The organism is Nocardia sp. No.11 (assembly GCF_038752175.1).
Taxonomy (GTDB): Bacteria; Actinomycetota; Actinomycetes; order Mycobacteriales; family Mycobacteriaceae; genus Nocardia; species Nocardia canadensis.
The window spans coordinates 1-43,893 of record NZ_JBCGFB010000046.1 but is presented as its reverse complement, the minus strand read 5'-3'; the positions used below and the strand labels follow the sequence as shown (position 1 = coordinate 43,893).

38 protein-coding genes and 1 pseudogene are annotated in these 43,893 nt (G+C 69.7%); 16 read left to right on the top strand and 23 right to left on the bottom strand.

Features of this window, described 5'->3' with window-relative positions; genetic code table 11:
* The 3 genes and pseudogenes from V8688_RS16460 to V8688_RS16450 form a co-directional block, all read left to right on the top strand.
* Window positions 1-206 (top strand): annotated as a pseudogene (locus V8688_RS16460) (hypothetical protein); the annotation flags it as partial.
* Window positions 193-948, top strand: a complete 756-nt coding sequence (locus V8688_RS16455; protein ID WP_342801163.1) for an ESX secretion-associated protein EspG — start codon at window positions 193-195, stop codon at window positions 946-948. The pseudogene V8688_RS16460 and the gene V8688_RS16455, both read left to right, overlap by 14 nt.
* Before the next feature lie 203 nt (window positions 949-1,151).
* A complete protein-coding gene (locus tag V8688_RS16450; RefSeq protein ID WP_218717989.1) occupies window positions 1,152-1,310 on the top strand; it encodes a hypothetical protein in 159 nt (52 codons plus the stop codon).
* A 50-nt stretch (window positions 1,311-1,360) separates the two neighbouring features.
* On the opposite strand, the gene V8688_RS16445 is transcribed toward V8688_RS16450, so the two are convergent.
* Genes V8688_RS16445 through V8688_RS16430 form a run of 4 tightly spaced genes read right to left on the bottom strand, consistent with a single transcriptional unit; the run spans window position 1,361 to window position 6,754 of the window.
* Entirely contained in the window at window positions 1,361-3,361 is a 2,001-nt protein-coding gene (locus tag V8688_RS16445) for an ABC transporter ATP-binding protein (RefSeq protein WP_342801162.1), read from the bottom strand.
* Window positions 3,358-4,224 carry an ABC transporter permease gene (locus V8688_RS16440; RefSeq protein ID WP_342801161.1) on the bottom strand — a complete coding sequence of 289 codons (867 nt, stop codon included), beginning with the start codon at window positions 4,222-4,224 and terminating at the stop codon, window positions 3,358-3,360. The genes V8688_RS16445 and V8688_RS16440 overlap by 4 nt, the downstream gene beginning before the upstream one ends.
* Complete coding sequence (locus V8688_RS16435) at window positions 4,221-5,180, bottom strand: ABC transporter permease (RefSeq protein WP_218717991.1); 960 nt, start codon at window positions 5,178-5,180, stop codon at window positions 4,221-4,223. The genes V8688_RS16440 and V8688_RS16435 overlap by 4 nt, the downstream gene beginning before the upstream one ends.
* The gene (locus V8688_RS16430; protein WP_342801160.1) at window positions 5,177-6,754 is read right to left on the bottom strand and encodes an ABC transporter substrate-binding protein; all 1,578 of its coding nucleotides are present in this window, start codon (window positions 6,752-6,754) and stop codon (window positions 5,177-5,179) included. The genes V8688_RS16435 and V8688_RS16430 overlap by 4 nt, the downstream gene beginning before the upstream one ends.
* A 272-nt stretch (window positions 6,755-7,026) precedes the next feature.
* Between V8688_RS16430 and V8688_RS16425 the strand changes: the two genes are divergently transcribed.
* The 4 genes from V8688_RS16425 (at window position 7,027) to mtnC (ending at window position 12,380) form a co-directional block, all read left to right on the top strand.
* Window positions 7,027-9,387 carry an arylsulfatase gene (locus V8688_RS16425; protein ID WP_342801159.1) on the top strand — a complete coding sequence of 787 codons (2,361 nt, stop codon included), beginning with the start codon at window positions 7,027-7,029 and terminating at the stop codon, window positions 9,385-9,387.
* An 87-nt stretch (window positions 9,388-9,474) separates the two neighbouring features.
* On the top strand, window positions 9,475-11,112 hold the full coding sequence (mtnA, locus tag V8688_RS16420) for an S-methyl-5-thioribose-1-phosphate isomerase (RefSeq protein WP_342801158.1): 1,638 nt from the start codon (window positions 9,475-9,477) through the stop codon (window positions 11,110-11,112).
* 3 nt (window positions 11,113-11,115) lie between these two features.
* Window positions 11,116-11,691 (top strand): cupin, encoded by a 576-nt coding sequence (locus V8688_RS16415; RefSeq protein WP_218717995.1) that lies wholly within the window; start codon window positions 11,116-11,118, stop codon window positions 11,689-11,691.
* Window positions 11,688-12,380 (top strand): acireductone synthase, encoded by a 693-nt coding sequence (gene mtnC / locus V8688_RS16410; protein WP_342801157.1) that lies wholly within the window; start codon window positions 11,688-11,690, stop codon window positions 12,378-12,380. Before V8688_RS16415 ends, mtnC begins: the two co-directional genes overlap by 4 nt.
* Before the next feature lie 19 nt (window positions 12,381-12,399).
* Here mtnC and V8688_RS16405 read toward each other — a convergent pair whose 3' ends face one another.
* Complete coding sequence (locus tag V8688_RS16405; protein ID WP_218717997.1) at window positions 12,400-13,299, bottom strand: hypothetical protein; 900 nt, start codon at window positions 13,297-13,299, stop codon at window positions 12,400-12,402.
* A gap of 204 nt (window positions 13,300-13,503) precedes the next feature.
* Here V8688_RS16405 and V8688_RS16400 point away from each other — a divergent pair, with 204 nt between their 5' ends.
* The gene (locus V8688_RS16400; RefSeq protein ID WP_218717998.1) at window positions 13,504-14,337 is read left to right on the top strand and encodes an alpha/beta hydrolase; all 834 of its coding nucleotides are present in this window, start codon (window positions 13,504-13,506) and stop codon (window positions 14,335-14,337) included.
* Here the strand turns inward: V8688_RS16400 and V8688_RS16395 are convergent.
* Entirely contained in the window at window positions 14,334-15,065 is a 732-nt protein-coding gene (locus tag V8688_RS16395; RefSeq protein WP_218717999.1) for a helix-turn-helix transcriptional regulator, read from the bottom strand. The two genes, V8688_RS16400 and V8688_RS16395, sit on opposite strands and share 4 nt — an antisense overlap.
* A gap of 689 nt (window positions 15,066-15,754) precedes the next feature.
* On the opposite strand from V8688_RS16395, the gene V8688_RS16390 reads away from it, so the two are divergent.
* From V8688_RS16390 to narI, 4 genes are read left to right on the top strand one after another with little or no spacing between them, the layout of a single operon-like run.
* Window positions 15,755-19,465, top strand: coding sequence for a nitrate reductase subunit alpha (locus tag V8688_RS16390; RefSeq protein ID WP_342801156.1), 3,711 nt, complete (start codon window positions 15,755-15,757; stop codon window positions 19,463-19,465).
* Window positions 19,466-19,476: 11 nt separating this feature from the next.
* Window positions 19,477-21,171: a nitrate reductase subunit beta gene (gene narH / locus V8688_RS16385; protein WP_342801155.1), complete on the top strand. Its 1,695-nt coding sequence runs from the start codon at window positions 19,477-19,479 to the stop codon at window positions 21,169-21,171.
* Window positions 21,168-21,848 carry a nitrate reductase molybdenum cofactor assembly chaperone gene (gene narJ, locus V8688_RS16380; RefSeq protein WP_218718002.1) on the top strand — a complete coding sequence of 227 codons (681 nt, stop codon included), beginning with the start codon at window positions 21,168-21,170 and terminating at the stop codon, window positions 21,846-21,848. The genes narH and narJ overlap by 4 nt, the downstream gene beginning before the upstream one ends.
* Entirely contained in the window at window positions 21,845-22,600 is a 756-nt protein-coding gene (gene narI, locus V8688_RS16375; RefSeq protein ID WP_218718003.1) for a respiratory nitrate reductase subunit gamma, read from the top strand. The genes narJ and narI overlap by 4 nt, the downstream gene beginning before the upstream one ends.
* A 200-nt stretch (window positions 22,601-22,800) precedes the next feature.
* On the opposite strand, the gene V8688_RS16370 is transcribed toward narI, so the two are convergent.
* The 6 genes from V8688_RS16370 to V8688_RS16345 all read right to left on the bottom strand — a co-directional run bounded on the left by V8688_RS16370 (window position 22,801) and on the right by V8688_RS16345 (window position 30,251).
* Window positions 22,801-23,148: a hypothetical protein gene (locus V8688_RS16370; RefSeq protein ID WP_218718004.1), complete on the bottom strand. Its 348-nt coding sequence runs from the start codon at window positions 23,146-23,148 to the stop codon at window positions 22,801-22,803.
* A gap of 125 nt (window positions 23,149-23,273) precedes the next feature.
* Window positions 23,274-25,013: an amidohydrolase family protein gene (locus tag V8688_RS16365; RefSeq protein ID WP_342801154.1), complete on the bottom strand. Its 1,740-nt coding sequence runs from the start codon at window positions 25,011-25,013 to the stop codon at window positions 23,274-23,276.
* A 12-nt stretch (window positions 25,014-25,025) separates the two neighbouring features.
* The gene (locus V8688_RS16360; protein WP_218718006.1) at window positions 25,026-26,678 is read right to left on the bottom strand and encodes a class I adenylate-forming enzyme family protein; all 1,653 of its coding nucleotides are present in this window, start codon (window positions 26,676-26,678) and stop codon (window positions 25,026-25,028) included.
* Window positions 26,679-26,692: 14 nt separating this feature from the next.
* The gene (locus V8688_RS16355; RefSeq protein ID WP_218718043.1) at window positions 26,693-27,733 is read right to left on the bottom strand and encodes an NAD(P)-dependent alcohol dehydrogenase; all 1,041 of its coding nucleotides are present in this window, start codon (window positions 27,731-27,733) and stop codon (window positions 26,693-26,695) included.
* 2 nt (window positions 27,734-27,735) lie between these two features.
* Entirely contained in the window at window positions 27,736-28,881 is a 1,146-nt protein-coding gene (locus V8688_RS16350; RefSeq protein WP_218718007.1) for a serine hydrolase domain-containing protein, read from the bottom strand.
* Window positions 28,878-30,251, bottom strand: a complete 1,374-nt coding sequence (locus tag V8688_RS16345) for an NAD(P)-binding domain-containing protein (RefSeq protein WP_218718008.1) — start codon at window positions 30,249-30,251, stop codon at window positions 28,878-28,880. The genes V8688_RS16350 and V8688_RS16345 overlap by 4 nt, the downstream gene beginning before the upstream one ends.
* Before the next feature lie 116 nt (window positions 30,252-30,367).
* On the opposite strand from V8688_RS16345, the gene V8688_RS16340 reads away from it, so the two are divergent.
* On the top strand, window positions 30,368-30,991 hold the full coding sequence (locus V8688_RS16340; RefSeq protein WP_218718009.1) for a TetR/AcrR family transcriptional regulator: 624 nt from the start codon (window positions 30,368-30,370) through the stop codon (window positions 30,989-30,991).
* 3 nt (window positions 30,992-30,994) lie between these two features.
* On the opposite strand, the gene V8688_RS16335 is transcribed toward V8688_RS16340, so the two are convergent.
* Window positions 30,995-31,618 (bottom strand): TMEM198/TM7SF3 family protein, encoded by a 624-nt coding sequence (locus V8688_RS16335; protein ID WP_218718010.1) that lies wholly within the window; start codon window positions 31,616-31,618, stop codon window positions 30,995-30,997.
* A gap of 86 nt (window positions 31,619-31,704) precedes the next feature.
* Between V8688_RS16335 and V8688_RS16330 the strand changes: the two genes are divergently transcribed.
* Both V8688_RS16330 and V8688_RS16325 read left to right on the top strand, forming a co-directional pair.
* Window positions 31,705-32,136, top strand: coding sequence for a DUF6325 family protein (locus V8688_RS16330; protein ID WP_218718011.1), 432 nt, complete (start codon window positions 31,705-31,707; stop codon window positions 32,134-32,136).
* Between the two features lie 12 nt (window positions 32,137-32,148).
* Window positions 32,149-32,487 (top strand): SHOCT domain-containing protein, encoded by a 339-nt coding sequence (locus V8688_RS16325; protein ID WP_316575858.1) that lies wholly within the window; start codon window positions 32,149-32,151, stop codon window positions 32,485-32,487.
* A gap of 67 nt (window positions 32,488-32,554) precedes the next feature.
* Here V8688_RS16325 and V8688_RS16320 read toward each other — a convergent pair whose 3' ends face one another.
* The 8 genes from V8688_RS16320 to V8688_RS16285 form a co-directional block, all read right to left on the bottom strand.
* Window positions 32,555-34,378, bottom strand: coding sequence for an alkyl sulfatase dimerization domain-containing protein (locus tag V8688_RS16320; RefSeq protein WP_316575859.1), 1,824 nt, complete (start codon window positions 34,376-34,378; stop codon window positions 32,555-32,557).
* Window positions 34,379-34,474: 96 nt separating this feature from the next.
* The gene (locus tag V8688_RS16315; RefSeq protein ID WP_218718014.1) at window positions 34,475-37,075 is read right to left on the bottom strand and encodes a LuxR C-terminal-related transcriptional regulator; all 2,601 of its coding nucleotides are present in this window, start codon (window positions 37,073-37,075) and stop codon (window positions 34,475-34,477) included.
* 173 nt (window positions 37,076-37,248) lie between these two features.
* Window positions 37,249-37,470, bottom strand: coding sequence for a hypothetical protein (locus tag V8688_RS16310; RefSeq protein WP_218718015.1), 222 nt, complete (start codon window positions 37,468-37,470; stop codon window positions 37,249-37,251).
* A 333-nt stretch (window positions 37,471-37,803) separates the two neighbouring features.
* A complete protein-coding gene (locus V8688_RS16305) occupies window positions 37,804-38,040 on the bottom strand; it encodes a hypothetical protein (RefSeq protein ID WP_342801153.1) in 237 nt (78 codons plus the stop codon).
* 205 nt (window positions 38,041-38,245) lie between these two features.
* Complete coding sequence (locus V8688_RS16300; protein WP_316575861.1) at window positions 38,246-38,695, bottom strand: VOC family protein; 450 nt, start codon at window positions 38,693-38,695, stop codon at window positions 38,246-38,248.
* 93 nt (window positions 38,696-38,788) lie between these two features.
* Window positions 38,789-39,124, bottom strand: coding sequence for a TfoX/Sxy family protein (locus V8688_RS16295; protein ID WP_218718018.1), 336 nt, complete (start codon window positions 39,122-39,124; stop codon window positions 38,789-38,791).
* Between the two features lie 32 nt (window positions 39,125-39,156).
* Window positions 39,157-40,122, bottom strand: coding sequence for an alpha/beta hydrolase family protein (locus V8688_RS16290; RefSeq protein WP_218718019.1), 966 nt, complete (start codon window positions 40,120-40,122; stop codon window positions 39,157-39,159).
* 80 nt (window positions 40,123-40,202) lie between these two features.
* Window positions 40,203-41,132: an NAD-dependent epimerase/dehydratase family protein gene (locus V8688_RS16285; RefSeq protein ID WP_342801152.1), complete on the bottom strand. Its 930-nt coding sequence runs from the start codon at window positions 41,130-41,132 to the stop codon at window positions 40,203-40,205.
* Window positions 41,133-41,260: 128 nt separating this feature from the next.
* Between V8688_RS16285 and V8688_RS16280 the strand changes: the two genes are divergently transcribed.
* On the top strand, window positions 41,261-42,208 hold the full coding sequence (locus tag V8688_RS16280; protein ID WP_342801151.1) for a helix-turn-helix domain-containing protein: 948 nt from the start codon (window positions 41,261-41,263) through the stop codon (window positions 42,206-42,208).
* Here V8688_RS16280 and V8688_RS16275 read toward each other — a convergent pair.
* On the bottom strand, window positions 42,192-42,686 hold the full coding sequence (locus V8688_RS16275; protein ID WP_218718022.1) for a hypothetical protein: 495 nt from the start codon (window positions 42,684-42,686) through the stop codon (window positions 42,192-42,194). The two genes, V8688_RS16280 and V8688_RS16275, sit on opposite strands and share 17 nt — an antisense overlap.
* Window positions 42,687-43,238: 552 nt before the next feature.
* A partial coding sequence (locus V8688_RS16270) for a CbiX/SirB N-terminal domain-containing protein (protein ID WP_342801150.1) occupies window positions 43,239-43,893 on the bottom strand: 655 nt, incomplete at its 5' end.

The following is a 43,893-nucleotide window of genomic DNA, read 5'->3' as shown; positions in this document are numbered from 1 at the left end:
CGGCGGGCGCCGCGGGCCGCGCGGGTATGCCGGGGATGGGCGGCATGGGCGCGGGCGCGGGACGTGGTGGGCAGAACGACGACGAAACCCACACCTTCCCCGACTATCTCGTCAATCAGGAGAACGGGGAGATCCTCACCGGGCTCGGCGACATCAGGACGGTGCCGCCGGTGATCGGAGCGGACAACGACAGTGCCCAGCAGTAGGTTCACCGGGCAGGAGTTCGAGATCCTGTGGGCCGCCTACGGCCGGGACCGACTGCCGTATCCGCTGCGATTCCGTACGCGCATCAGCGATTTCGACGAGTTGAAACGCGACCGGGAGCTGGCCGTGCGCTCGCTGCTCGACAAGTACGACCCGATGGTCGAGCGCGCCATCGATACCCTGCTGCATCCCGATGCCCGGCTGGAGTCGAAAGGATATGCGGGGCAGGATAGTCCGCAGATCATTCGATTCCACGGCGCCATCCGGGGTGCGTCGGGCGCCACGCTGACCCAGGAGCCGAACGGCGGCGACGACACCGGCGGCGAGGTGGTCCTCACCTGGTGCGGTATCGACGAGGTCGCCGAGACCGCGGTGGCGGCGCTGCCGGAGCGCGGGCCGGGCAGGCTCGCGCCGATCGAGATCCCGCGCGCGCGGATCGCCGACGAGGACGAGCATTTCGAGTACCGCAGGGGCGCGGTCAGCGCGGCGGATCAGATCTCCCGGGTGTTCCGGCGGCCACGTTCGGGACACGGCGAGATCGCCGCCTACGCCGGGGGCGCGGTGGACGCTCGCCCGTCGACACCGGAGCGCACGTTCTGGTGGATGGACTTCCCGGACGGGCGCTACTACGCCAGGACGGGCGATCCGATCATCGCCGAGCCGTTGGACCGCACCCGGATGATCGCGGGAATTCGCCAGATGCTGCTGCGCGCGCAACGTCGTTACCGTGCCGAAGAAAATTGACCGGAAAACCGCCGTCCAGGCGGCGAATTGCCACGATTAATGCGTCGGCAAATAATGTTCGAGAATTCTCCCGAACAATCGACACGCCGGGAATTCCCCTGGTCGGACCATCATTTTGCGCACACCTCTACCGAAGTGCATTTGCGCTGGCTATCGTTGGCGCGTTAGGCGAAACACTATCCCTCGGAAAGGACCGTGTGGAGATGGCTGACAAGTCCAAGAAAACGCCTAAGAAAATGCCCAAGCAGATGCCGCGGCAGCAGCAGCAACAGCGGCAGGAGCAGATGGGCGAGAACTCGCAAGGTATGACGCGAGCAGGTCAGGACGATCGGCGTGAACCGCGCCGCCCCGACCATCGCTGATCCACGTGTGTCGACGAGCCGCCGGTTCCCCTTCCGGCGGCTCGTCCACGTCAGGCCCCGATGCGCTGGAGCGCGCTCGCCGCGGATCCGTCCCGGCCACGGCGAGCCGTCGACGGGTCGGGAGCCGGCACCGCGTCGAGCAGGCGGCGGGTGTACTCCTGGGCCGGTGCGGCGAAGACGGCACCGACCTCGCCGGTTTCGACGATCCGGCCCTGCCGCAACACCACCACCCGGTCGGCGACCTGGTGCACTACCGCCAGATCGTGGCTGATGAACAGGCTGGCGAAGCCGTATTCGGCGCGCAGGTCGGCGAAGAGGTCGAGCACCTGGGCCTGCACCGAGACATCGAGCGCGCTGGTCGGTTCGTCGGCCACCAGTAGCCGTGGCGCCAGCGCCAGCGCACGGGCCAGTGCCACCCGCTGACGCTGACCGCCCGAGAGCTCGCCCGGCCGCCGCTGCGCGTAATCCCGTGGTAGCCGCACCGATTCGAGCAGGTCCCCGACCTTGGCCCGCAGCAGCGCGCCCGAGGCGGCGCGATGCACCTGCAGCGGTTCCGCGATCGCGTCGGCGACGCTGCGCCGCGGGTCGAGCGAGGCGCTCACGTCCTGATGCACCAGCGCGACGTTCTTGCGCAGGCCCCGTAGTTCGCGTCGTGACAGCCCGGCCAGGGAGACACCCTGCAGTTCCACGGTGCCCGATGTCGCGGGCACCAGTCCGAGCGCGGTGCGGCCCAGTGTGCTCTTGCCCGAGCCGGATTCGCCGACCAAGCCCAGCACTTCGCGCGGGCCCAGCGCCAGCGCGATGTCGCGCAGCGCGGGGAAAGGTGCCGCGCCGTGGCGTCCCGGGTAGGTCACCGACAGGTCGTCGATGCGCAACACGTCGCGATAGTCGGGTTCGTCGGTACCGCCGCCCTTCTCGGCGACAACAGCCGGACCGCGCACGACGACGCGCCGCAGGATCCGGCGGGCAGCCGGTTCCGGCTCCTCGGCATCACCGGCCGTCGCTCCCTCGGACGAACCATCATCCGCGGAGTTCACGCCCTCACCCGCAGCCGATCCCACGACATCGCCACCCGCAGCACCGACGCCATCGCCCGCACTACGCTCGCCACCGTCGCCCGCAGCACGCTCGTCGCCGTCGATCTCGGCGCGCTCGGCGTCGCCGTCACTCGCGGTACCGCTCACTCCGGCGGGATCGGGCTGCGCCGCGTCGATTTCACTCGCGGCGCCGACGATCTCACCCGTACGGGCCCCGGCCCCACGCTCGGACACCGCGGGCAGCCGCGGCACCGACGCCAGCAGGGTCCGCGTGTACTCCGCCTCCGGTGCGCCGAACAGCCCGAACACCGTCTGTTCTTCGACGACCTGCCCGGCCCGCATCACCACCACCCGGTCGGCGATCTCGGCGACCACGCCGAGGTTGTGGGTGATGAACAGGATCGCCGTGCCCCGCTCGCGCCGCAGGGTCCGCAGCAGGTCGAGGATCTCCGCCTGGACGGTGACGTCGAGCGCGGTGGTGGGCTCGTCGGCGATGAGCAGGTCCGGGTCGCCGGATAGGGCCAGCGCGATCACCACGCGTTGCTTCTGCCCGCCGGAGAGCTGGTGGGGATACCAGTCCAGCCGCTTCGCCGGCTCCGGGATGTCTACGGCGGCAAGCAGTTCGATCGCGCGGGCCTTGGCGGCGGCCTTGTCGGTGACGCCGTGGGCTCGCAGCGCCTGCCGGATCTGGGTACCGATCTTCTGCACCGGGTTGAGCGCGGTCTGCGGCTCCTGGAACACCATGGCGGCCTTGGTGCCGCGCAGTTCTCGCAGGGCCGTCTCGGACGCGTCGATGACCTCGGTGCCCGCCAGCCGGAGGGAACCCGTGGCGTGCGCGGTGCCGGGCAGCAGGCCGAGCACCGACCGCGCGGTGAGCGACTTCCCGGAGCCGGATTCGCCGACGAGGGCGACGACCTCGCCGCGGCGGACCCGCAGGCTCACCCGGTCGACCACGGTTCGATCGCCGAAACCGACGGTCAAGCCGTCGATATCGAGCACCAGCTCGTCGGTCATGCCAGTCTCCTTGCCCGGCCCAGTGCCTGGGCGATCAACAGGAAGCCGAGCGTCAGCCCGGCCACGACGGTCAGCGGGCCGATCGCCATCCACGGGTTGGCGTCGAGGTTGGCGATGGACTCGCCGATCAGCGAGCCGAGCGAGGGTTCCGGCGGACGCACCCCGATGCCGATGAAGCTCATCGCGCCCTCGATGAACACCGCCAGCGACAGCGACAGCGCCAGCTGCACGCCGAGCGGTTCGATCACGTTGGGCAGCACATGCTTACGCAGCGTCCACCAGGTGTCGGCGCCGATCACCTCGGACGCCTCGACGAACGGCTGCTCGCGCACCGCCAGGACGGCGGTGCGGATCTGGCGACCGAAGATCGGGATCTCGGTGGCGATGATGACGATGACGACCGCGTGCCAGCCGGGTCCGGTGACGGCGGCGAGCGCGATCGCGAAGATCAGCGCCGGGAACGCCAGGATCAGGTCGAACACCCGCTGCACGGTGACATCGGCCCAGGGATTCACGGTGGCGGCGAGCCCGGCCAGCGACCCGATCAGCGCGCCGATCGGCACCGCGAGCAGCACGATCAGCAGATCGACGCGGATGCCGGCGAGCACCCGCGCCGCGACATCCCGATTCAGGTGATCGGTGCCGAGCCAGTGCTCCCAGCTCGGGCCGAGCAGATTGGCGCCGGGGATCTGGGCGAGCGGGTCGTAGGAACTGAGCACACCGGCGAACACACCCGCCAGCGCGATCACCGCGATCAGCGCGACACCGGCGAGCCCCTGCCCCGTGCCCAGCGCCGCGAGCGCACCGGCGCGACGAGGCGACTCCTCCTGGGCGGCAGCCGGTTTCTCGATGGTCGCGGTCATGACCGTCCTCCGATCCGGATGCGGGGATCCAGCCAGGCGTGCGCGATATCGGTCACCAGCTGGATCACCACGAACACCGCCACCGACAGCAGCAACAGCACCTGCACCAGCGGGTAGTCGCGACGACTGATGCCCTGTTCGATGAGCTGGCCGATGCCCGGCCAGACGAAGGCCGCCTCCACCAGCACGGCACCGCCGAGCAACTGCCCGGTCTGCAGGCCGAGCACGGTGAGCAGGGTCGGCAGCGCGTTGCGCAGCGCGCCTCGGGTGACGATCTCGCGGTGCGGGACGCCGAGTGAACGCGCGGTCAGCACATACGGTTTCGTGAGTTCGGTGCGCAGCGACTCGGTGAGGAACCGGGTCAGTGCCGCCGCCACCGGCAGCGCGAGGCAGATCGCGGGCAGCAGCAGATACTGCACGGCGATGTCGGGCCGGGCGATGAAGCCGTCCGGCGGCACACCACCGGCGGGCAGCACCGGGACCGCGACCGCGAAGACCAGCACCAGCAGCGGCCCGACGACGAAGGTCGGCAGGGCCACCGCGACCGTATTGGCCGCGGCGACAACGGCGCTCAGCCACCGGCTCGGCCACAGCACCGACGCCAGCGAGACCGCCAGACTCGCCACGACGGCCAGGATCAGCGCGGTCACCGTCAGGACCAGGGTGTTGGTGAGACCGCGGCCGACCAGATCGGTGATCTGCCCGCCGATGATGTAGGAACGCCCGAGATCGAGGGTGAACAGGTCAGCGAGCCAGTTCAGGTACTGCACCGGGATGGACCGGTCCAGGCCCAGCTGATGGCGGATCGCCGCGATCGATTGCGGCGTCGCGTCGTTGCCCGCCAGGATCGTGGCCGGATCACCGGGCACCAGGCGCAGCAGCAGGAAGATCAGCACCGAGGCGCCGAACAGCACGAGCAGTGCCGACGGCAGCCGGTGCAGCAGATAGCGGGTCATGACAGGAAGGTGTCGGTGAGCACGGGCTCACGGCGCTTGGTCCAGGCGAGCTCGTGCACCTTGTTCGCCGTGGCGTACTGCTGGAAACGCACGCCGATCTCGATCAGGAACAGTCCTTCCAGCAGTTGGTCGCTGACGGTGTGGAAGGCGCGCACCGCGTCCGGGCCGGTGCCCTGGGGCAGCTGCCAGGCCGCGTCGGCCGCCGCGGTGTAGGCGGGCGATTCGTAGCGGGAGGCGTTGCGGCGGGCGTTGAACGGGTAGGCGCTCACGGTCAGCGTCGACGGCACGAACTGCGCCCACGAGTGATCGGTCACCCACAGGCCACGGAACTGCTGACCGGTGAGCTGCTTGACGAAGGTGGCGGCGTCGACCGGGTCCAGGGTCACCTCGATACCGACCTCGGCGAGGTTGGCCTGCACGATCTGGGCCGTCTCCTCGTAGCCGGGCGCGAAGGTGAGCGGCAGCTTCGGCGGCTTGCCCGCCTGGGTGAGCAGATCCTTGGCCTTGGCGACATCGCGGCTGTACTTGGTGTTGCGCGACTCGTCGAAGGCGGGCGAGGTCTTGGGCCACGGCACGTTCAGCGGATAGCCCGCGCCGCGGAAGACCTCGGCGATGATCCGCTCACGGTCCAGGGCGTAGGCGATGGCTTGGCGCACCCGCACATCGGCCAGCGCCGGTTCGGTGACGTTGACGCCGACGTAGGCCTGCAGTTCCGCGCCCTCGAGGTCGAGCACCCGGTAGCCGCCCGCCTCGGCGAGGTTCTCGGCGTCGCGGTAGCCGAGTTCCCTGGCCACCGCGATCTGCCCGGACTTGAGCGCGTTCAGCAGCGCCTGCGGGTCCTGGATGATCGAGACCTCGACGCGGTGGAGGTAGGGGCGCTCGGGGACCCAGTAGTTCGGGTTCTTCTCGAAGACGATCTGCGAATTCGGTACGCGCTGGACGTATTTGAACGGCCCGGTGCCGATATAGGTGTCGCCGGTGCCCAGCTTGTCGATGGTCTCGCTGTCCAGGATGGGCACGGTGTCGAGCAGGTCGTAGATGTTGCTCAGCGGATGGGCCAGCTGCAACACGATGCGGGTGGGCGAGACGATGTCGAAGCCAGTGACCGCGCTGGCGGTGCTACGCAGCTGGGCCGACCACTTGGCGTCGGCGTAGGTGCGGATGGAGAACTCCACGTCCTCGGCGGTGAACGGCCTGCCGGAGTGGAACTTCACGTCGTCGCGCAGGTCGAGCGCGATCGAGCGGCCGTCGGCGGCGAGCTGCCACGACTTCGCCAGCAGCGGCTGCGGTTCCAGCGTGTCGTTCGGGTAGCGGATCAGCGATTCGTAGACCAGGCCGATGACGACCGGCGTCGCGGCGGTGTTGGTCAGCAGGTTGGCGGGCACCAGGTCCTCGCGGATACCCACCTTCAGGGTGCCGCCGCGCACCGGAGTCGCGTTGTCACCGCCGGCCTTCTGCTCCGAGACGGCCGAGGTGCAGGCCGCCAGCGCCGCGCCACCGAAGATGGCCGCCGCGGCGATGCCGCCGACGCGCAGGAAGTTGCGGCGATCGAGGCCGCCGGGGGTAAAGCTCATCGTGGGATTCCTCGAAGACACGTCGACCCGCGGTGCGGGCCGAACGGCGCGCAGCACAGGAGCGCACCGGGGAAAGGGGACACATCGGCTCGTTCGGCCGCGTACGTCAGCAGACGTACGTCAGCCACGCAGGACGCGACACGAACAGCAGCGAGAGGGCTGATTCGTGGGCACGGCAGTGACGCTAACAAGTTGCGCCGCAGGGGTCACCGATTCCGCGCAAGATGCATATAACCCTGGTGACCAGGGAATATGTCACCTTTACTGCCAGAATGCCTGTTCCACCCCACGCTCGCGGTTACGAATCCTTCGGTGGTTCGGCCGGTCGCACCTCGGCCGATTCCACCCCGGAATGGACCTCTCCCCCGACCGCGCCCGCCGGCGCGCCCAATATCGTCGTCGTGCTCGTCGACGATATGGGCTACAGCGATATCGGCCCGTTCGGCTCCGAGATCGAGACGCCGACGCTGGACCGGCTGGCTGCCCAGGGCGTGCGCCTGTCGAATTACCACACCACGCCGCTGTGCTCACCCTCGCGCGCGGCCTTGCTGACCGGAATCAATTCCCACCGCGCGGGTTTCGGCTTCGTCGCCAATGCCGATCCCGGCTATCCCGGACTGCGCCTGGAACTGGCCGACGACGTGCTCACGCTGCCGGAGATCCTGCGCGGTAACGGATACGCGACCTACGCCGTGGGGAAATGGCATCTCGTACGGGACGCCACGATGAATCCGTCGGCGCATCGCGATTCCTGGCCGACGCAACGGGGTTTCGACCGCTACTACGGATCGCTGGAGGGGCTGAATTCGTTCTACTACCCGAATCAGCTGGTCTCCGACAGTTCGGTGGTCGATATCGAGGAGTACCCGCAGGGCTACTACCTCACCGACGATCTCACCGACAAGGCGCTGGCCTACCTCAAGGACCTGCGCGCCCACGATGCCACCAAGCCGTTCTTCCTGTACTTCGCGCACGTGGCGATGCACGGACCACTGCAGGCCAAGGCCGAGGATCAGGCGAAGTATCGCGGCCGCTACGCCGAGGGCTGGGACGAACTGCGCCGCCAGCGTTTCGCCGAACAGCTGGCCCAGGGCCTGTTCCCGCCCGGCACGCAGCAGAAGCCGCGCAATACCGAGCCCGGTTACGAAGCCGCGGAATGGGATTCGCTCTCCGACGACGAGCGCAGGCGCTACGCCAAGTACATGGAGGTGTACGCGGGCATGGTCGACAGCATCGACCAGAGCCTGGGCCGCATCGTCGATCTGCTCGAGGACCTGGGCGAACTCGACAACACCATCATCGTGTTCACCTCCGACAACGGCGGCACCGCCGAGGGCGGCCCCGAGGGCACCCGCTCGTACTTCGCCGAGTTCGCCCATATCGACGATCCGGACTGGGTCGGCGACGTCCCGCACGACGAGGACCTGATCGGCACCGCCGAGCTGGGTGTGCACTACCCGCGCGGCTGGGGTCAGGCGTCCAACACGCCGTTCCGCTTCTACAAGGGCCAGACCTTCGCCGGTGGCGTGCGGGTGCCGCTGGTGGTGTCGTGGCCGAAGGGCCTGCCGCGCACCGGCGCCGACACCGGCATCCGGCACGAGTACGCCTATGTCACCGATCTGGCCCCGACCCTGCTCGAGCTGGCCGGACTGGAGCGGCCGTCGGTGCGTAACGGGCTGCCCGCCAAAGAGTTCGACGGTGTCTCGGCAGCCGAGCTGCTGCGCGATCCGGCCGCGCCGACCCGCCACACCGAGCAGTACTCGGAGATGACCGGGCATCGCGGATTCTATCGCGATGGGTGGAAGCTGCTGTCGCTGTACGAGACCGGGGCCGATCTGGACGCGCCGCACTGGCAGCTGTTCGATGTGCGCGCCGATCCGACCGAGCTGCACGATCTCTCGGCGCAATACCCGGACAAGGCCGCCGAGCTGGCCGCGGCCTGGGACGAATCGGCCTGGGCGAATACCGTATTCCCGCTGCTCACCCGCGCCGACCTGTTCCGGCGCCGTCCCGAGGAAGCCCGGTTCGCCGCACCGGTGCGGCTGCTGCCCGGCACGCCGACCCTGGAGCGCTACCGCTCGCAGCGCCTGATCGCCTACCGCGATTTCACCATCACCGCCGAGCTCACCGGTCGCCGGGCGGAGTCGCCGACGCCCGCCGGGGACAGTCCCACGGTCACCGGCTTCCGGCCGGGCGACGAAGGCGTACTCGTCGCGCACGGCGACCCGCTGGGCGGCTACCTGCTCTATGTCGAGAACGACGAGGTGGTGTTCGGCGTCAACAGCTACGGCCGCTACGCGTCGGTGGCGGCCGCGCTACCGGGCGGGGCCGGGGAGATCACCGTGCGCGCGGCGATCCGGCCGCACCTGCGCTGGGACTTCGTGGTCGAGGTCGACGGGGTGGTGGTCGCCGAGCTCACCGATCAGGTGCAGCTGGTCGGGATGGCGCCGTGGACCGGCATCTCGGTCGGCGTCGACGCGCGTGGTCCGGTCGACAGGGAGCTGCGCGAGCGCCGTGGGCCGTTCCGGTACACGGGGTCGCTGCGGGCGATCACCTACACCCCCGGTCCGATCCAGGTACCGCAGGCCACGATCGACGCCGTGGAGCGCGAGGCGGAATACGTCGCCGAGTGACCGGGGCGACCGGGCCCGGGCTTCGTGCCCGGACCAGGTCGGATACCGTTTATCAGGCACGATGACCGACCCGAAGTAAGGACACCGATGGACGACAGCTCGCTCACCTGGGACGACGGAGCGCTGCTCACCATCGACCAGCGCGGGCTGCCGCACGAGGCGCGGCAGCTGCGCCTGGGTACCGTCGACGAGATCATCGACGCGATCACCACGCTGGCCATTCGCGGCGCCCCGGCGATCGGGATCGCGGGGGCGTTCGGCGTGGTCATCGCGACCAGGGCGCACACCGTGGGCGGGGTGGTGGACGAGGCCGCCGTGCAGGCCGAGGCCGATCGGATCGCGGCGGCCAGGCCGACCGCGGTCAACCTGGCCTGGGCGGTCGAGCGGGTGCGCGGGCGGATCGCCGACGGCGCCGACGCGGTGCTGGCCGAGACCCTCGACCTGCTCGCCGAGGACGGCCGGGTGAACCTGGCCGCCGCCACCCACGCCGCCGACCTGGTGCAGCGCCTGTGTGGCGACGGGCCGCTGCGGCTGCTCACACACTGCAACACCGGCCGCCTGGCCACCAGTGCCGTCGGCACCGCGATCGGCGCGCTGCGGGTGCTGCACGAGCGCGACGCGGTCGCGGACGTGATCGTCGACGAGACCCGGCCGCTGCTGCAGGGCGCCCGGCTCACCGCGTGGGAGCTGGCCGAGGCGGGCATCCCGCACCGGCTGACCATCGATTCCGCCGCCGCCTGGGCGATGGCCACCGGGCAGGTCGACGCCGTGCTCGTCGGGGCCGACCGGATCACGGCCAACGGCGACGTCGCCAACAAGATCGGCACCTTCACCCTGGCTTTGGCCGCCCGCCACCACGGCATCCCGTTCATCGTGGTCGCGCCGGAGTCCACCCGTGACACCGCGATGGCGACCGGCGCGCAGATCGTGGTCGAGCAGCGGGCCGCCGCCGAGGTCACCGGGTTCGGCGGGGTGGCGACAGCGCCCGCAGGCACCGCGGTGTTCAACCCCGCCTTCGACGTGACCCCCGCCGATCTGGTGACCGCCGTCGTCACCGAAAACGGTGTGGTCTACGGGATTTCGCAGCCGTTTGCCGCCCAGGGCGCGGCGATCGCGGCCATCGCGCGCCAGCTCTACGAGCGCGGCTGGATGCCCGGCACCGCGGGCAATATCTCGGTGCGGGTCGACGAGGACGCGCTGATCACCGCGAGCGGGCTGTCCAAAGGCGAACTGACCGAACGGGACACGGTGCTGGTGGCCGTGGCCGATACGACGCCACGCCCGGGACAGAGCCGGAAGCCGTCCGCGGAGACGAGCATTCACACCGCCGTCTACCGCACCCGCGCGGCCGGGGCCGTCGTGCACGTGCACTCGCCGTTCGCGACCGCGCTGGCGACCACCGCCGCGCGGCCCGGTGACGCGGTGAGCACGCTGTCGATCACCGGATACGAACTGCTCAAGGGCTTCGGCCTGGCCGACCCGGCCGCGGTGGCGGTCCCGGTGTTCCCGAACTGGCCCGAGGTCGCGCGCATCGGCGCCGACATCGAGACCTATCTGCGCGATAACCCCGGCGCCCCACCGATTCTGTTCATCACCGGGCACGGGATCACCACCTGGGGTGACACTCTTGCCCAGGCGCGCGATCGCGCCGAATGCCTGGAAGCCCTGTGCGAGTTGATCACCCGCACGGGGCGCACCGACGCCACGCCACTCGAGATCGGATAGACAATGACCCTGCTGCAAGTGATGGCCGCCGACAACGCCGCCGACGTGCGCGTACGCACCACCGATACCGCCGAGATCGCCGCCGAGCTGGACAAGCACGGCATCGCCTTCTCACGCTGGGACGTGCTGGCCGACGCCGCGAACACCGACTCCGACACCCTGCTCGCCCACTACGCTCCGCAGATCGGCGAACTCAACGCGGCGGGCCGCTACGAGCACATCGACGTCGCCCGGATCCACCCCGACGACGACAACCCGGAATGGCCCGCCACGGCGGCGGGCGCGCGCGCGAAGTTCCTCGACGAGCACCGTCACGCCGAGGACGAGGTGCGCTTCTTCGCCGCCGGTCGCGGCTGCTTCTACCTGCACCTCGGCGACGCCGTGCTGGCGACGGTCTGCGAGGCCGGCGATCTGCTCTCGGTCCCCGCGGGCACCCTGCACTGGTTCGACATGGGTACCCGGCCCGATTTCATCGCCATCCGCTTCTTCGAGGAGGCCGACGGCTGGATCGGCGACTTCACCGGCGACAAGATCAGCGCGGGCTTCCCGACGCTGGACGAACTGCTCGCCGCGTCGTGACCCGCGCCGTCGTCCTCGACATCGAGGGCACCACCAGCCCCACCGACTCGGTGCGCACCGACCTCTACGGCTACACCGAGCAGCGCCTGCCCGCCTGGCTGGCCGGGAACGCTGCCGGCGCCGCCGAATCCGTGCTCGCCCAGACCAGGGAGCTGGCCGGTGAACCCGACGCCGACACCGATCGGGTCGCCGAGATCCTCATCGGCTGGTTGCGTTCCGATGTCAAGGCCGAGCCGCTCAAGGCCGCGCAGGGCGCGATCTGCGCCCAGGGGTTCCGGGCGGGCGCGCTGCACGGGCGGTTCTTCGCCGATGTGGTGCCCGCGCTGTCGGCCTGGCACGCGGCCGGGCTCGACCTGTACGTGTACTCGTCGGGTTCCGAACGCAACCAACGGGATTGGTTCGCCTTCGCCGAGTCCGGCGACCTGTCCGGCTTGATCACCGATCACTTCGATCTGGTCAGCGCCGGCCCCAAGCGCGAGGCCGCGTCCTACGACGTCATCGCCGAGCGCATCGGCGTCCCGGCCGCGCAGATCCTGTTCCTGTCCGACCACCCGGACGAACTCGATGCCGCCGTGGCCGCCGGATGGCGGGCCGTCGGCGTGCACCGCGCGGGCGAACCCAACCCGCCGCGCCCGCCGCATCGCTGGGTCGGGTCGTTCGCCGAGGTCGAGGTCGGCGCGGCGGTCTGACCGATCGGCCCGGGCGCGGTCAGCTGACGTGCGCCCGGACCGCACCCAGCTTTCCGCGCTGCACCGTGGTGAATACCCGGCGGGCGTGCACGGCGACGGGGCTGGTCGACCACGGGGCCAGGGTGGTGGTGAACATCAGTTCGCACCAGGACAGGGCCGGGATCTCGCCCGCGGCGAGGGTGGCGATCAGGGAGAGCTCGGTGTCGTGGCCGAGCCAGGACGCCACCAGCCAGGAGGCGTCGAAGCGGCCGAGGAACTCCTCGGCGTCCTCGGGTGGGCCGTGCGGGGTGTCGACGGTGAGGTGGACGACGGCGGAGACGGCGTGGCGCATCTTGGCGTCCATGCCGATCGCGTCGTGCAGCAGCAGCCCCTCCAACGCCGAGCGCAGTTCCGACCAGTGATCCGTGGCGTTTTCGTGCATGACAGGCCCTTCCTGTGGTTCGGACTGCTGTTCGAGGCCGCCGGTGATCGAGCGGAGCACCGGCGCGCTCGGCGGCTCGGCGGGATCGACCAGGCTGGTCAGCGGGCCCGAGTTCCAGTCGAGCCTGCCGAAGGCATGGCACCAGTCCTGGGCTGGATTGTCCTCGGTGACAAGGAGATCGAGGGCCAGACCGGCCATCGATGCGGTGCAGGCCAGCGTGACGGCGTCGAGCTCGTCGTCGCTGACCGACAGGTGCAGGGTCGCCTTGTCGACGCCCGTATCGTCGCGGGCCCGGCCGGCCAGCCAGATCGCGCGGCCCGCGGCACCCATGGCCGCGGCGTGGCGGTCACCGCGTGGATGGTCGACATCGGCGTCGAGATAGGGGCCGTACCAGATGGCCCTGCCTTCCGCACCGCACACCGCGAAGGTGTCCGAGAGCCCGTCGCCCGCGGCGGCAAGCCATATATGTGCGTGATTTCCGTACTCCGTCACCCTCATCAGTTCACTCCCCGAAATTCTCTGATCGAGCCGTACGTCGTTGTCCTTCGATCCAATCGGCCGTGAACACATGTGTCCATAGCAGGCGGTAAATCGGCACACCCCCTCGAGGTACATACACTCGCCAGTGAATTCACAGAACCGGCGGTGACCACATTTCTGACGGCGGGGCGAAATGGTCGTCAGCACTTGTATGTTTCGAACATGCCTTATGTGCACTCCGACTCGGTGAACATCCATTTCCGTACCGGCGCGGTTCGCGGGCCCACCCTGCTGCTCGCCCACGGATTCCTGATGGACGAATCCATGTTCGATCCGATTCGAACCATATTGGCGCACAACGGCATCAACGTCATCGCCTGGGACGCCCGCGGTCACGGCCGGACCGGCTACGGCGCCGACCCGCGCTTCGACTACTGGGACCTGGCCGAGGACGGTCTGCGCGTGCTCGACGCGGTCGGCGTCGAAACCGCGGTGGTCGGCGGAATGAGCCAGGGCGGATACGCCGCCTTACGGATGGCGCTGCTCGCGCCGGGACGGGTCAGCGGACTCGCCCTGCTCGACACCGAGGCGGGCGCGTGCACCCGGGCCGACGAAACCTACTACGAAGAATTCTTCGACGAATGGTGCGGCACCGCGGAATTGGTGCCACTGGCCGAAGAATTGGCGCCCCAATTGATCGGGGGCGATCGCCCGGATATCTGGCGCTGGTGGATCACCCGCTGGCTGACCCACGATCGCACGGCCCTGCATCCGGCGGCCCGGTGCCTGATCGATCGGGATTCCGTGCTGGAGCGGCTCGGCGAGATCACCGTGCCCGCGCTCGTCCTGCGCGGCGAATACGACCACAGCAGCACCGCCGAGAAATGCGCGCGGCTGGCGGCGGGACTCCCCGGGGCACGCGGCGTGCAGACGGTGCCCGGCGCGGGTCACGGAGCCCCCGTGACCCACCCCGACGACGTCGCCGCCGCACTGATCGAGCTGGTCACCACCTGCACACCACACACCGCGGCACCGGTCGCCGTCGCCGGCATCTAGGCGCCGTCGGGTTCCCGCACTGCCAGGTAGTACTGGATGCGGCCGGGGTAGGCCACCGAGTCGAGGCGGAAGAGCTGGACGTCGACGGTGTAGTACTCGCCGGTGTTCAGATCACACAGCCGCATGGCGGTGTGCTCGCGGCCGTAGACGGTGTCGCCGTCGTCCCAGATCCGCCGGAAGTCCGGATACTGGGCGAGCTCGTCGAGCAGCTCCGCCGCCCACTCACCGCCGCCCTGCTGACCGATCAGACCGCGCAGCCAGTGCACGGTCAGGGTCGACTCCTTCTCCCATTCCACCATCACCTTGCGCGAGAGCGGGTTGCCGAAGAACCAGCGCAGGATGTTCACGTCCTCGACCAAGCCGGGGAACGCGCGATGATAGGAGTCGTTGCCCGCCAGCACATTCCAGCGCGTGTCGACATAGGCCGCCAGGTTCGGCTCCTGGAGGGCCAGCGTCCGGCGCATCTCGGCGTTGATCTCGGCGCGCAGGTCGTCGACCGACGGATTGTCCACGGGAGCGAGCCCGGCCAGATCGAACAGATGCCTGCGCTCGATGTCGGTCACCGGGGTGATCCGGTCGAGGTAGCGCACCAACGCCTCGACGACGGCCTGCGTCGGCCGGTCCCGGTCCCCGCTCTCCAGATGCGTGATGTAGCTCGAGCTGACACCGGCCGCGAAAGCCAGTTTTTCCCGGGAAATCCGCCGATCGTCGCGCAGTCGCCGCAGCAACCCGCCGAGTGTCGGCGGCTTCGGCGGACCAGCCGGCCCGTCGGACGATGACTTCGGTAGCACCCCAACCCTCCCTGTCTGCACCGCCCCATCCTGGATGACGTTTCAACCTCGAACCAATCGCCGAACGGAAAAGTTGCCGTTTCTTTATATTGACGCGTTGTCTATTGGGTAGTTACCGACCGGCAACTGTGGGCGCGATCACGAAACACCAAGGGCCGAGGCGAAATAAAAGGATTCGAATTCTTTCCGTACAGCAGTGCTATAGACTTCGCCGCCGCACGCCAGTCGACGCGCGAGCGACCTCGATCCACCCCGCCCGCACGGGCGCCGACCCTGCCGCGACAACCCCCGCGCAGTGTGCGGGCCGTCACATCTTCCCTGTTCAGCGAGCCCGCCGGATGTGTAAACAAATGTAAACCGCCCGAGAACCAGCGGTTTCCGAAGCATCACCGCGGGCCCGGGAACAGGCTCCGCGCGACTCCCGTTCAGCCAGGTCGCCGCCCGTTGACCCAGGTCGGCCCCGAATCGCGCGCCGCCGCCCGAGCCGCGTCCGTGACCACGAGATTTCGCCGACCTCACAGCTCACCGAGGGGTCACCGAGGATGTGAAAAGTTCGTTTTGCCGGAGCACCCGGTCTCTTTACAGTTGCCCCTATCAGCCCGAAAGCACAGCTCGAAGGGGGCGTCGTGGTTAATTCGCGCACTCATGGTCCGTCGCCCACCGATATCGGCGACACGTTGCTGAACCTCGGTAAATACTTTCAGCGCGGTGAGGTCTCGCCGGACAACCGGTCGGTGTACAAGGTCGGCGGTCGCGACGCCGACGCGTTCTACCGCGACCGCTGGTCGCACGACAAGGTGGTGCGCTCCACCCACGGCGTGAACTGCACCGGTTCGTGCTCCTGGAAGATCTACGTCAAGGACGGCGTGATCACCTGGGAGTCGCAGCAGACCGACTACCCCTCGGTGGGCTCGGACAAGCCGGAATACGAACCGCGCGGCTGTCCGCGTGGCGCGTCGTTCTCCTGGTACACCTACTCCCCCGCCCGGGTGCGCTACCCGTATGTGCGCGGCACGCTGCTCGACCTGTACCGCAATGCCAAGGCCGAGCTCAAGGACCCGGTGCTGGCGTGGGAGTCGATCGTCGAGGACCCGGCCAAGGCCAAGGCCTACAAGACCGCGCGCGGTAAGGGCGGTTTCGTCCGGGCCGAGTGGTGGGAGGCCGCCGAGATCGCCGCGGCCGCGCACGTCTACACGATCAAGCAGTACGGACCCGACCGCGTGGCCGGCTTCTCGCCGATTCCCGCGATGTCGATGGTCAGCCACGCCACCGGCGCCCGGTTCGTATCGCTCATCGGCGGCTACATGCTCTCGTTCTACGACTGGTACGCCGACCTGCCGGTGGCCTCGCCGCAGGTCTTCGGCGATCAGACCGACGTGCCGGAGTCGGCCGATTGGTTCGACGCGGGCTACCTGATCATGTGGGGCTCCAACGTCCCGGTGACCCGCACGCCCGACGCGCACTACATGACCGAGGCGCGTTACCGCGGCCAGAAGGTCGTGGTGGTCTCCCCCGACTACGCCGACAACACCAAGTTCGCCGACGAGTGGGTCGCGGCGCGACCGGGCACCGACGCGGCGCTGGCGATGGCCATGGGCCACGTGGTGCTCAAGGAGTTCTTCCTCGAGAAGCAGACGCCGAGCTTTCTGAACTACATCAAGTCCTACACCGACCTGCCCTTCCTGATCTGCCTCGACGAGGCGGACGGCCAGGGCGGCGCGCTGCCCGGCAAGTTCCTCACCGCCGCCGACCTGGGCCAGACCGGCGAGGGCGTCGAGCACAAGCCGGTGCTGCTGGACCAGGCCGGGAACCCGGTCGTGCCCAACGGTTCGCTCGGCCATCGCTTCGGCGAGGGCGACGCGGGCAAGTGGAACCTCGATCTCGAGGGTGTCGACCCGCTGCTCACCCTGCTCGGCCACTCGGCCGACGCGCCCGCCGAGATCGCGCTGCCGCGCTTCGACACCGACTCCGCCGAGTCGATCATCCGCGGCGTGCCGACCAAGATCGTCGCGGGCAAGCGGGTCACGACGGTGTTCGACCTGCTGCTGGCCCAGTACGGCCTCGGCCGCGAGGGTCTGCCCGGCCAGTGGGCCAAGGGCTACGACGACGCCGAGTCGCCGTACACCCCGGCCTGGCAGGAGACCATCACCGGTGTGCCCGCCGTGCAGGCCGCGCGCATCGGTCGCGAGTTCGCCGACAACGCCGAGCGTTCCGGTGGCCGCTCGATGATCCTGATGGGCGCGGGTACCAACCACTGGTTCCACTCCGATCAGATCTACCGCGCGTTCTTCACCCTGACGCTGCTCACCGGCTGCCAGGGCAAGAACGGCGGCGGCTGGGCCCACTATGTCGGTCAGGAGAAGTGCCGTCCCGTCACCGGCTGGGCCACGCTGGCGTCGGCCTCGGACTGGCAGCGGCCGCCGCGCCAGATGCAGGGCACCGTGTTCTGGTACCTGACCAACGACCAATGGCGCTACGACCCGTTCACCTCCGACGCCTTCGCCTCGCCGCTGGGCAAGGACAAGTTCGCGGGCCGCACCGCCGCCGACAACATCGCGCTGGCCAGCAGGCTCGGCTGGATGCCGAGCTACCCGACCTTCAACCGCAACCCGCTCGACCTCAGCGACGAGGCCGCCGCCGCGGGCACCACCGCCGCCGACCACGTCGTCTCCCAGCTCAAGTCCGGTGACCTGCGGTTCGCCTGTGAAGACCCCGACGCTCCCGAGAACTTCCCGCGCGTGCTCACCGTGTGGCGGGCCAACCTGCTCGGCTCCTCGGGCAAGGGCAACGAGTACTTCCAGAAGCACCTGCTCGGCTGCGGCTCCAACCTGCAGACCACCGACGCCACCGGCGTGCGGCCACAGGAACTGGAATGGCGGGAGGAGGGCGCGGAGGGCAAGCTGGATCTGCTGCTGGCGCTGGACTTCCGCATGACCAGCACCACGCTGTTCGCCGATATCGTGCTGCCTGCCGCCACCTGGTACGAGAAGCACGACCTGTCCTCCACCGACATGCACCCGTTCGTGCACGCGTTCTCCCCCGCCATCTCCCCGCCGTGGGAGGCCAAGACCGACTTCGAGGCGTTCCACCGGATCGCGCGCGGTTTCTCCTGGCTGGCCGAGAAGCACCTGGGCACCCGCAAGGACATCGTCGCGGTGCCGTTGCAGCACGATTCCCCCGACGCGCTCGCCCAGGCCGGCGGCAAGGTGCTGGACTGGAAAGCCGGTGAGTGCGAGCCGATTCCGGGCAAGACCATGCCCAAGATCGTCGAGATCGAACGCGACTACACCAAGATCGCGGAGAAGCTCGCGGCACTGGGCCCGCTGGTCGACACCCTGGGTGTGACCACCAAGGGCATCACCACCTACCCGGACAAAGAGGTGGCGTACCTCGCGGGCAAGAACGGCACCGTCGTCTCCGGCATCGCGGCCGGGCGGCCGTCGCTGGCCAAGGACACCTTCGCCGCCGAGACCATCCTGGCGCTGTCGGGCACCACCAACGGCCGCCTCGCGGTCGAGGGCTTCCACCAGCTCGAGCGCCGCACCGGCACCAAGCTGGCCGATCTCGCGGCCGAGGCCGAGGGCAAGCAGATCACCTTCGCCGACACCCAGGCCAGGCCGGTCCCGGTGATCACCTCGCCGGAGTGGTCGGGCAGTGAGAGCGGTGGCCGCCGGTATTCGCCGTTCACCATCAACGTCGAGCGGCTCAAGCCGTGGCACACCCTCACCGGGCGCCAGCACTTCTACCTCGATCACGACTGGATGATCGAACTCGGCGAGCAGCTGCCGATCTTCCGGCCGCCGCTGGACATGACCGCGCTGTTCGCCGAACCGTCGATCGGCAATGTCGCCGGTGGCGGGGTGACCGTGCGGTACCTGACGCCGCACTCCAAGTGGTCCATCCACTCGGCCTACCAGGACAACCTGCACATGCTGACGCTCTCGCGCGGCGGTCAGACGATCTGGATGTCGGACCGCGACGCCGCCAAGATCGGTGTCGCCGACAACGATTGGATCGAGGCGATCAACCGCAACGGCATCGTCGTCGCCCGCGCCATCGTCTCGCACCGCATGCCCGAGGGCACGGTCTTCATGTACCACGCGCAGGACCGCGCGGTGGACGTGCCGCGCATCGAGGGCACCGAGACCACGACCAAGGAAGCCAAGGGCAAGCGCGGCGGTATCCACAACGCGCTGACCCGGGTGCTGATCAAGCCGTCGCACCTGATCGGCGGCTACGCCCAGCAGTCCTTCGCGCTGAACTACCACGGCCCCACCGGAAACCAGCGTGACGAGGTCACGACAATTCGCCGACGCAACCAGAACGTGGAGTACTAATCATGCGCGTAATGGCTCAGCTCGCCATGGTCATGAACCTGGACAAGTGCATCGGCTGCCACACCTGCAGCGTCACCTGTAAGCAGGCGTGGACCAACCGCGGCGGCACCGAGTACGTCTGGTTCAACAATGTGGAAACCCGTCCGGGACAGGGTTATCCGCGTCAGTACCAGGATCAGGAGAAGTGGAAGGGCGGCTGGACGCTGAACAAGCGTGGCAAGCTGTCGCTGAAGTCGGGCTCGCGGTTCAAGCGCCTGATGAACATCTTCGCCAACCCGGACCTGCCCACGGTCGAGGACTACTACGAGCCGTGGAGCTACGACTACGACAACCTGCTGGCCTCCCCGCCCACCGACACCACTCCGGTCGCGCGGCCGAAGTCGCTGATCACCGGCGAGGACACCAAGGTCACCTGGGGCGCCAACTGGGACGACGACCTCGGTTCCGGTCCCGAAGCGGTCGGCAAGGACCCCTTGCTCGGCAAGCTCGAGGACAAGGTGAAACTGGAGTTCGAAGAGACCTTCATGTTCTACCTGCCGCGCATCTGCGAGCACTGCCTGAACCCGTCGTGCGCCGCGTCGTGCCCGTCGGGAGCGATCTACAAGCGCGAGGAGGACGGCATCGTCCTGGTCGACCAGGACAAGTGCCGCGGCTGGCGCCAGTGCATCACCGGCTGCCCGTACAAGAAGATCTACTTCAACCACAAGACGGGCAAGGCGGAGAAGTGCACCTTCTGCTACCCGCGCGTGGAGGTCGGCATCCCGACCGTGTGCTCGGAGACCTGCGTCGGGCGGCTGCGCTACATCGGCGTGATGCTCTACGACGCCGACGCGGTGCTCGAGGCGGCGTCGGTGACCGACGACAAGGACCTCTACCCGTCCCAGCTCGGGGTGTTCCTCAACCCGCACGACCCGCGCGTGATCGCCGAGGCCGAGAAGGCCGGCATCTCGCCGGAATGGATTCAGGCGGCACAGGATTCGCCGGTCTACAAGCTGATCGTGGACTACCAGCTGGCGCTGCCACTGCATCCGGAATACCGCACCATGCCGATGGTCTGGTACGTGCCGCCGCTGTCGCCCGTGGTCGACGTGCTCAGCGAGACCGGGCACGACGGTGAGGACGCGGGCAACCTGTTCGGCGCCATCGACGCGCTGCGCATCCCGATCGAATACCTGGCCGAGCTGTTCACCGCCGGGGAGATCGGGCCGGTGCGCGCCTCGCTGCAACGGCTGGCCGGCATGCGCGCGTTCATGCGCTCGGTCAACCTCGGCGAGGAGCCCGAGCCCGGTATCGCGCCGTCGATCGGGCTCGAGCCCGAGGAGATCGAGGCCATGTACCGGCTGCTCGCGATCGCCAAGTACGAGCACCGCTACGTGATCCCCTCCGGGGCGACCTCCCGTGCGCACGAACTGGATTCGCTGGCCACCGGATGCAGCCTCGACACCGACGGCGGACCCGGCATGACCGCGTTCGACCAGGTGGTGGAGAAGTTCTCGCTGGCCGACACCAATCAGGCCGCGCCCGAGGAGAAGTCGGGCCGGATCAACCTGCTCAACTGGGACGGCCGCAGCACCAGCGGGCTCGTGCCGAGCGGCGACAAGCTTGCGCCCACCGCGGACGGCAACGGCGCCGACGCAGGGAGCAACGGCAACGGCAGCAACGGCGCTGCCGTGGCCGACTCCACGGTCAGCGGTGCGGCGCAATGAGTCTGCTCTCGATCCGCAAGCGACCCCAGCCGGTCACCGCCATGCCCGAGCACGATCGGCGGGTCGTGTGGCGGCTGGCCGCGCTGCTGCTGGACTACCCCGGTGAGTCGACGCTGGCGCTGCTGGACCAGATGTCCACGGCCGCGGCCGAATTGCCCGCCGAGGTGCGGGCGCACTTCGACGCGGTGCTGACCTACCTGCGGGAGACGCCCTCGATCGAGGTGGCGCAGAGCTATGTCGAGACCTTCGACATGCGCCGCCGGGCCAGCCTGCATCTGACCTTCTACGCCTACGGCGACACCCGCAAGCGCGGCATGGCGCTGCTGCGGTTCAAGCATGCCTACCGGCAGGCGGGGGTGGAACTCGGTGACGAGGAACTGCCCGACCACCTGCCGGTACTGCTGGAGTTCGCCGCCACCGTCGACCCGATCGGCGGTGAGCGCCTGCTCGGCGAGCACGTTCCGGTCATGGAGCTGCTGCGACTGTCCCTGGGCGACAACGACTCGCCCTACAGCGGCGTGCTGGCCGCGGTGCTGACGACGCTGCCGCCGGTGACCACCGCCGACCGGCGCCGCATCGCCGAGCTCGCCGCGCAGGGGCCGCCCGAAGAGGAAGTCGGGCTGGAACCCTTCGCCATGGACCCCTCGTTGTTCGACGCCACGGAAGGCCGCCGATGAACGCCACCATCCCGCTCCCCGAAGGCCTGTGGCTGATCCTGCCCTATATCGCCGCCACGTCCTTCGTGCTCGGCCACATCTGGCGCTACCGGTTCGACCAGTTCGGCTGGACCACCCGGTCCTCGCAGATCTACGAGTCCAAGCTGCTGCAACTGGGCAGCCCGCTGTTCCACTTCGGCATGCTCGGGGTGTTCGGCGGGCACGTGATGGGTCTGCTGATCCCCGAGTCGTGGACCAGCGCGCTCGGCATCTCCGAACACGCCTACCACCTCGTCGCGGTGGGCGCGGGTTCGGTCGCCGGGCTGATGGTGGTGGCCGGTGTCGCCATCCTCTGCTACCGCCGCATCGTCGTTCCCGCCGTGCGCAAGGCGACCAGCCGCAACGACATCATGATGTACACCCTGCTGACGCTGGCCCTGGTCACCGGTCTGCTCAACACCTGGGGTTCCAACCTGCTCTGGGGCACCTACAACTACCGCGAGACCGTCTCCCCCTGGTTCCGCAGCCTGTTCACCATCAACCCGGAACCGGGGCTGATGGTCGGTGTCCCGTGGACCTTCCAGCTGCACGGCCTGGTCGTGCTGGCCCTGGTCGCGGCCTGGCCGTACACCCGCCTGGTGCACATGTTCAGCGCCCCCATCGGCTACCTCACCCGGCCCTACATCGTCTACCGCCGCAAGGAAGTCGACACCAAGGACAAGACCCGCTTCGCCAAGGCCTGGGACGCCCCGGTCACCCCCGACCGCTGGTAGGGCCCGGATTCGCTCGCTCGTACCCCCTGACCCGGGCCAGCGCCATACGGCGTACAGCGCGCATCCGTGTCCTCACGGCCGACGCCGGCGAACGGACCATCGGGGTTGGCGGCCGTCGCGGCGAGATGGTCGATGCCCAGCACTGCGGCACCGGTCACGGAGCGCGCGCTGTGGACGCGCGGCGTGGGCTTGTTCTCAGCTCAGGACGAAGTGGGGCCCAGAGTTGCGCGGACGGCGTCGAACCAGGCCTGGGTGTCGACGAGGCCCTTCTCGTTGTCCTTGCGGCCGCCGGTGAAGCCGAAGAGGTCGGCGGCGAAGCGGCTCAGGACGGTCTTGTCGGTCTCGTCGAGTCCGGTGAGGACCTCGGTGTCGCCGAGCAGGTAGGCGACGACGGCTACCTGGCCCGCGGGCCAGGTCTCGCGGTGGGCCGACCAGCCGTCGGAGCGTACGGCGCGGGCCTTGCTCAGCAGGTCCTCGCGCAGGGCGTCGCGATCTGCGTCGCTGGGCCGACGTGGCTTGCCCCAGGTGATCCGTTTCGCGTTCGACATGGCGATCCTCTCGCTGGAGCGTCCCGGGGTCGACAACCCCGGACTTGCCTCGACTGTCCCAGATCGAGGAACGCGGACAGCCCACCGGCCCGCCCCACGGGCGATTCGGTGGGCGGTCGCGCCGGCTACCCGGCGCGCAGGAACCGGCCGACGCGCTCGGTGCCGAGCACGGGATCCTTGCTACCCGCGCCGAACACGTACAGCCCGCCGACGAACACCGCGGTCACGGTCTCGTCGTTGCGGTTGACCATGCGCGGCAGGTTGTCGAATTCCGGGATCGGATTCTCCGCGTAGGCGTCGAGGCTGTCGTCGAGGTGGGCCGGGTCGATAACGACAGCGTCGGCGCGGTCGCCGACCCGCAGATGACCCGCGTCGAGCCCGTACCAGTCGGCCAGCTCGCCGGTGATCCGGTGCACCGCGTGCTCGATCGTCATGAACGGGGCGCCCGCGCGCTCCGCGTCGGCGACCCGCCGCAGCAGGCGCAGGCCGAAGTTGTAGAAGGCCATGTTGCGCAGGTGCGCGCCCGCGTCGGAGAAGCCGAGCTGGATTCCGGGATCGGCGGCGAGGACATCGAGCACCGCGGGCCGGTGGTTGGAGATGGTGGTTCGCCAGCGCAGCTTCGATCCGTGCTCGACGACCAGGTCGAGGAAGGCGTCGACCGGGTGCACGCCGCCGCGATCGAGGCCGACCTGGCCGAAGGTCTTGCCGACGACGGTGGGGTCGGGGCACTCGACGATGTCGGCGTCGAAGAAATCGCGGTGCCAGACCCGGGGACCGTACTTCTGGTCGTAGTCCTTGCGGAACCGGCGCCGGTACTGCTCGTCCTGCATGAGGTGGCGCTGCTCGTCGATGTGGTTCGACAGGTGTAGTGCCGCCGCGCCGGAACCGAATTCCTCGAAGATCGGCAGGTCGATGCCGTCGGAGTAGACCTCGAACGGCACCGGCAGGTGCTGCCACCGGAAGTCGCCCTTCAGCGCGTTGATCGCGCGGGCCAGCAGCGGAAACACCTTGGCCACACCGGGAATCGCCTTGATGTCGGCGGCGGAGAGCAGGCTCACCTTCAGCGGCTTGCGCCACAGGCCGATGCTGCTCGCCGCCATCGCGATCATCGTGTCGGCCCGGTTGACGTCGGGCCCGCCCTGGAGTGCGCGACCGCGAGTCCGCAGGATGGTGTTGAGTGTCTTGCGTTCGGCCCGGGTCGAATACGTGGAGGGCAGCGTGCGTGAGCGGCACATTTCGCCGTCGAGTTTGTCGAACAGCAGCCGCTGCGAGGACATCCCGACGAAGCCGGCGTCGAGCGCCTCGGTCAGCTTGGTGGCCATCGCGGCGAGTTCGATGTCACTGGGCTCGACGTCCTTGCGGGTCGCCCGGTCCAAGCCCATCACCGCGGACCTGATGTCGGAGTGCCCGATGAAGCTCGCCACGTTGGGTCCCAGTGGCAAGGTGTCGAGGGCGGCGGCGTATTCGGCCGCGCTGTGCCAGGACTTGGTCTCCTCCACCGCGCGCACCACGTGGGGGCGCGGAATCGCCTCGACCCGGCCGAACAGGTCACCGGCGATCTCGCCGTCGACGTGCACCGTCGACAGCGAGCACGAACCGAGCAGCACGGTGGTCACCCCGTGGCGCACCGATTCCGACAGCGACGGATCGAGCAGTACCTCGACGTCGTAGTGGGTGTGGATGTCGATCATGCCGGGCACGACCCACTTGCCGGTGGCGTCGACGACCCGGGCGCAGCCGGTCTCGTCGAGTGGCGTCGCCGAGATCTCGGCGACCTTGCCGTCCTTGATGCCGAGGTGGCGGATGGCGGACGCGGCCCCGGTGCCGTCGAACCAGCGGCCGCCCTTGATGATGCTGTCGAACATAACCGTTCCCTCTTACAGCGCGAGATCGCGTCGGGTGACTTTGCCTGTCGCGTTGCGCGGCAGGGCTTCGGTGGTGAACCGCCATCGGGCGGGCACCTTGAAGTAGGCGAGCCGCGCGGCGACGAAGTCGCGCAGTTCGTCCGGCTCGACCGCGCCGGGCTCGGCGACCACCACGGCCGCCACCTCCTGGCCGAGATCGGGATGGGCGACGCCGAAGACCGCGCACTCGGCGACGGCGGGATGCTCGGACAGCACGTTCTCGATCTCGGTGGGGTAGACGTTCTCGCCGCCGCGCAGGATCAGGTCGGTGCGCCGGCCGGACACGGTGAGCCTGCCGTCGGTGACAGTGCCGAAATCGCCCGAGCGCAGCCAGCGTGCACTGTCGATGGCCTTGGCGGTCGCGGCCTCGTCGTTCCAGTAGCCGAGCATCACGTACGGGCTGCGGATGCAGATCTCGCCCTCCTCGCCGTCGGGCACGACCGCGCCCTCGGCGTCGCGGATCTCCACCGCCACCCCGAAGATCGGCCTGCCGACCGAGGCGTCGTCGGCGACCAGATCCAGCGGCGTGGCCACCGTCGCGGCGGTGCCGCTCTCGGTGAGCCCGTAGCTGGTGGTCAGCGCGAACTGCAGGGACGGGATCTTCTCGCGCAGGCTGGCCAGCAGCGCGGGCGAGGACGGCGCCGAATTGAGCGACAGCGCGCCCAGCGAGGACAGATCGTGCTGGGAGACATCGTGATCCAGCAGCCGCGAGGCCATGGTCGGCACGGCGGCCCAGTTGGTGACCCGCTCGCGCTCGACCAGGTTCAGCACCCGGCCGACCTCGAACGCGCCGTGCGGGAACACCGCGGCCGCGCCGGTCACCAGCCGGGGAATGACCAGGTTGTGCAGGCTGGCGATGTGGAACAGCGGCGCGGTGACCAGGTAGCGGCGATCGCTCGGCGCGTCGCTGGGCGGCTGACCGGCGAACGCGGCGAGCATCGCGTCGGTGAAGCGGTGATAGTCGCTGATCGCCACCATGTTCCGCTGCGAGTGCACCACGCCCTTGGGCCTGCCGCTGGTGCCGCTGGTGTAGAGGATCACGGCCGGATCGTCTTCGCCCACCGGCGTATTCGGGATCTCGCCGCCGCCGAACTCGGTGATCAGGGCGGGCAGGTCGTCGTCCATGGTGAGGACCGGGATGTCGGTGCCGGTCTCGGCCAGCAGCGCGGCCCGCTTCGCGTCGGCGATCACCACGGTGGGCGCGGTGTGCTCGAGCCCGTAGGCGATCTCCGGCGGCGCCCACCAGGCGTTGTAGCCGACCGGGATGGCGCCCAGGCACTGCGCGGCCCAGAAGGCGATCACCCAATCCGGGCCGTTGGCGGCCAGGATGCCGACCCGGTCGCCCTTGCCGACGCCGTAGCGGGTCGCCAGCGCGGTGGCCAGCGCGCCGGCCGCCGCGGCGTGCTCGGTGAAGGACAGCCGCCGGTCCTCGGTGATCAGGTAGTCACGCTCCCCCCAGCCCAGCGAGTGTTCGAGCAGTTCGCGCAGGCTGCGGCGGCGGTGCGCCAGCACCGGAATCGGCACGCCGAGCACCGGTTCGACGGTCAGTTCGAAGGGCGCGCCGGGCGCGGTCAGGCCCGCGGCGACCTTGGCCACGAATTCCTGTGGGTCCACTACATCGGTCATGGTCTTGTTCTCCATCAGGGAATGAGGACGGCGCGTCCGCGGATCGCACCCGCGTCGAGCCGGTCGAAGGCGGTGCGGGCATCGGCGAGGTCGAAGCGTTCGACCTCGGCGCGGACCTTGCCCGCGGCGGCCAGCGCGATGACGTCGACGAGGTCGCTTCTGGTGCCGCCGTAGGACTTACGCACCGTGGCACCCCAGGGCAGGCCGGGGCCACCGGCCGGACCGGAGTCGATGCCGGGGATGCCACCGGCCAGACCCACCATCCGGTAGGCGCCGTTGGGCGCGACGGTTCGCACGGCCAGCTCGGCCGTGGCGTCGGCGCCGACGAAGTCGAACACCGCCTCGGCGCCGCGTCCGCCGGTGAGCTCGAGAATGGTGGCCGCGGTGTCGTCTCCGGCGGTCAGCGCGATGTCGGCGCCGCAGGCGGTGGCCAGGGCCAGCTTGTCGGGATCGACGTCGACCGCGATCACCCTGGTCTCGGTGAGCGCCTTCAGCAGCTGGACGGCGACGTGGCCGAGGCCGCCGATGCCGATCGCGACCGCGGTCGCGCCCGGCCACAGCTGATCCAGCGCGCCGCGGATGGCGTGCATCGGGGTGAGCGCCGCGTCGGCCAGCGGGGCAGCCTGCGCGAAATCCATGTCGCCGATCGGGACGAACGAGCGCACCGGGATCCGCACGTACTCGGCCATGCCGCCGTCGGGGCCGAGGCCGGGGCACGGCGGCATGGCCGTACGCCCCGCCGCCAGACAGACGTTCTCGTTGCCGTGCAGGCACTCCCGGCACTCGCCACAGGACCAGCACAGGTAGACGAGCCCGCGCTCGCCGACCCGGCGGCCCGCCACCCGCGACCCGACCGCCTCGATGGTGCCCGCGATCTCGTGACCGAGGGTGAGCGGCTGCTCGCTCATCGGGAACGGCAGGCTCAGCACGAACGAATCCGAGTGGCAGATCCCGGCCGCACCGACCCGCAGGAGCAGATCGTCGGGTCCGAGATCGGGCACCGGCACCGTCCGCAGCTCCAGGGTGCCGGGCGCGGTCAGCTGCATGGCGCGCATCGTCATCGCAGCTCCCCCACCGCGTCGAAGGTGGCCTTCAGGTACCGGTCGCAGCGATCGGAGCCGATCAGGCCGGTCGCCATCCGATTCATGGTGTAGGCGAAGGTGATCCGGCGATCCAGGTCGTTGACGACCATCGAGCCGCCGTAGCCCGCCCACCAGCACACCCGGCCGTCGGGAATGTGCGGGAAGGTCTGCGGCCGGGGCAGCCCGTACCCGATGCCGAAACGCAGCGGAGTCAGCAGCGCCAGGTCGATGCCGTCGGCCTGCTCGCGGAAGATCAGATCGATGGTGGCGGGCGAGAGGAACCGCCTGCCGCTGAGCTCACCCGCGGTGGTGAGCAGCGACTGGATCCGGGCCACCGAGCGCGCGTTGCCGTGTCCGTTGGTGCCGCCGATCTCGGCCGCCCGCCACTGCGGCGTCGCCGTCTCGCCGATCTCGAGCCAGGGACTGGTGAGCGTCTTGATCAGCACGCTGTCCTGGTCGAGGGTCGACAGGTCGAACTCGGGCAGCTCCGGCGGGATCAGGGTGGCGATCCGGTCGGCGTGCTCGGGGCCGGTGCCGATGTGGAAGTCGGCGCCCAGCGGGCCCGCCAGTTCCTCGGCGAAGAAGCGACCCAGCGAGCGACCGGTGATGCGGCGCACCAGCTCACCGATGAGATGGCCGTAGTTGATGGCGTGATAGCCCGACGCGGTGCCGGGCTCCCACCAGGGCGCCTGGGTCGCCAGCCGGGCGGCGGCGGCCTCGGTGTCGTAGATGTCGGACAGCTCGATCGGCTTCTCCCAGCCGGACACACCCGAGGTGTGCGAGAGCAGGTGCCGGACCAGGATGGCGTCCTTGCCATTGGCCGCGAACTCCGGCCAGTAGGCGGCCACCCGCGCGTCGAGGTCGAGCTCGCCGCGGTCGACCAGCAGCAGCGCGCACAGGGCGGTCATCGTCTTGGTCACCGAGAAGACGTTGACCAAGGTGTCGGCACCCCACGGCATGGTCCTGTCCGGATCGCGGTAGCCGCCCCAGAGATCCAGGACCGGATCACCGTCCACGGTGACACACAGTGCCGCGCCGACTTCGGAGCCCGCGTCGAGCTCCTCGTCGAAAGCGGCGCGCACACCGGCGAATTCGTCGCGACAGAAGCCGGCGGCGCTCATCGGAGGACCCCGGTGGTCGCGCGCGCGGGCACCGGCAGCGTATTGCCCGCCGCGGCGGCGCGTTTCGCACCGCGCGCCATCTCCTTGGTCATCGCGCGCACATACGGCTCGAATTCGATCTGGATGGTGTGCCGGGGCGAGTCGTAGTAGCGACCGGTGCGCCGGGATTCCTGCTCGCGCAACACCGTATCGATCTCCGCGCGCGGCGGCAGGTGGTAGCGGCCGGTCAGGTACGCGGCGACCAGCTTGCTCTGCTGCTCGGCGAAGTTCACCAGCGTCGGCATCGGCTGGGCCAGGCCGAGATAGAACAGATTGTCCACGCCGGGCTTGTGCATCATCTGGAACAACGGGAACCGGTTGGCGGCGTCGGGGACCAGCGCGGCGTCGGTGAGGAACGGGAAACTGATGTGATAGCCGGTGGCGCACACGATCACGTCGATCTGTTCGCTGCTGCCGTCGGCGAAATGTACGGTGTCGCCGTCCAAGCGGGTGATCGCGGGCTTGCATTCCACGTCGCCGCAGCCGGCCCGGTGCAGGAATTCCTCGCTCGCCGACGGGTGCGCCTCGAACGGCTCGTGGTCGGGTGCCGGCAGGCCGTAGTTGCGCATGTCGCCGCGATTCTTGCGGACGAATCGCTGCTTGAGTTTCAGCGCCACCTTCGCCGGAATCCAGGACGGCATCGAACGCCGGTCGCCGACTTCGCCGTTCACGTATTTGGGCAGTACCCAGACACCGCGGCGAGCCGAGACGAACAGCTTCTCCGCGATGAATCGCTGGGACAGTTCCGAGGCGATATCGAGCCCGGAATTGCCCATCCCCACCACCACGACCCGCTTGCCGCGCATGTCGACCGGATCGAACGGGTCGTTGTAGGCGTGGCTGTGCATCAGCACGCCGTCGAATTCGCCCGGATAGTCGGGGAATCGGGGATTCCAGTGGTGGCCGTTGCACACGATCAGCGCGTCGTAGACCTCGGTGTCGCCCGCCGCGGTGGTCACCCGCCAGAGCCCGGCGTCGTCGCGCTCGGCGGCGGTGACCAGGGTGTTGAACCGGATGTGGTCGCGCAGCTCGAAATGGTCGACGTAGTCCTTGAAGTACTGCAGCAGCTGGGAATGGTGCGGGAAGTGCGGCCATTCCTCGGGCGCCGGGAAGTCCTCGAACTGCAGGCGGTACTTCGAGGTGTCGATGTGCAGACTCTGATAGCAGGCCGACATCCCGTTGGGGTTCTTGTAGTACCAGTTGCCGCCGACTTCGTCGGACGCCTCGTAGCAGTCGAACGGAATTCCGTTCTCGGCCAGCCTTTTGGCGACGGTGATCCCCGAGGGTCCGGCGCCGATGACGCAGACCCGGGGCAATTCGCGTGTATTCATGCACAACTCCTGAACAGCGCGGTCACCGATGACCGCGCCGAGTGACGTGAACCACAGCGTAGCGGCTCGCTAGACATGGTGTCTAGTGAATGGGCGGATCGTCTAAGATGAGCCGCATGCCGACCGAACCCGCTGCGCGCCGCGGCTCCCTGCGCGAGGAACAGAAGCGCCTCACCAGGAACAAGATCGTGGAAACCGCGCGCTCACTGTTCGAGACCGAGGGTTACTCCGCGGTCCGGGTCGACGACATCGTCGCCGCCGTCGGCTGTAGCCGGGCCACGTTCTACCTGCACTTCACGAGCAAGAGCGAGGTGCTGCGGGCGATCGCCAACGAGGGCACGCTGACCAGCGTCCGGGAGTTCTACGCCGACCTGGACCGGGTGCTCACCACCGGCTCCAGGGCGGCGTTCGAGGAGTGGATGACCCGCGCGATCTACTGGTTCCTCACCAACAAGGACATGCTCCCGGCCTGGGACGAGGCCACCGCGCTCGAACCGGAGTTCCGCGCGGTCGCCCGCGAGGGGATCATGACGCTGGCCGACAGCATGCCCGCCTACCTCGCCCGCTGGCCCGAACAGCGCCGCGACGAGGCCAGGCTGCGGATCGAACTGCTCGTCGCCCAGCTGGAGCGGTTCTTCACCCGGTGGGCCATGCAGGGCGTCATCGACGTCACGGCCGAGAAGGCCGCCACCGTGCTCACCGACGTCTGGTTCCCCGCGCTGCAGGCGCCGGCCGAGTAGGCGCTAGCGGGTGGGCCAGCCACCGTTGCGTTTGCTCTGATCGATCTCGTCGTCGCCGCCGGCCAGGTGCTGGATCCCGAGCTTCTCGGCGAACAGGTGCCGCTGGGTGATCCAGCCGAGCAGCGCCAGCCCGATCCAGGCCAGCACGGAGGTCACCTGCTGCCAGCCGGGCTCGGGATCGCGCAGGAACGCCAGCGAATCGCTCATCCGGCCCAGGCCGCTGACCACCATGCTGGCGCCGCCGATCGAGGTCAGCCACAGCAGCGCGCGGGCGCGGAACTTCTCGGCCAGGAACGCGCCTGCCACGCACATGGCCAGCGCGACGATCATGCTCAGCGCGACGTTCTTGTCGCCCGGCTGCAGGACCGTCGCCAACTTGGTGCCGATCATCGCGCCGGTCAGGCCGCCGATGAAATACGACGCGAAGCGGAACACCAGCGAGGTCACCACCCACGACGACACCGCGCCGATCAAGCCGACCAGCACCAGCCACGCCAGCGAGGCGTTGAACAGGTCGGCGATCATCCAGCCGAGGCCGAAGCCGATCGCCAGGATGCCCAGGTGGACCGAGCGGATCCCGTAGAAGCACAGCAGCGCTCCGACGATCACGACGACGATGCCATTCATAGCGTCCACGCTAGAACTCCGGGCGCCACCCCGGTTCACCCGATTCGGGTGAGGTGGACGCCGCCGGATCGGCGCACGATCAGGCCATGGGATCAACACCTGCGCTGGGCCCGGTCGATTTCCTCGTGCTCACCTTCCCCGGCACCGCCGTCGACGCGACCGTCGCCGACGCGCTCGCCGAGGTGGTCGGAAACGGCCTGGTGACGCTGCTCGATCTGATCGTGCTGACGATGGACGAAGCGGGCACGATCACCGAATCGGAGATCGACGACGACCTGGTCGAGGTGGGTCTCACCGGGCTCACCGCCGCCGACATCGACCTGGTCAGCGCGGCCGACGTGGAAGTCGTGCGCACCTCGATGGCGCCCGGCAGCACCGCGGTGATCCTGGTCTTCGAACAGACCTGGGCCGCGCGGCTGGCGGCCGCGGTACGCGACGCCAGGGGTGAGGTGACGCTGCACGTTCAGGTGCCGCGCGATGTCGTCGAGTCCGCGGTCTCCGCGGCGACGACCGGCTGAGGAGGAACCAGCATGCCACTACGAAGGGGCCGCGCCGGACGGCCGGGACTCCTGGGCACGATCGCCCGCACCGCGGTCGTCGCCGGCACCGCGACCGCCACCTCCAACGCCGTGAACAACCGGGCGGCCAGGAAACGCTCGGCCGAGCAGCAGACCGCCGCCCCGCCACCCGCGGCCGCCGCACCGCCGCCCCCGGCGTATGCCGCGCCGCCCCCGGTGTACGCCGCGCCGCCACCACCCGCCGCACCGGTCGATCTGGTCGGGAAGTTGAAGGAGCTGAGCGACCTGCATTCGGCCGGTGCGCTCTCCGATGCCGAGTTCGCCGCCGCGAAGGCACAGCTGCTCGGCTGAGACCCCGCGCGACAGCGCCCCCGGCCCTGGGCGGCCGGGGCGCTGTTCATGAACCCCGAGCTGGGTCTCAGGGTGTGACGATCGGGAACCGCGGGTCGGGGGTCTCGATCACGCCGACCAGGGCTTTCAGGACCGACTGGTCGCCGTCGACCGTGACGCCTGCGAAGCCCTGGCCACCGAGCCCGGCCAGCAGTTGCGCCTTGGTCAGCGTCAGGGTGAGGTCGGCGGGACCGCGCAAGGGCGCGTACTCGGAGGCGGTCCGGTGGGTGAGCGCGCCGTTGGACATGGTCAGCCGGGTGACCGTGCCGCTGTCGGTCAGGTTCAGGTCCAGCACGAAGTCCGATTCGGCGGCGCGCAGGCCGTCGACCCGGATCGCGATCGAGTCGATGATCATGTCGATCGTCAGCGCCGCCAGCATCTGCGGATCGGCGGTGTCGAGGGTGACCGGGGTCGGGCCGTTGCGCAGCTCGGTCGCGCCGACCAGGAAGAAGTTGCGCCAGGTCCCGTTCTCGCTGCCGTAGCCGAGGGTCTGATAGACCTCGGCCAGCGCTTCCTTGGCCGCCGTGTTGCCCGGGTCGGCGAAGACGGCGTGATTGAGCAGCGTCGCCGCGAACCGGTGGTCGCCCTCGGCCGCGTACGCCCGCCCCTTGGCCACGACCGCCTCGACACCGCCGTAGTCGGCGACGTAGCGCTTGGCCTGCTCCACCTCGGTGTGCTCCCACAGATGCGCCGGATTGCCGTCGAACCAGCCGAGATAGCGCTGGTAGATCGCTTTCACGTTGTGGCTGAGCGAGCCGTAGTAGCCGCGGTTGGCCCAGATGCCGTCCAAGCCGGGCGGGAAGGTGAGGACCTCCGCGATCTCCGGGCCGTTGAGACCCTGGTTGAGCAGGCGCAGGGTCTGATCGTGCAGGTAGGCGTACATGTCGCGCTGACCGGCCAGCCATGCGGTCCAATTGTCGGCGCCCCAGGTCGGCCAGTGGTGGGAGGCGAAGGCGACATCGGCCCGGTCGGCGAAAAGGGCGATGGCCTCGTCCAGATAGCTCGACCAGATCCGCGAGTCGCGGACGAGTGCGCCGCGCAGGGTGAGCACGTTGTGCATGTTGTGGGTGGCGTTCTCGGCCATGCACAGGGCGCGGCGGTCCGGGAACAGGAAGTTCATCTCGGCGGGTGCCTCGGTACCGGGGGTGAGCTGGAAGAGGATGCGGACGCCGTCGACCACTTCCTCCTGGCCGGTGCGGGTGATGTCCACGGTCGGCGGGATCAGGGTGACCGTGCCGGTGGAGGTGGTCATCCCCAGGCCGCAGCCGAGCTGGCCGTCGGGAGCCTTGGCCAGGCCGGTGCCGTACATGAAGATCGCGCGCCGGGTCATCGCGTTGCCCGCGTAGACGTTCTCGCTGACGGCGTGCTCGAGGAAGCCCTCCGGGGCGATGATCGGCACCTTCGGATGCCCTTCGGGCACGACGCCGCGCGCGCCGCCGAAGTGGTCGGCGTGCGAATGCGTGTAGATCAGGCCGGTGACCGGGCGGTCACCGCGATGCTTGCGATAGATCGCGAGTGCGGCGGCCGCGGTCTCGGCGGAGATGAGCGGGTCGATGACGATCACGCCCCGGTCGCCCTCGACGATCGTCATGTTCGACAGGTCGAAGTTGCGCACCTGGTAGATGCCCTCGGTGACCTCGAAAAGGCCCTGGATGTTGCACAACTGGCTCTGGCGCCACAGGCTCGGGTCGGCCGTCGGCGGGCACCGGTCGTCGAGGAAATCGTAGGCGCCGATATCCCACACCACCCGGCCGTCCGCCGCGGTGATGACCGGCGGGTCGAGCTTGTCGATCAAGCCCCGATTGGCGTTGTCGAAGTCGGTCGTGTTCCCGAAGTCCGGATACGTGCCCATGGTCCACCCTTGCCTCGTCGGAATCCTGGCGGTCCCGCGACCGTATCCGCGCGGGACGGGCGGGAAATCACCCGTTGTGGGTGAGTTCGGGCGGTATCAGATCAGGCCGACGCGGCGGGCGCTGCCGATCGCGTCGGCGCGGGCGTTGACGCCGAGCTTCTGGTAGATGCCGCGCAGGTGGGTCTTCACGGTGTTCACCGAGACGCCCATGTTCGCGGCGATATTGATCGCGGTCATGCCGGACGGGAGCTGGCGCAGCACCGCCAGCTCGGTCTCGGTGAGCTGCGGCGCGTCGGTGGCGGGCGCGCGATGCGAACGGACCAGGTCGACGAAGGCGTCGAAGCGTCCGAACCGCCCGCCCAGGCGGTCGAGGGTCTCGGCCGCGCCGGGCACGTCGAGGAACGGGCGGATCAGCCGTTCGCCGCACGCGAGGGCGAGTGCCTGCTCGAACGCGTCCTCGGCCTTGCGCGGCCGGTCCAGCCGGTCGGCGGCGACGCCCTCCAGCAGCCTGGCGGTGACCAGGGCGCCCGCCGTCAGCCGCGGGGCTCCGCCGAGCAGCGGCTCGAGGATGGTCAGCGCCGCGCTGGGCCGATGGGTGTAGACGGCCAGGGCCGCCTCGGCGACGGCCAGCTGCGGGGTCGACCCGAACACCCGGGTCGCGTGATCGACCAGGTGCTGGGCGTCGGTCTTGGCCTGTAGACGCAGCAGCACCCACAGCACATCGGTGACCAGCGTGCCGATGCCGAAGGCCGCCGGGGAGTCGTCGAGCAGGCGGTGGGTCTGGGTACAGAGCAGGGTCGCGGCGGCCGCGCGATCGGGGGCCGCGTCGAACATCAGCACGCCGGTGATCACGGCGGCCTGCCGGGCGGGCGCCGGGGCGCTCGCCTCCGCCGCCGGCCCACCGGGCTGACCGGGCAGTGGCAGTTGCACGGCCTCGCCTTGCTGGTACGCACCGTAGGCCTCGATCAGCCGGGCGAACACGCCTTCGGGGGCCTGCGCCAGGTCGTAGCGATCGGCGCAGTCGCGCGCGGCGGCGGCCAGGGCTCGCAGGTCTCCGACCCGGCCCGCGTACCCGGCGGCGACCGCGACCGCGGTCCGGGCCCGCACCGCGACGCTGCCGAGCCCTACTTCCTCCGCGTGCACGATGGCGTGCCGCAACGCGGCGATGCCGCTGTCGATCGCGCCGCCGGTGACCTCGGCGGTACCGCAGTGCAGCGCGGCGTAGCAATCCAGGTCGGGTTGGCCGGTCACCGCGGGCAGCGGCCAGCTCATCGAGGCCGAATCCCCCACCAGCACAGCCAGCCCCGCGCTGACCGCCCGGTCCAGTGAGACCGTCCAGGCATCGGGAACCAGCCGCGAGACCTGCTCGGACCCGAGATGCGCGGCCTCGAGATAGACCTCGGCGGCGGCGATCTCGCCCGCCTCCACCGCGACCGCCGCGCGTAGCAGCCGCACGAAGGTGTCCTCGGTCGCATCCGGCAGATACTCCATGGCGGCGAGCACCTGCTGGCCCGCGCCGTCGAGGACCATGCGCGGGCCCCAGTCCCGCAGGAACGACACCAGGCCGGGCGCGCCCGGTTCGGCCAGGACGTGCTCGAGCGCGGGGCCCGGCAGCGCGGCCGCCCCGAACCACTCGGCGACGCGACGGTGCACGGTGGGCAGGCGGTCGGCCCGCGAGTGCGCGGCCTCGGCCAGCAGATACGCCCGCAGCAGCGGGTGGTAGCTGTGCCAGAGCTGACCCGCGTCGGCCACGGTCTGCATGGGGAAGTTGGCCCGCAGCAGTTCGTCGACGATCCGGGCCGCGTTCTCACCGGCCAGCTCCTCCGCCAGCGGCAGGCAGAACCGGGTGGGAATCGCGGTGACCAGCAGGAAATCCAGGGTCGACGTGGGCAGCGACTGCATCAGCTCCGCGACCAGGAAATCCGCGACCGCGTGTGACGGCCGGGCCAGCGTGGTGAGCGCGGTATCGCGATCCTCGCCGTTGGCGGCCACGTAGATCGCGGCGATCCGGACCAGCGCGGCCCAGCCGCGGGTCAGCGAGTGCACCGTGGCGAGCTCGTCGTCGTCGAGCCGGCAGCCGTGCTGGGCGAACAGCTGGACGATCCGCTCGGGCGAGAGCGCCAGTTCGCCCACACCGATCCGGGTCAGCCTGCCCCCCAGCTCCAGCGCGTGCCAGCGCAATGGCGGATCGAACCGGCCCGCCAGCAGCACGGTGACCGTGCCGGGCAGGTGCGCGAGCAGGTACTCCAGGCCCGCCAGCTGCAGCGGGTCGGTGATCAGGTGGGCGTCGTCGAGCACCAGGACGGCGTGCTCGGCCCGCGCGGCCAGCGCGTCGACCAGGTCGGCGGCCTGGTCGGCCGGGGTGCGCAGGGTCGTGTCGACGGCGTCGGCGGGGCGGTGCAGGAGCCGCGCGATCGTGGGGAGCAGCTCGCCGCTGTCCGCCAGGCGCGCGGTGACGGTGAGCCAGCCGACGGTGGCCGCGCGAGCCTTGCGTGACCGGGTCACCCAGTCGACCAGGGCGACGGTCTTGCCGCTGCCCGCCGGGCCGGACACCAGCACCGTGTGCCCGCCCGCGGCGTGCGCGCGGTCGAGCCGGGCGGCGAGGTCGCCGGAGCGCACGGAGGCGAAGGACAGCTCGGGAATCTGGACACCGACCGCCGAGACGTCGTCAGCTAACGCGCGGTACGAGGTTGCCACCACCACACTCCTCAGCTCGTCATCTCCCCGCGGGGTCGATCCACCAGCAGGTTCGACGGTAGGCCAAACGCGACCAGCGCGTTCGCCGGTGGTGCGGCGTCGACGCGCTCGTTATGAGATCGACGTCATCGTGAGGGTTTGCCGCAACCGGCTATCGTTCGGCAACCTCACGATCAATCGGGCAGGCGAGACATTCCGAGCAGGGTGAGCCCGAGGACATCGATGCGGGCGAGCACGCCGCGCATGGCGGTGTTGTCGGCCAGCTCGCCGTAGAGGGTGGTGGTTCCGGTCGGCGAATGGGCGCTACGCCGAAGCTCCGGGAACGCGGCGACAGCACGTTCCGTGAGTTCGCCCTCGATGACGAACTGGTAGCGAACCGCATCCGACGTCGGCATGTGTCCAGTCTCGACGACAGCCGCCGCGATCGCCTCATCCGCACGGGATGATTCCGGCGTCACCTGTGACGAAGCGGTCGCGACAATTTTAAACAGTCGTTTTTCTGTTTCCCGGACAGCGCGGCGACCGGGTCGATAGTGTCGCCACACCCACAGCGGTGGGACAGCGCGATACAGGAGAACAACCATGCAGACCAACCAGGCTCGGCGGGCCGGCTTCGGACTCACAGCTTTCACCGCGGTCGCCGCGGCAGGCGTCCTGGTGGCGCCGCAGGCCTCGGCACTCGTCCAGGGTGTCACCGTCAGCGGCAGCACCCACTACGTCGGCACGGCCTACACCGTCACCGCCGATGTCACCGCGACGTCGTTCCTGTTCAAGGTGACCTTCACCGACAACGGCACCCAGATCGGCGAGCCGGTCTCGGTCTCCGACGGCAAGGCCACCATCACCTGGACCCCGACGACCCCCGGTTCGCACGAGATCAAGGCCGTGCAGGAACTGATCAGCTCCAAGACCGTCACCGTCGAGGTCACCACGAAGCCGACGACGCCCGGCGGCGGCACCGGCACCGGCTCGGCCGACCTGGGCGGTCTGCTGACCGGCTCGGCNCACCGTCGAGGTCACCACGAAGCCGACGACGCCCGGCGGCGGCACCGGCACCGGCTCGGCCGACCTGGGCGGTCTGCTGACCGGCTCGGCGGGCTGACCCGACCCGACACGCCTCGACGGCCGCCGCGGACTACCGATCCGCGGCGGCCGTCGACGTATCGGGCCTCAGGCCTGGTCATAGGCCTGTTGCAGAGCGGCGATGTCGAGCTTGGACATCGACCGCAGCGCGGTGCCGACCGCGATGACCCGGTCGGTGTCGCCGCTCATCAGCTTCGGCAGCACCGAAGGCACGACCTGCCAGGACAGCCCGAACCGGTCTTTCAGCCAGCCACACGGGCCGGGCTCGCCGCCCTCGGACAGGGTGTCCCACAGCCGGTCGACCTCGTCCTGGGTGTCCACGACGACCTGCAGCGAGGCGGCGTCGGTGTGCGGATGCGCCGGTCCGCCGTTCATCAGCGTGACGGCCTGACCGTCGAGATCGAGGGTGACGATGAAGGCCGAGCCGTCGGCCTGCCGGGTGACCTCGACGACGCGCGAATTCGGCACCGTCGCGGCGTAGAGCTCACCGGCCGCTTCGGCGTCGGTATCGAACCAGAGGAAGGTGTTGACGGACATGATGTGCTCCTTCGGGAGGGTGATGCGCAGGCTTGCTGTCACCCACTGGTCGGAGCCGAGCACGCGGTCTCGACACATCCATCGAAGTTCTCTCTACTTTTTTCGCGGGAGGGTTCTGGCGTAGTTCACGCCGCGCTCGACCCACTCGCGCAACACCGCGTCGTCGGCGACGGCGGCGGTGTCGACCCGCAGCCAGCCCACCATCTCCCGCCCGCCCATCACCATCGGCGACACCGACAGCCCGTCGACGAGCGACTCCCCCTCGGCCCGGTCGACCCGCACCAGCAGCCCGCCCTTGCCGCTGGCGGCGACGGCCATATTGCCGCCGACCAGGAACGCGAGTCCACCGAACATCGGTTGCTCGACCAGATCCGGTCCGGGGTAGACGATCTCCCGGATGCGCTCGGCGAGTTCCTCGTCATAGGCCATGGACCCAGTGTGCGCCGGGGCACCGACAGTTTTCAGAGGCCGAGGGCGGCGGCGAACATCGGCCACGAATCGTGCACGTCGTCCTGCCAATACGGCCAGGCGTGGGTGCCCGCGGTCCGGAAACGCACGTCGGCGGGGATACCGAGCTGGGCCAGCCGGGCCGCCATCGGGCCGGTGCAGCTGCCCGCGACGGCCTCCATCGTGCCGCCGACCAGCAGCCGGTCGACCAGCACGCCGAGATTGCCCGCGATGCTCGGATCGTTGATCGCCTCGTGCTGACCCGGGATGCCGTTGCCGGCGGACAGGTAGATCGCGGTGCCGCGCAGGCGTTCGGCCTGCACGACCGGGTCGTTGCCGATCCAGGCCGGGTCGATCGGGCCGCCCCACATGTTGGTGGCGTCCGCGGCGAAGGTCGCCAGCTGGGCGCGAACCAGCGCCTGCGCCAAGGGGTTCGCGGTCTGAGTGCACCCGCTGAACGCGCCGACCGCGCGGTAGAGGCCGGGCGCGGCGATGGCCAGGTTCAGCGCCGAGGTGGCCGACATCGACAGCCCGGCGACCGCGTTGGCGCCGGTCATGCCGAAGCGCTGATCGAGCAGCGGTGGGAGTTCGCCGGTGAGGAAGGTCGTCCACTTGTTGCGGCCCAGGATCGCGTCGTCGCGCTGCCAGTCGGTGTACATGCTGGCCCGGCCGCCGATCGGGACCACCACATTGACCGGCTTGTCGGCGAAGAAGTCCACCACGTCGGTGCGGCGCATCCAGGGCCCGCCGCTCTCCCCGCCGTCGACCGCGTTCAACAGATACAGGGCGGGCGCTCCCGCGCCGGGATGCGACAGCCACAGCGTGATCGGGCGGTTCATCGCCGCCGAATACACGACCACTTCGTATTGCCTGCCACCGAGCGGCCGGACGTCGATGATCCCCGCCTCCGCCACCGCGCGCGGCGCGATCACGAACCCACAGCCGAGCAGCACGAGCACACCGCACAGGAGCCGACGCATACCCCGAGCATGCCCTACCGAACGGCCGATATCCGGCATTGACGGGCTCGTGTCCGCCGTCGCGCACGGCGTCGGCAAACCTAGAGCATCCCCGCTGTCGCACCCTCGGGCAGGACCGCGCGCAGCACCTCGCCGAGCGCGGAGGCGGTGACGCCGAAGGTGGTGCGCAGTGCGGAATCGTCGGCAACGAACTCCCGGTGCGACATGTGCGCGGTCTCGAAGAGTTCGCCCCAGAACGGATCACCCTGCGCCAGTTCGGCGATCTCGGCGTCCGCCAGCACAGCGAGGTCGGGCTCGGGCGCACCGGCCAATGCCGCCAGCCGGCCCGCGACCGTGCGCACGGTGGTGGTGATCATCGGCGCGTGCCAGGCACGACCCCACGCGCGATCGTCGCGGGCGACGGCGACCAGCGCCGCCGCGGCGTCGTCGATCGCGGTGAACGAATGCGTCAGGTCCAGCGCCTGCGGCACCTTCGCCGGTGCGCCCGCGAGCACCGCGGGCTGCACCAGCAGGGAGAAGACCGAGACCGCGCCCGCGCCGAGGAACTGGCCTGCCCGCACCTCGGTGACCCGCAGCCTGCCCGCCTCGTGCGCGGCCAGCGCCTCGGTCCACATCCTGGCTCTGACCTCGCCCTTGCTGCCGGTGGCGGCCAGCGGGGTCGCCTCGTCGACGATGCCGTCGACGGGTCCGTAGCCGTAGAGATTGCCCATCATCACCAGGTTCGCGCCGGTGGCCTCGGCGGCGGACCTGATCGAACCGAACAGGGGCGGAACGGTTTCCGGCCACGTGTGATACGCGGGCATGGCGAGGTTGAACACGGTCTCGGCACCGGTGGCCTGCGCGATCAGCGCGGTGGTGTCGGTGGCGTCGAGGGCGACGCGGTCGATGCCGGGGTGGTCGGGACCGAGGCCGCTGCGGCTGATCATCGTCACGCGGTCGCCGGACTCGGCGAGGCGCAGTGCTGTGGCGGACGCGGTCGCCCCGCGACCGATCACGACATACTTGGTCATGTGAATTCTCTTTTCCAGCAATGTATTTCAGGCGATTCGGCGCTGTTCGCCGGGTGCACTGTCAACGATGCCGGGCGGGAGCGGGCTAGACTAGTGGCCGGAATGCCAGCTATCCCAAGGATCAGGCCATGAAGACTGTCGCCGTCGTCGCGGTTCCCCCGGTGAAGTCGTTCGATCTGGCCATGCCGGGATCGCTGATGGAATCGGTGACGATCGACGGCGCGCCCGGCTATCGCGTGCTGGTGTGCACCGCCGAACCCGGTGTGGTGCTCGCGAACTCGGGTGGGTTCGACGTGGTGATCCCGCACGGGCTCGACGTCCTCGAGTCGGCCGACACCGTGATCGTGCCCAGCACCGGCGCCCGGACCGACGCCGAACCGGCCATCCTGGCCGCGCTGCGCGCCGCCGTCGACCGGGGCACCCTGGTCACCTCGATCTGTAGCGGCGCTTTCGTCCTGGCCCAGGCCGGACTGCTCGACGGGCGGACCGCCACCACGCACTGGGCGCTGGCCGACGAACTGGCGGACGCGCATCCGGGCGTCCGGGTGCGCACCGACGCGCTGTTCGTCGCGGACGGCCCGGTCACCACCTCGGCAGGCGCCGCCGCGGGAATCGACCTGTGCCTGCACCTGATTCGCCAGGACTACGGCGCCACCGTCGCCAACGAGGCGGCTCGGGCCGCCGTGGTGACGCCGGTGCGTCCCGGCGGGCAGGCCCAGTTCGTCGACACCGCGCTGCCGCCCGACGACGACCTCTCGCTCTCGGCCACCCGTGCCTGGGCCCTGACCCGGCTCGACACTCCCCTGTCGCTGCGCGAACTCGCCGAGCACGCCACCACGAGTGTGCGCACGCTGACCCGGCGCTTCCACGAGGAGACCGGGCTCAGCCCGCAGAAATGGCTGGTGCACCAGCGCCTGCACCGGGCCAGGGAGCTGCTGGAATCGACGTCGCTGCCGATCGAGCAGGTGGCCAGGCACAGCGGGATCGGGTCGGCGGAATCGTTGCGGCAGCACATGATCCGCCAGCTCGGCGTCCCCCCGAGCACCTACCGGGCGAACTTCACCAGGGCCCGGTAGGCGGGTAGGGCTGGTATCCCGGCGGTGGGGCCGGGGCGAAGAAGGCGGCGGAGCGGGGGTTCCAGAGCAGGATCACCGCGGCGAGGCCGATGATCACGGTCACCACGGTGAAGGCCATCGATTGCAGGTCGGTCCGGGATCCGGTGGCGAACACGCTGATCACGCTGACAGCCGAGGACAACACATTGAGGCCGAAGAACACCGTGCCGGTGATACGGGCCCAGTTCTTGCCCGCGCGGCAGGCGAAGGCCATCCACACCCACAGCCCCGCCGTCACCAGCGAGACCAGGATCCCGCCCGCGAGCCCCGCGTACACGACGACGTCGAGGTCGTCGCCGCGGAAGACCCCGCCCGAGGCGTCGAGCGCGTCCGAGCGGATCCGGTCGATCGTGGTCAGCAGGTAGGCGGCACTGAGGAGGGTGACCACCGCGCCGGCCAGCATCACGTAGAACGCGATCTGCACATTCTGCGGAACCACTTTCGGGCCCGCGTCGACCGGCGCTGCCGTTGGAAAGGGGGTCGCCGGCGGATAGGGCGACTGCCCGCCCGGCACCGCCGACGGATAGATCGCGGGGCCGGCGCCGGGCCCGGCCTGCGGGTAGGGCCCGCCCGGGTGACCCGTGGCGTGTGGATATGGCTGGTGCGCAGCCGGATTCGGGGAGGGAGCGCTCGCCGCATTCGGCGGGGGCGGGTACGGTGCCCCGGAACTCGGGGGTACCACCGGGGGCGGATACGGCGTGGGCCCCCCGACGCCACTCGGGGACGGTGGCACCGCCGCGCTCTGGTTGGCCGGTGCCTGCGGAATCGCGTCGGGATACGACGTCAGCTCGTCCTGGTGCGGTCGCGGATCCTCGTGGTCCGCCGACGAATCCTGCACGGTGCCCCCTCGCTGTGAAGTCGGGCCCAACTCTAGCCGCCGGAGCCCGTACTCACCGGGCAGCGGCGACGCGCGTCCGACGAGGTCCGCGCACCCGCGCGAGGCCGTCGCGCACAGCGGCGGCGGACCTCGGCGCGGACGCGGACAACTCGGTCAGCGCACCCGGGCGCGGACGAGTTCCCGTGCGGCCGTGCGGTATCGGTCCGCGATCAGGCGGACCACCGCGGGATGGACACCGATCGGCTCGGCCACCCCGTCGGCGCCCGCGTCGTGCAGGCGCTGGTGGAACAGGCCGTGGGCCAGCAGATAGGAGGCGACGAAGACCCGCCCCGCACCCGCTTCCCGCAGTTCGGCGACGACCTCGGGCACCCGCGGCGCCCCGGTCGCGACGTAGGCGATCCGCACCGGCACGCCGAGTTGTTCGGCCAGCATGCCCGCCGCCCGGCGGACGTCCTGGCGGGCTCGCGCGTCCGAAGATCCCGCGGCGGCGAAGACCACCGCGTCACCGGGACGCCAGCCGGCGGCCCGCAGCCGCACCGCCATGATCCTGGTGAGCGCCGGATCGGGGCCCATGGCCGCGGTGACCGCGACCTCGGCGTGTCCGCTCTCGGCGACTTCGCGCGGCACGTCCTGGTAGACGTGGTAGCCCGAGGCGAGGAAGGCGGGCACGACGACGGCCGGACCGTCGAGGTCGCGCAGGACCTCCGACGGTGACGGGCCGAGCACGTCGACGAAGGCGGTCCGCAGCGCCGCGTTGGGCGCCGCGCCGTCGGAGTCCGCGCCCGCGGCGCCGCGCCCCGAAACCGCG

Bases quoted from the DNA above. Each gene is read 5' to 3' on its own strand.
- V8688_RS16450 (WP_218717989.1), top strand. From the start codon at position 1,152: ATGGCTGACAAGTCCAAGAAAACGCCTAAGAAAATGCCCAAGCAGATG.
- V8688_RS16445 (WP_342801162.1), bottom strand. From the start codon at position 3,361: ATGACCGACGAGCTGGTGCTCGATATCGACGGCTTGACCGTCGGTTTC.
- V8688_RS16440 (WP_342801161.1), bottom strand. From the start codon at position 4,224: ATGACCGCGACCATCGAGAAACCGGCTGCCGCCCAGGAGGAGTCGCCT.
- V8688_RS16435 (WP_218717991.1), bottom strand. From the start codon at position 5,180: ATGACCCGCTATCTGCTGCACCGGCTGCCGTCGGCACTGCTCGTGCTG.
- V8688_RS16430 (WP_342801160.1), bottom strand. From the start codon at position 6,754: ATGAGCTTTACCCCCGGCGGCCTCGATCGCCGCAACTTCCTGCGCGTC.
- V8688_RS16425 (WP_342801159.1), top strand. From the start codon at position 7,027: ATGCCTGTTCCACCCCACGCTCGCGGTTACGAATCCTTCGGTGGTTCG.
- mtnA (WP_342801158.1), top strand. From the start codon at position 9,475: ATGGACGACAGCTCGCTCACCTGGGACGACGGAGCGCTGCTCACCATC.
- V8688_RS16415 (WP_218717995.1), top strand. From the start codon at position 11,116: ATGACCCTGCTGCAAGTGATGGCCGCCGACAACGCCGCCGACGTGCGC.
- V8688_RS16405 (WP_218717997.1), bottom strand. From the start codon at position 13,299: ATGAGGGTGACGGAGTACGGAAATCACGCACATATATGGCTTGCCGCC.
- V8688_RS16400 (WP_218717998.1), top strand. From the start codon at position 13,504: ATGCCTTATGTGCACTCCGACTCGGTGAACATCCATTTCCGTACCGGC.
- narH (WP_342801155.1), top strand. From the start codon at position 19,477: ATGGCTCAGCTCGCCATGGTCATGAACCTGGACAAGTGCATCGGCTGC.
- narJ (WP_218718002.1), top strand. From the start codon at position 21,168: ATGAGTCTGCTCTCGATCCGCAAGCGACCCCAGCCGGTCACCGCCATG.
- narI (WP_218718003.1), top strand. From the start codon at position 21,845: ATGAACGCCACCATCCCGCTCCCCGAAGGCCTGTGGCTGATCCTGCCC.
- V8688_RS16370 (WP_218718004.1), bottom strand. From the start codon at position 23,148: ATGTCGAACGCGAAACGGATCACCTGGGGCAAGCCACGTCGGCCCAGC.
- V8688_RS16365 (WP_342801154.1), bottom strand. From the start codon at position 25,013: ATGTTCGACAGCATCATCAAGGGCGGCCGCTGGTTCGACGGCACCGGG.
- V8688_RS16360 (WP_218718006.1), bottom strand. From the start codon at position 26,678: ATGACCGATGTAGTGGACCCACAGGAATTCGTGGCCAAGGTCGCCGCG.
- V8688_RS16355 (WP_218718043.1), bottom strand. From the start codon at position 27,733: ATGCGCGCCATGCAGCTGACCGCGCCCGGCACCCTGGAGCTGCGGACG.
- V8688_RS16350 (WP_218718007.1), bottom strand. From the start codon at position 28,881: ATGAGCGCCGCCGGCTTCTGTCGCGACGAATTCGCCGGTGTGCGCGCC.
- V8688_RS16345 (WP_218718008.1), bottom strand. From the start codon at position 30,251: ATGAATACACGCGAATTGCCCCGGGTCTGCGTCATCGGCGCCGGACCC.
- V8688_RS16340 (WP_218718009.1), top strand. From the start codon at position 30,368: ATGCCGACCGAACCCGCTGCGCGCCGCGGCTCCCTGCGCGAGGAACAG.
- V8688_RS16335 (WP_218718010.1), bottom strand. From the start codon at position 31,618: ATGAATGGCATCGTCGTCGTGATCGTCGGAGCGCTGCTGTGCTTCTAC.
- V8688_RS16330 (WP_218718011.1), top strand. From the start codon at position 31,705: ATGGGATCAACACCTGCGCTGGGCCCGGTCGATTTCCTCGTGCTCACC.
- V8688_RS16325 (WP_316575858.1), top strand. From the start codon at position 32,149: ATGCCACTACGAAGGGGCCGCGCCGGACGGCCGGGACTCCTGGGCACG.
- V8688_RS16320 (WP_316575859.1), bottom strand. From the start codon at position 34,378: ATGGGCACGTATCCGGACTTCGGGAACACGACCGACTTCGACAACGCC.
- V8688_RS16310 (WP_218718015.1), bottom strand. From the start codon at position 37,470: ATGCCGACGTCGGATGCGGTTCGCTACCAGTTCGTCATCGAGGGCGAA.
- V8688_RS16300 (WP_316575861.1), bottom strand. From the start codon at position 38,695: ATGTCCGTCAACACCTTCCTCTGGTTCGATACCGACGCCGAAGCGGCC.
- V8688_RS16295 (WP_218718018.1), bottom strand. From the start codon at position 39,124: ATGGCCTATGACGAGGAACTCGCCGAGCGCATCCGGGAGATCGTCTAC.
- V8688_RS16290 (WP_218718019.1), bottom strand. From the start codon at position 40,122: ATGCGTCGGCTCCTGTGCGGTGTGCTCGTGCTGCTCGGCTGTGGGTTC.
- V8688_RS16285 (WP_342801152.1), bottom strand. From the start codon at position 41,132: ATGACCAAGTATGTCGTGATCGGTCGCGGGGCGACCGCGTCCGCCACA.
- V8688_RS16280 (WP_342801151.1), top strand. From the start codon at position 41,261: ATGAAGACTGTCGCCGTCGTCGCGGTTCCCCCGGTGAAGTCGTTCGAT.